The organism is Arthrobacter sp. B10-11 (genome assembly GCF_033142195.1).
Lineage (GTDB): Bacteria > Actinomycetota > Actinomycetes > Actinomycetales > Micrococcaceae > Arthrobacter > Arthrobacter oryzae_C.
The window spans coordinates 1-57,157 of sequence record NZ_JAWMTH010000002.1 but is presented as its reverse complement, the minus strand read 5'-3'; the positions used below and the strand labels follow the sequence as shown (position 1 = coordinate 57,157).

Genomic DNA, 57,157 nt, shown 5'->3' with positions numbered 1-57,157 from the left:
TGCGGCCCGCCTGGCTCCGTCCGGATCGGAGCCGCTTACCGGCCGGCCACACAGCGCCGGCGAACAGAACCAGCAGCGTCCCCGCGCCGGAGACCGCAGCCAGGTAGAAGTAGATGTCCGAGTCCTGGGTGGTTACAGCCGCTCCCAGCGCATCCGGCGCCGCGGTGAAGGCCAGCCCCCACATGCGCAGGAACGCGATGGCGAAACCGATGAACAGGCTGGTGCCCACGCCTCCCGCCAGCAGGGCAAGGTTGCGACCCCGTGCCACCACCTGGACGACGCAGGCGAGGTATCCCACAGCCAGCGCTCCGAGGAAGGTGAACAGCACGGACTCTTCCAGCGTGATCGCCGTCAGCACCAGAAGGCCCGCGGCGGCAATGGCCGCAACGATTGCGATCCTCCCGCTGTTACCCATGTGGCGCATGTGACTAATCTTCCCTGATGTGCGCTACTTCCGGACGTAGCCACGCATAATCGCCATAATGGCCGCGACGCTTTGCTCGCGGGTGCGCTCGGGGTGGTATGTCTGGCGGTCCAGGCCCACCACGAAGCACGCGCCGAAGATGGCAGTCTCCAGGCTGCCCCGGGAAATCGTTTCGTCAACCGGGTACCGGGCGGCCACGTCCTCGATCGCGGCGCCGATGACCTCCAGCAGGCGGCCGCGGAGCTCCGCGAAGGTATCCTGCCATTCACTGGGAATCCGCCAGTTCTCGCTGACCCAGAGCCTGGCAAAGGATGGATATTCGGCCATGAAGTCCATCGCCTGGCCGATCATCGCGTCCATGGCGTGCAAAGGATCGGCGGAAGAATCCTGCACGCTCACCAGACGTGCGTGCAGGATGTCCACACCATGGCGCAGCAGCTGGGCGATCAAATCGGACTTGCTGCCGAAGTTGTAGTACACCGTCCCTTTCGAGACGCCTGCTGCGGCCGCGATCTCGTCCACGGTGACCCCGGCCGCGCCGCGTTTGCCGATCAGCTCCATGGAGGCTTCGAACAGCTTCTGCTTCGTGGCATTGGTCCGGGCCGGCCGGAGCTTCTTTTCGCCGGCTTCCTGCATGCTCATACGGCGATCTCCGGTTTCAGGGACTTCAAGGTCCAGAACTTGTGCTTGTGGACGGCCAGCGTTGACAGCGCGGCCCCCAGCACAGTGTAGCCAAGCAGGCCCGCCACGGTGGGCAGGATCATGGACAGGTCCGCGCCGTAGACCAGGTGGCGCATGCCGGTCACCACGTAACCCATGGGGAGGATCTCGTGCACCACGTGCAGGGGCTGGGGCGTCGTCTGCCACGGGAACGTGCCGCCGGATGACACCAGCTGGAGCACCAGCAGGATCAGCACCACCAGCTTGCCCGGCGAGCCGAGCAGCGCAACGATGCCCTGGATGATGGCACTGAACGCCATTGCCGCCGCCAGCATGAACAGCCACATCAGCACCGGGTGGGCGGGGTTGAGGCCGAGCGCCAGGTCCACCACCAGGGTGAGCAGGCTCGCCTGGACGACGGAGACGGCCAGGAAGGGCAGCCAGCCGCCGAGCGCGATTTTCCACGACGGCGCGTTGGAAGCGAGTGCCCGCTGGGTGACGGGCCGCATGGCCTGGATCAGCATGAAGATGCCGATCCAGAGCGCCAGGGTCAGGAAGAAGGGTGCCAGACCCGCCCCGTAGGACCCGGCCTTCGCCTGTGAGACGTTGCTGACGGCCACGGGATCGGCCATGACCTGTGACAGGCTGCTCTTCTGGGCATCATCGGGATGGGGCACCTGGCCGGCGCCCTTCGCCAGTTCGGAGGCCAGGGTGGCCGCTCCGGAAGCAGCCGTTGCGGCGCCGTCCTCAAGCTGCGCCGCACCGCCGTCGAGCGTCTTGGCGCCTTCGGCAAGCTTCGCGGTGCCGTCAACGGCGCTTTGCTCGCCCGCGGCCAAGGCGGAGGACCCGGTGTGGAGCTGGTCAGCGCCCGCCGAGGCCTGGGAGATGGCGCCGGTCAGGGCGGGTGTGGCCGCCGCCAGCTTGGCGGCACCGTCGCTCACGGCGGCCGAACCGTCCGCCAGTTGCTGGATCTGCGCCGCGTCGGACTGGAGCTTCGCCCTGGCGTCGGCCACGGGGCCGGAGGCCGCCGCTGTGTCGAAGTCCGCCAGGATGCTGTCCGCCTGCGCGTGGGTGATGATCCCGGCGGCCATCAGCCTGCCGTTGGACTCCACCACCCGGTTGCGCAGGCCCTGGTCCGCCGCGTCCAATTGCCCGACGACGTCCTGCACCTTCGTGTTCAGCGTCGCGTTCCCGGCGGCCACCTGGGCGGCGCCTGCTGCCAGCTTTTGCGAATCGGCCGGCAGGGAAGCCGTCTTGTCCTCGAGTTGGCCGAGCCCGTCGCTGAGCCGCGCCGCACCGGCGTCCAGCTGGCTGGCGCCGTCGCGCAGCCTGACCTGCCCCGCGTAAAGTTCGCCGGCGCCGGTGCTCAGCTGCGCGGTGCCGCCATGCAGGGTCACCGTGCCGTCATGGAGCTTGCTGACGCCGTCAGACAGCTGCCCGGCGCCGTCGGCCGCCTTGGCCATCTGCGTATGGATCGTGCCGAAACCGGTGAGCAGCTGGTTCGCGGTTTCCTGGCCCACTTCCTTGGCCACGCTTGAGTGGACGGCAGTGGTCAGCTTGTCCACGATAGTGCTGAGCAGGTAGTTGTTGGCGTCGTTCGTAGTCACGTTCAGCATGGCCTGGCTGGCGGCGTCGAAGCTGCCCGGGGAGACGAGGTTGGCGGAGAAATCCTTCGGTATCTTCAGGGCGAAGGCGTACTTTCCGCTGCTCACCCCCTGATCCGCCGCCTCGGCCGAGTCCACGGACTGCCAGTTGAACACGTGCCCGTCAATCAGGCTGTCCGCAACGTCCCGTCCGGCCTGCAGCCGCGTTCCGTCGCCGGAGGTGGCGCCGGTATCCTCCACCACCAGGGCGGCGTCGATCTGGTCCAGGTTGCTGTACGGATCCCAGTTGGCGTAGAGGTACACCGCGCCGTAGAGCAGCGGGACCATGGTCAGGGCAAGGATGGTCAGCTTGGGCAGCAGCCCGCCGGTCATGCGCTTGAGTTCGGAGCGGGCCAGCCGCAGCACAGTCACTTGGCGTCCTCTGTTTCGGTTTCGGGGGTGGAGTTTTTGTCCACATCAAGGGACTTGGAGGCCGTTTTGCCCGCGTTATCTGGACAAAAACTCGCGGGTACGGGGGTGCGGGGAACGGCGTTGCCGATCACCGCGGCGGAGCCCGTCCAGCAGTCCGGGAGGGCAGCAACGGTGGCGACGACGGCGAGGGGCCGGCCGCCGTCGTACGCCAGCTCCTCGAGCCGCGGCAGCCAGTCCGCGGGATCCGCGCTGTGGCGGTCGGGGGAGTCCACCACGAGGAGGTCCGTGTGCGGGTTGGCGAGTGCCAGGGCTGTGAGCAGTTCGATGCGCCGGGCCGGGGCAAGCTGCTCGGTCCACAGGCCGGCGATGTCCTCGAACCGGTTGACCTTGAGCCACGGTTTGCTGAGCAGGGCGCCGCGGTAGCGCCGGGGGATCAGTGCGAGGTCCTCCGTCACGAGGTCCCGCACGCTCAGGTGCTGTTCGGGCTCATTGACCCCCGGGGCGTCCACGAGGGAACTGGCCAGCCGGAGGCTCCTGGTCTTCGGCAGGCCGTCCCAGAGGAGCTCGCCGGACGACGGTTTCATCCGGCCGCTGACGGTGAGCGCCAGGGCAGTCCGATGGTCCTGGCGGGCGCCGGAAACCAGCACCAGCTCGCCGCGCCGTGCCTGGAACGACGTGGGCGGGAGCAAATCATCCCGCCGGCCTTTCACATGAAGCTGTCGAACCGAGAGCATGGAAGCCTTTCGCAGTGGGTACTGCATCAAGGCTAACTAAACTGACTGGTCAGTTCAAATAGAGTGGAGTCGGTGTGATCAATCAGTCAGGCCCAACGGGCACTTGAGGCCCCGAATCCGCGAGGCCCCGCGGCCTCAAGTGACCGTTCGCGCTGTTCTTACAGGCCGTACTCCTCGAGCAGGCGCAGCCACACCTCGCTGACGGTGGGGTAGGAGGGGACGGCATGCCAGAGCCGGTCCAAGGGCACCTGCCCCACCAGGGCAATGGTGGCGGCGTGGAGGAGCTCTGCCACATCCGGTCCGGCGAAGGTGGCGCCGAGGAGCACCTTCCTGTCCTCGTCCACCACCAGCTGGGCCCAGCCCTCATAGTGTTCGGAATGCAGCGACGACCCTGCCACGCTGATGGGAAGTTCCACGGAGGAGGCGTTGTAACCGTCCTTTTCTGCCTGCTGGACGGACCTGCCCACGCTCGCCAGCTCGGGATCCGTGAACACCACGTTGGGCACGGCATGGTCGTTGGCTGTCTGTGCGAAGCGGCTCCACGGCTCCGGCGTCCCGTGCAGTTCACCCTTGGCACGCGCCGCGATGGCATCTCCGGTGGCGCGCGCCGAGTACTTGCCCTGGTGTGTCAGCATGACCTTCCCAGCGGCGTCGCCCACGGCGTAGAGCCAGCCGCCGTTCCCGCCGTTCCCGCCGTCGATGCCTTCCACCAGGCCGGTGGTGTCCGTTCGAAGCGGCGGCACCGGGCCATCGCCCGCCCCGAGTCCCACGGTTTCAAGGCCCAATCCGCCAAGTGCGGGACGGCGGCCGGTGGCCACGAGGAGCCGTTCGGCGCGGACGGTCCCGCCGTCGGCCAGCTCGACGGCGAATGAACCGTCCCCGTTCCGGCTGACCCGCTCCGTGCCGGTGTTGAGGCGGACGTCCACGCCGTCAGCCCGGAGGCCGGCCAAAACCAGGTTCGCGGCATCCTCCGGGTACATGCTGAGCAGCCCGCTGCGGGCCACGAGCGTCACGGCCGAGCCCAGCCGGGCGAATGCCTGCGCCAGCTCCGTGCCGGCCACACCGCCGCCGAGGACCGCCAGGCTCCCCGGTACGCTGCGTGCGGAGGTGGCCTCCCGGGTGGTCCAGTAGTCGAGCCCGGCCAGGCCGTCGACCGGCGGCGGAGTGGGAGCCGAACCGGTTGACAGCACGACGGCGTGCCGCGCCGCGAGCTGGTAGCTGACCCCGTCCAGCCCGGCTACTTCGACCGCCCGCGGGCCGGTCAGCCGGCCACGGCCGCGGATTAGTTCGATCCCGGTGTCCTCCACCCATTTGACCTGGCCGTCGTCCTGCCAGTTGGACGTGAAGTAGTCGCGGCGCTTCAGGACAGCGGAGGCATCCAAGGTGCGGGTGACCGCTTCCTCGGCGCCGGGGACCGTCTGCGCGCCGTGGAGGGCAGTCCCGGGGCGCAACAGTGCCTTGGACGGCATGCAGGCCCAGTAGGAGCATTCGCCCCCCACCAGCTCCGCTTCGACAAGAACCGCGGTCAGGCCGCCCTGGACCACGCGGTCCGCGACGTTTTCCCCCACGGCTCCGGCACCGATCACAATGACATCGAATTCGCGTTCAACTCTGGCCGTCATGGCACCAGACTACGCCCGGCGCCGCGCCGGCAAATGGCGTCCTGTTGTGCCCGGGAGCTTAACAGAAGGTGGGACATCCAATATTGTTGCTGTGACCCACTCCTCGCGCAGTGGCTCAGGACGCTTGGTTAGGGGAACCCATGAGTACATCCGGCATCGCTTCACAGGCGCGGTTCAGTGCACAAGCCCGGCTTCGCGCGCTTCAGTCGGACATTATGGACCTCATCCTGGAGCGCGAGCTTGATGCGGGTGATCCGCTTCCCACCGAAAACGAACTCGCCGCGGCCCTGGGCGTGGGACGCAATACCCTCCGTGAATCCCTCAAGGTCCTTCAGGCGCTCGGTGTTGTGGAAATCCGGCACGGATTCGGCATGTTTGTGGCGCCCAGCAACTTTGATGCACTGGCGGACGGCATGACGTTCCGCGGCAGGCTGTCGCTGCGCCACAAGGGCGATGAGGCCTTGGAGCTGGTGGATGTCCGGCAGGCGTTGGAATCGGGCCTGATCGGCGGCGCCATGGACTCGATGACTTCCAGTCAGCTGGCAGCAGTTGAGGAGTCAGTGGTCCGCATGGAGGAGCTGGCAGCCGCAGGGCAGACGTTTGTGGAAGCCGACGCGGAGTTTCACCGGCGGTTGTTCGAACCGCTCAACAACGCACTGCTGGTCAGCCTGCTCGCCGTTTTCTGGAAGGTGTACCGGCAGATCAACGTGGAGGTCGGCGCCGGCGCCGAGGACCTTACGGAGACGGCGGCTGTGCATCGCGGGATCTATGAAGCCGTGGCCGGCGGGGATAAGGCCCTCGCCGCTGAACGGCTCAACCGCCATTTCGACGGCATCCGTCATCGTATCTACGAAGTAATAGGGAAGTAGCCCGCGTGTGCGCGGTCCGCAACAAACTGAAACAAAAAAAGATCCGCACCGGCGAGCCGGTGCGGATCTTTTCTATTGTGCGCCCAAAGGGATTCGAACCCCTGACCTTCTGTTCCGTAGACAGACGCTCTATCCAGCTGAGCTATGGGCGCATTCTCGGCTCCGGGATTTTTTCGTTCACCCCCGAACCTCGAATTACTTTACGCGAGTTGGCGCGGAGTTCCAAATCGAACGGCATGTAATCTAGCCGACTAGACCGGTCTATGTGACCTTACTCACAAAAAGGGTCGTTTTGGAGTCTCCAGTTCCTTGATTTTCCGCGGTTTTTGGTTTTTCGGCCTTGGGACATCCCATGTCTGACCCAAAATTTGCAGTGGTCTAGAGCCCTAGCATTTAGGACACACCACTGAACCCGAGGAAGGGAACCGCAATGGGCGATCTCGCACGACTGCCGCTGCTTGAGAAAGCACCCACCACACATGCTGGCCTGCTGGCATGGGTCGAAGAGGTTGCAGAACTTACCCAGCCCGACCGGATCCACTGGGTTGACGGTACGGAAGAGGAAAACACCCGGCTCACGGACGAACTGGTCGACGCCGGAACTCTGACCAGGCTGAACCCGGAACTGTTCCCTAACTCGTTCGCTGCATTCTCCGACCCCGCCGACGTGGCCCGTGTCGAGGAGCAGACCTTCATCTGCTCCGAGAACGAGCGCGATGCCGGCTTCACCAACAACTGGATGGCACCGGCCGAGATGAAGCAGAAGCTTCGCGGCCTGTTTGCCGGCTCCATGCGCGGCCGCACCATGTACGTCATCCCGTTCGTCATGGGTCACCTCGACGCGGAAGACCCCAAGTTCGGTGTCGAGATCACCGACAGCGCCTACGTTGTAGCCTCCATGCGCATCATGGCCAACATCGGCACTGCAGTGCTGGACAAGATCACCGCAACGAACGCCTTCTTCGTTCCCGCCCTGCACTCCCTCGGAGCTCCGCTCGCCCCGGGCCAGGCGGACGTCGCATGGCCGTGCAACCCGGACAAGTGGATTGTCCACTTCCCGGAAGAGCGTTCCATCTGGTCCTTCGGCTCCGGCTACGGCGGAAACGCCCTCCTGGGCAAGAAGTGCTACGCCCTGCGCATCGCCTCCGTGATGGCCCGCGACGAGGGCTGGCTTGCAGAGCACATGCTCATCCTCAAGCTCACGTCGCCGGAGAAGAAGTCGTACTACCTGTCCGCGGCGTTCCCCTCCGCCTGCGGCAAGACCAACCTCGCACTGCTGGACCCGACCATCGAAGGCTGGGAAGTCGAAACCCTCGGTGACGACATCACCTGGATGCGGATCGGCAAGGAAGGCGAACTGCGCGCCACCAACCCGGAGGCCGGCCTGTTCGGCGTGGCCCCGGGCACCGGCTGGGGAACCAACCCCAACGCCATGCGCGCCATCGCCAAGGGTCACAGCATCTTCACCAACGTCGCCCTCACGGACGACGGCGGTGTGTGGTGGGAAGGCATGACCGAGGACGTTCCGGCGCACCTGACCGACTGGGAGGGCAACTCCTGGACTCCTGATTCGGACAAGCCGGCCGCCCACCCGAACTCCCGCTTCTGCACGCCGATCTCGCAGATCGACATGCTGGCCGAGGAGTACTACAGCCCCGAAGGTGTGGAGCTTTCCGCCATCCTCTTCGGCGGCCGCCGCAAGACCACGGTTCCCCTGGTGACCCAGGCCCGTAGCTGGACCAACGGCATTTTCATGGGCTCCACGCTCTCCTCGGAGACCACGGCCGCAGCTGCCGGCCAGGTCGGCAGGCTTCGCCGCGACCCGATGGCCATGCTCCCGTTCATCGGCTACGACGCCGGCGACTACCTGAAGCACTGGATCAGCGTCTCAGGCAAGGCCAACCCGGAGCGCCTGCCGCATATCTTCCTGGTCAACTGGTTCCGCCGCACCGCCGACGGCGGCTTCGCCTGGCCCGGCTTCGGCGACAACGCCCGTGTGCTCAAGTGGGCCATCGAGCGTCTCGAAGGCAAGGCCGACGCCGTGGAGACCCCGATCGGCTTCGTGCCGACAGGTGACTCGCTGGACCTCACCGGCCTGGACCTCACCCACGCCCACGTGGAAGAGGCCGTCCGTGTGGACCGCGAGGAATGGGACGCCGAGCTGGCCTCCATCGAAGAGTGGTACGCCAAGTTCGGAGACTCCCTGCCGGGGGCCCTGCGCGCCGAGCTCGAAGCCCTGAAGGAGCGCATGGCTGACCACTAGCAGCCGGCAACAAACAGCGATTACGACGGCGGCGCCGCACCTTTGGCAGAAAAGGTGCGGCGCCGCCGTCGTGCGTTAACAAGCGAAGAAGCGCGAACGGACACTTAAGCCCCGGGGCTCAAGTGTCCGTTCGCGCTTCCTGCGGGCTGGGTCAGCTGGCCAGCCAGATGTCCGGGCCGAAGACTTCGTAGTGGATCTTCGTGGCGGGGATGCCGGCGTTGATGGCCTCGTTGCGGATGTGCTTCATGAACGGAAGCGGTCCGCACAGGTACAGCGAGGCGTTGGCGGGCAGGTCCACCTCACGGAGGGACATAAAACCGGCGTTGGAACCGGCCTGGGGTTCCTCCAGCCAGAGCTGGAGGTCCGCACCCTCGAGGCGTTCGACGTCGTCCGTCATCTGCCCGCGCAGGGCCCAGCTGTCAAGGGTGCTTTCGGCGTGCAGCACCAGGACCCGGCGGTCGGATCCGGCCTCGGCGAGCGACCGCAGGATGGAGGCCGTGGGGGTGCAGCCGATGCCGGCGGAGGCCAGGACCACGGGGCCGTCGCCGTCCTTGAGCGTGATCTCGCCGTACGGGTTGGAGATCTCCAGGATGTCGCCAACCTCGACGCCGTGGTGCAGCACCGGGGATACCTCGCCGCCGTCGTCCAGTTTGGTGGTGAAGGTGCGGCTGGTGCCGGCGTCGTCCGAGAGGGAGTACTGGCGGACCTGGCGCAGGCCGTCCGGAAGCTGGACCTTGACGCTGACGTACTGCCCCGGAAGGGCGGCGGTGACGGGGGTGTCATCGGCCGGTTCCAGGGTGAAGGTCATGGCGCCGGTGCCGGCCGGTGTCTTGGCGGCGACCCGCCACGGGGTCCACATCTTGTCGTTGGCCTGGCTGGCGTAGAGGCCCTTCTCGATCTTGATGAGGGCATCAGCCATGAGCCAGTACACCTCAGTCCACGCCTCGGCGATTTCCGGGGTGATGACTTCCGCGAGGTCCTCGGCAATGGCGGCGAAGAGGTGCTCGTAGACCACCTGGTACTGGGGTTCGGTGATGCCCAGGGAGGCGTGCTTGTGGGCGATCCGGGAGAGCACGGTTTCCGGGAGGGTGCCGGGGTTGTTCACCAGGTGCGTGGCGAAAGCGGCGATGCTTCCGGCCAGGGCCTGCTGCTGGTTGCCTGAGCGCTGGTTGGAGCGGCTGAACAGGCCGTCCAGCAGTTCCGGGTGGGCGGCGAAGAGCCGTGCGTAGAACTTGGGGGTGATGTCGCCGATGCGGGAGCCGACGAGCGGCAGGGTGGCCTCGATGACAGGGCGGGATTTGTCCGAGAGCATGTGTGACTCCTGAGGTAAGGGCCCGGGGCCTTCGTCCGGACCGCGATCAATACATGTATTTGAAATACAAGTATTTGTACCTCAGTTCTACACGTCGTAGAAAACATTTCCAAATTGAGGCGGGGAGTTGAGGCGGGGCTCAGAGTCCGGGCCGGAGCCCGATCGCCTGGAATACCGGCTCCATCTGGCGCGTGCCGGGGAGGGTGGACACCACGATGTCGTCCAGTTCGCGGTAGAAGGCCTCCCGTGCCCGCGCCAAGGCGCCGCGGAGCTTGCATTCGTTGATGAGCGGGCAGTCGCCGTTCACGGAGTGGCAGTCGGCCGGATCAGCACGGGTGTTCAGCTGCCGCAGGAGCTGGCCGACGGTGGCCCGGCGTCCGGCCGCGTTGAGCCTCGAGCCGCCGTTGCGGCCCCGCTCAACGTCGATCACGCCAAGTTCACGGAGCCTGGCCATGGCCTTGCTGACGTGGTTGTAGGGCGTGCCCACGGCGTCGGCGATGCTCTGGGTGGTCAGCAGGCTGCCGTCCGGCGCCGCCGACAGAACCATCATGGCGCGAAGGCTCACATCCGCAAAGGCGTTGATCTTCATGTCAGCAACCCACTGGAGGTCTAGTCCACCCAGATGGCGGGTTCGCTGGAGTCAGCTGCAAGCTGGCCGAATTCCCATTCGCGCGACTCTGCGTTGGGTTCGTAGGGCAGGACGGCGGCGAACACGGATCCGTCGCGGTGCTCGGCCGCGACGTGGATGGCGTCCGTGTCCTCTTCCAGCAGGGTGATGTCACAGACCACGGCCGCGGCACGGAAATCGTCCCGGTTCTGCCGGAGCAGCTCGGTGAGGTCGCTGATCATCGTGTCGGCATCGAACTCGCCCTCTGAGCCGTCCTCGGCGTCAGCCGGCGTGACGGCGACAAGGCGCACCTCGCCGTCGTTCTCCACCACCAGGGCGAACGGCAGGAACCCGCCGTTGCGCCCGAGCTGTTCCTGTGCCGCGCCGACGCCGGTGCCCAGCAGGTTTTCCAGGTCGGTGGCCGTGGCTTCGGGCACCGAATCCCGCCAGGAGGTTCCGGGAAGTTCAGTCATCCGGCCGGCCTAGCCGTTGACCAGGGCCAGCACACGGTCCCGGATGCGTTCCATGGTGGCCCGGTCCGCGGCCTCTGCATTCAGGCGGAGGAACGGTTCCGTATTGGACGGACGCAGGTTGAACCACCAGCTGCCGTCGCGGGCAGTGAAGGTGCTGCCGTCCAGCAGGTCGATCTCTACGTCTTCTCCGGCAAAGTCTGCGCGGACACGCTCCACGGCTGCTGCCTTGTCCTCAATTTCGGAGTTGATTTCCCCGGAGGAAACATACGGCTCGTACTCGTGGCCGAGTTCGGACAACGGGCGGTCCTGCTCGCCGAGGGCGGCCAGGACATGCATCGCGGCAAGCATGCCGGTGTCCGCATTCCAGAAATCGCGGAAGTAGAAGTGTGCGGAGTGCTCGCCGCCGAAAACGGCGCCTTCCTCGGCCATCACTGCCTTGATGAACGAGTGGCCAACGCGCGTGCGGACCGCGCGGCCGCCGTCGTGCGCCACGAGTTCCGGGACGGCCTTGGAGGTCAGCAGGTTGTGGATGATGGTGGGCGTTTCCTCGCCTTGCGCCTTGGCGCGCGCGATTTCACGGCGGGCCACCATTCCGGTGATGGCCGACGGCGACACCGGGTTGCCCTTCTCGTCGATCACAAAGCAGCGGTCGGCGTCGCCGTCGAACGCCAGTCCGATGTCCGCGCCGTGTTCGACGACGGCGGCCTGGAGGTCCAGCAGGTTTGCCGGCTCGAGCGGGTTGGCCGGGTGGTTCGGGAAGGAACCGTCCAGTTCGAAGTACAGGGGGATGATGTCGAACGGCAGCTTGGGCAGGAGGGCGTCGCCGAGTACCGCAGGGGTGGTCAGCCCGGCCATGCCGTTGCCGGCGTCGACAACCACCTTCAGGGGGCGGGATCCCGTGAGGTCCACGAGCTTGCGGAGGTACTCGGAGTAGTCCTTCAGGACGTCGTGGACGCCGATGAGGCCGCGCTGGGCGGCGGCCGGGATGGATCCGGCGTGGAGGTAGTCCTCCGCGCGGGCCTGGATTTCCTTCAGGCCGGATTCCGAGGAGATCGGCTGGGCGCCGGCCTTGGACATTTTGATGCCGTTGTACTCGGCGGGATTGTGGCTGGCGGTGAACGTGGCACCGGCCGCGTTGAGTGCACCGCAGGCGTAGTAGAGCTCGTCGGTGGAAATGAGGTCCAGGAGCTGGACGTTGGCTCCGCGTGTGGCGGCACCGTTGGCGAATGCCTTGCTGAACTCAGGGGAGGAGGGGCGCATGTCCCCGCCCACCAGGACGGTCTGGCCCTCGAGGTTCAGGACGTCCACGAAGGCGGCACCTACGGCTTCGACGATTTCGGCGGTAATCGACTCGCCCACAATGCCACGCACGTCGTAGGCCTTGAACGATGCCGAAAGGTCAAAAGTCTTTGTCTGGTCGCTAGTCACGCGTTCCATCTTACGTTGAAGCGCAAAATGGCTGTGGAGGAGTAGTTGCGTTACGGCAACGGCGCGCCGCGCGGATTTCCACATGGCCGGATGCCCGACTTCCCGGCTGTCGGAGGGGGCTGGGATACTGAATCAATGGCCAATAACCAGAATGCTGCTGTCCTGTCCGCTTCCGCCGACCTCCCCGCGGGTGGGACGGGGACCCGGGACCAGGCGCTGGAGGTGCTGCGGGGACTCGTGGGACATCCGGAGGCCAGCTTCCATGACGGGCAGTTCGAAGCCATTGAGGCGCTGGTCGACGGCGGCCGCCGGGCCCTGGTGGTCCAGCGCACCGGCTGGGGAAAGTCGGCTGTCTACTTTGTGGCGTCGCTGCTGCTCCGGCGCCGCGGCGCCGGCCCCACCCTGATCGTTTCGCCGCTGCTCGCCCTGATGCGGGACCAGGTGGCGGCAGCGGCCCGGGCAGGCGTCCGCGCCGTCGCCATCAACTCCGCCAACCAGCTCGAATGGGACACTGTCCGCGAACAGCTCGCCGCCGACGAAGTGGACGTGTTGCTCGTGTCCCCGGAGCGGCTCACCAATCCTTCATTCCGGGAGAACCAGCTCCCCGAACTGATCCGCCGCACCGGGCTCCTGGTGATTGACGAGGCACACTGCATCTCCGACTGGGGCCATGACTTCCGCCCGGACTACCGGCGCATCGCGGACCTCATCACCCAGCTGCCGGATACCGTGCCCGTGCTGGCCACCACTGCCACCGCCAACTCCCGGGTGGTCCACGACATCGAAGAGCAGCTGGGCGACGGTGTCCTGACCATCCGCGGGGCACTGGGCCGCGAATCGCTCCGGCTGGGCGTGCTGAACCTTCCGGACTCCCGCGACCGGCTGGGCTGGCTGCTGACGCACCTGGCGGACCTGCCCGGCAGCGGCATCATCTACACCCTCACCGTCTCGGCGGCCGAGGATACTGCCCGACTGCTCGCCGAAGCCGGCCATGAGGTCCTCGCCTACACCGGCCGCACCGATCCCGCTGACCGGGAACGGGCGGAACAGCTCCTGAAGGACAACCAGGTCAAGGCGTTGGTGGCCACCTCGGCCCTGGGCATGGGCTTCGACAAGCCGGACCTGGGCTTCGTGGTGCACCTTGGCGCCCCGTCGTCACCGGTGGCCTACTACCAGCAGGTGGGCCGTGCCGGACGTGGCGCGGCCAACGCCGACGTCCTGCTCCTGCCGGGCTCCGAGGACCGCGACATCTGGCAGTACTTTGCCACGGCGTCCATGCCGTCGGAGGAAAAGGCCGCGGCTGTCCTCACGGCCCTGGCCGAGGCAGGAGCCGCCGTGTCCACTGTGGCCCTCGAGGCCCGCGTTGACCTGAGGCGCACACCCCTGGAGCTGCTGCTCAAGGTACTGTCCGTGGACGGCGCCGTGGAGCGGGTGGGCGGCGGCTGGCGCTCCACCGGCCAGCCCTGGACCTACGACGCCGAACGGTACACCCGCATAGCCGAGGCCCGTGTGGACGAGCAGGACTCCATGGTCATTTACCAGGACACGGCCGGTTGCCGGATGGAATACATCACCTCGGTCCTGGACGATGAAACAGCCCGTGCCTGCGGCCGCTGCGACAACTGCGCCGGGCGCTGGTTCCCCGCGGACATCTCCTCCTCGGCCACGGAGGCGGCCGGGCAGACGCTCAGCCGCGCAGGCGTAGCGCTGGAACCGCGACTGCAGTGGCCCAGCGGGATGGACAGGCTGGGCGTAACGGTCAAGGGCAAGATCAAGCCGGAGGAAAGTCTTGCCGAAGGGCGGGTGCTGGCCCGCCTGACGGACCTCGGCTGGGGCGGTTCCCTCCGGGAAATCTTCGCCTCCGGCGCCGCGGACCGTGAGGTTGACCCCGCCATGCTGCAGGCCTGCGTCCAGGTGCTCCGGGAGTGGGGTGCAGGAAACGGCCGCACCCCAGGCTGGAGCGGCGCCGGCCGCCCCGCGGCCATCGTGAGCATCCCGTCGCGGAGCAAACCCGCCTTGGTCGACTCGCTGGCGCGCGGCATTTCCGGGATCGGCCGCATACCCTACCTGGGCCAGCTGCAGCTGGAACACGGCGGACCCACCGGCGGACGCGGCGGCAACAGCGCCTACCGGCTGGCCGGAGTATGGGACCGGCTCGTGGTGGGACCGGAGCTTGAAACGGCACTTGCAGGCATCCAGGGGCAGAGCATCATGCTGGTGGACGACCTCACGGACAGCCGCTGGACGGTCACCGTGGCCGGGCGGGCACTGCGCCGGGCCGGGGCAGGGGCCGTGCTTCCCTTGGTGCTGGGACAGGCAGGCTAGGACAGGACAGGACAGGACAGGACAGGCCGGCCAGGACGGGCAGGACAGGCACGCCTCCGGCTCCCGCGTAAGGGGCGGACTTATTCTGGCACCGCGCCAGGCCCGCCTATAGGATCGGCGAATGAGTCCAGGCCAGGAGCCATGAGCGAATCCCAGAGCAACGCCGCGGCGGCGGTCCGCCAGGAATGGCAGCCGCGGCTGGCCCTGCTGGTGGCGGCGACCTTCTTCATGGAATTCCTGGACGGTACGGTGCTGACCACGGCCATCCCCAGTATTGCGGCAGACTTCGCGGTGGCTCCCGCGGACGTGAACATCACCATGACGGCCTACCTCATGACGGTGGCCATGGGGATTCCCGTGAGCGGATGGCTGGCCGAGCGCGTGGGCGCCCGGCGCGTCTTCTGTGCCGCCATCGCGGTGTTCACCATCGCCTCCCTGCTGTGCGCCCTGAGCCAGGACCTCACCATGCTCACCGTCAGCCGCGTCCTGCAGGGTGCCGGCGGCGCCATGATGGTGCCGGTGGGGACGCTCGTGGTGCTGCGCAGGACACCCAAGGAGGACCTGCTCCGTGCCACGGCCTACCTTGTGTGGCCAGGGCTGCTGGCGCCGGTGCTGGCACCCCTGGTGGGCGGCGCACTGACCACGTTCCTGTCGTGGCACTGGATCTTCCTGATCAACATTCCGCTGGGGCTGGCCGCCTTCATTGCCGCCCTGAGGCTGGTTCCGCAGGGAGCGGGAGACCAGTCCCGCCGCCTTGACTGGCTGGGGCTCCTGCTGACAACGGCCGGAGTCGGTGCCCTGGTGGTGGGGCTCGAACTCGCCACTGCCCACCCCTCAGAACCTTTCGGGGCGATCAGCGTGGCCGCCGGCTTCGTGTTCATCGCGGGAGCAGTCCTGTGGCTGCGGCGGGCCCCCAACCCCCTCTTCCAACTGAATGTGTTTGGCACCCGGACGTTCCGCGCCACGTCCACCGGCGGCTTCGTCTACCGCCTGACCATCAGCGCGGTGCCGTTCCTGCTGCCGCTGATGTTCCAGGACGGGTTCGGCTGGGATCCGCTGCAAGCCGGCGTCATGGTGGCGGCGGTCTTCATCGGCAACATCGGCATCAAACCGGCAACCACGCCGCTCATCCGCAGGTTCGGCTTCAAGCCCGTCCTGGTCTTCGCCTCACTCGCGTCGGCCGTCACGTTTGCACTGTGCGCCCTGCTGAACGCCGGAACTCCGGAACCGCTGATCTTTGCCCTGCTGGTCTGCAGCGGCGCCTTCCGCTCCATCGGATTTTCGGCCTACGCCTCCGTACAGTACGCCGACATCGTCCCCGGGCAGCTGCCGTCCGCCAACGCGATTTCTGCCACGCTGGTCCAGTTGGCGGCCGGCGCGGGCATCGCGGTCGGCGCCTTGTTCCTCCGGCTCTTCGCCGAACCAGGCGCTTTCGGGTCCGACCCCGTTGCCCCCTACCGGGGCGCGTTCGTGGCCATCGCGGTGCTGATGCTGCTCAGCACCGCGGACAGCCTGACCCTGCACCGCCAGGCCGGCGCCGACGTCAGCCGCGGGCGCTCCGCCGCCCCGAAGGCCGCGAACCCCTAGGATTCCGCCCGAAAGCCCGGCGCCCCGGAGAACTTCGGCTCCGCCGCGCCGGCCTCCAGCACCGCCATGGCGGCGTTGTGGCCGCCGATGGCGCTGACTGCTCCGCCGCGCCGGGCTCCGGAGCCGCAGAGCAGGATCCGGGGATCGTCCGTGGCCACACCCCAGCGCCGGGCGGGAGTGTCCAGCAGGGCATCGTCCTCGGCGAACGGCCAGTCAAGGCCGCCGTGGAAAATGTTGCCGCGGGGCATGCCTACGGCGCGCTGGATATCCAGCGTTGTCTTCGTTTCGATGCACGGTGTACCGCCCGTGCCGGTGAGCAGCAGGTCCTCGATCGGTTCCGCCAGCACAGAGTTGAGGGATCGTACGACGGCGGCCTGCAGCACTGCCCGCATCTCCTCGTTGTTTTCCGCCGTGATGAGCTTGTCCGGAACGTGAAGCCCGAAGACGGTCAGCGTGTGGGCGCCGGAAGCCTGCAGTTCCGGCGAGAGGATGGACGGATCGGTCAGCGAATGGCAGTAGATTTCGCAGGGCAGCGGGTCCGGGACCGTTCCCTTTTCGGCGGTTAGGTAGGCGTCGTCCAGCTGCGTCCACGTCTCATTGATGTGGAACGTTCCGCCGAAGGCCGCCTCCGGGCTGATGCTGCGGTCCAGCAGCCGGGGCAGGCGCTTGAGCAGGAGGTTCACCTTGACCTGGGAACCCTCGCGCCGGTGGTTGGGGTTCCCGGGCTCACCGCCGCCCGTGCCGCGCAACCTGGCCAGCACGGCAGGCGCCACGTTGGACAGCACCCACCCGGCCGAGGCGCAGCGTTCCCCGCCGTCATGTCGGTAGTCCACCGCTCCGCCGGGACGGATGCCCCTGACCTCGGCGGACGTCAGGATGGTGGCGCCGGCTTCGCGGGCGGCCCGTTCCAGCTCACCGGAAACGGCCCCCATGCCGCCGATGGGAACATCCCAGTCTCCGGTCCCGCCGCCCAGGAGGTGGTACAGGAAACAGATGTTCTGCTGCAGGTCCGCGCTGTCAGCCCGGGCAAACGTGCCGATCAGGGCGTCGGTCAGGACCACGCCGCGCACCAGGTCGCTGTCCAGCCCGCGGGTAATGGCCTCGCCAAGCGGCCGCTCGATCACCGCTTCCCACACGTCACCCGCACCGGCGGCTTCGGCGAGTTTCCTGGCTTCGGAGCGGGTGGGCAGCGGCGAGGTCATGGTGGGCCACAGTGCTCCGGTGAGCTTCCGGCATTCCGCATAGAAGCGCTCAAAAGCCGCGGCCTCGGCGGCGGGGGCACCCACCGACGCGAAGGACAAGGCGGTGGCCTCCGAGTCCGCGTTGTCGATCAGGAGCCCGGTGCCGGGACTGCCCGGGTCCGGCGTGTAGGACGAGTAGCGGCGCCGTGCCAGTCGGATGCGCAGGCCCAGGTCGTCCATGATTTCCTGCGGCAGCAGGCTCACCAGGTAGGAGTACCGCGAAAGCCGGGCGTCGACGCCGTCGAACGCCTGGGCGGAGACGGCCGCTCCGCCGGCGTGGTCCAGTTTTTCCAGCAGCAGGACGTCCCGGCCTGCCCGGGCCAGGTAGGCGGCGGCCGCCAGGCCGTTGTGCCCGCCACCGACAATGATCACGTCATGATTACTGCTGCTCGTCATGGGGCCATCCTGCCACCCGGTTCCGCGGTTGGCCGGAAACGCAACGTGCCGGGGAACGCAAAAGGCCCCGGTCCAGGGACCGGGGCCAAACGCGGAGACGGGGGGATTTGAACCCCCGGTGGAGTTGTGCCCCACACTTCATTAGCAGTGAAGCCCATTCGGCCGCTCTGGCACGTCTCCAATTGCTATTCCTAGCCCACCAAGGATACGCAGAACGGGCCATCCAGTGCAAAACGGTGGGAAAGGCCGTGCAGATTAGTGCAGATTCGCTGCCGGCGGGGCTAGCTGCCGGAGGACCCTGCCAGGGAGCGCCACAGGAAGTGCTGGCTCCGGCTCTGCAAAGCGGCCGCCTGCCGGTTGTCCGAGGCGCCGGCATGTCCGCCTTCCAGGGCCTCGTGGAACCAGACGTTGGGGATGCCCATGGCCTGCATCCGGGCGGCCATCTTGCGGGCCTGGACGGGGCCCACACGGTCATCGGAGGTTGCGGTCCAGATGAAGGTTTCCGGGTAATCCACGCCGTCGCGGAGGAGGTGGTACGGCGAAAACGTCCGGATGAACTCCCACTCTTCGGCAACGTCCGGGTCCCCGTATTCGGCGATCCAGGAGTAGCCGGCGGACAGCTTGGTGTAGCGGCGCATGTCCAGCAGCGGCACGCCGCAGGACACGGCACCGAACAGTTCCGGGTACCTGGTGAGCATGTTGCCCACCAGCAGGCCGCCGTTGGAGCCGCCCACGCAGCCGAGGCGTTCCTTGGAGGTGACTCCGCGCGAGATCAGGTCCCTGGCCACGGCTGCGAAGTCCTCGAACGCGCGGTGGCGCTTTTCCTGCAGGGCTGCGCGGTGCCACGAGGGTCCGTATTCGCCGCCGCCGCGGATGTTCGCCACCACGTAGACGCCGCCGCGGCTGTGGGCGGAACCGGCGTCGCCCTCGGGACCGCCCTCACCGGCATCCGGTGCGGTCGTTCGGCGTTCCAGCCACGCCCGGCCGATCGCTCCGCTGTAGGCCGGCGTGCGGGAGACCTCAAATCCGCCGTAGCCGGACAGCTGCGTGGGGTTCTGGCCGTCGAGCACCAGGTCGCGGGACGCCACCTGGAAGTACGGGACCCGCGTCCCGTCCTCCGAGACCGCGAAATGCTGCTGGACCTCGTAGGCGGAGTCGTCAAAATAGGACGGTGAGGTACGGACCACCTCGTGTGCGCTCACCACGTCGCCGTTGTCGCCGCGGCGCAGCGTCCCCCGGGTAAGCGTGCTGGGCGTGGTGAACCCGGTGGCCACGAGCCAGAAGTCGTTCCCCGCGCCGGGGGATTCGCCTTCCGGTACGGTCACGCTGCCGCCGGTCCCGTCGTCGTCGTGCTCCTCGTCAACCTCGAGGCTGTCGTCCTCGTCGTCGACGGCGAACGCGTTGACGTCATGCAGCGGCGGGCACGCGTCCAGGAGCGTGGAAGCCCAGGCGGAGCCGCTGCCGGGCCGTTCCGGGTCCAGGACGCGGATCTCGGAGGAGACGTCCCGCAGGAGGTTCAGGAGCAGGAAGTTCCGGGTCCAGCTCCAGGACTGCAGCGACGTGTGCGCATCCGGGGTGAACAGGACCACGAGGTCGCGGCTGCCGGCAAGGTAGTCCTCGAAGTTCGCGGCGAGCAGGGAGCCGGCGGGGTAGGTGCGGCCGTTGACGGCCCAGTCGCCCTGCGGCCGGAACAGCAGCCACTCACGGTGCACGCTCAGGTTCACGTCGGTGGGGGCGTCGATGGCAACCCAGGATCCGTCACGCAGCACGGACGTGCTCTTGTTGAAGAAGCTGATCCAGTCCATGGCGAAGGTCCGCTCAAACCCCGGGGTGGAATCATGGGCCACCAGCGCCATCATGTGGTCTTCCGGGATTTCGAACACCCGCTCGGCCGTCAACAGCGACCCGCCGCGGGCGAGCCTGACGGCGGTGCTGGCGTAGGACGACGAGGTCTTGGGCATGCCTTCCGCGGTGCTGGAGACCAGCAGCGTGTCCCTGTCCAGCCAGGAGGCGTTGCCCTTGGCCGTGGGCAGGTCGAACCCTCCGGCTGCCGGGTCCACGAACGTGCGGGTTTCGACGTCGAACTCCCGGTAGCGGTTGGCGTCGCCGCCGTCGGGGGAGAGGGCCAGCAGCGCCAGCCGGTGCGGTTCGCCGGGAGCGGGGCGGAGGAAGTTGGCGCCGTGGAAAACCCACTCTTCGCCTTCGGCGGCGGCCAGCGCGTCGACGTCCAGCAGCACGTCCCATTCCGGTTGCCCGCTCCGGTAGCCCTCCCAGGACGTCCGGCGCCACAGCCCCTTCGGGTTCTGCCCGTCCCGCCAGAAGTTGTAGTACCAGTCGCCGTGCTTGCCCACCATGGCGATCTTGTCCGTGGAGTCCAGCACTTCCAGGATGCGGCCTTCGAGCCTCGCGTAGTCGGCGTCTTCGAGCAGCTCCTCGGTGCGGGCGTTCTGTTCGCGGACCCAGGCCAGCGGTTCCTCGCCGTAAATCTCCTCAAGCCAGATATTCTCGTCAGTCGGTTCGGGCGCTTTCCCGGAGGCGGAAGAGGCGCCGGACACGGGCGGGTGATCAGCTGCTGTGGTGGTCATGGGCCCTACGAAACAGCATCGGCGCGCAGCTAGCAAGTCACATGCGGATACTCTGGAAGGCGTGGGCACATCGCAAAGCATCCGGACGGCAATCATAGGGGCCGGACCCCGCGGTACCAGTGTCCTGGAGCGGCTCCTGGCCAACTGGCGGCTCAGGAACCCCTCCGCAACCGGGTCTTCCGGACCGCAGAGCGCCGCCAGCCTCCACGCCCCCGGCCTCCCCGGCGCCAGCCTCCACATCGACGTGGTGGACCCGTACCCGGCCGGTCCGGGCCACGTGTGGCAGCCCGGACAGTCCCGGCTGTACCTGATGAACACGCAATCGTTTTATCCCACGGTCATTCCCGAGGACCCTGAACTGGCGTCACCGGTGGCCGGCAGCACGTTCGACAAATGGCGGGCAGCGCAGCGGGAAAGCCCCCACGACTCGCTGACCGAGGATGAACGCCGAGAACTCGCCGGCCTCGGAGCCCGGGATTTTCCGAGCCGCGCCCTGTACGGCCGCTACCTCCGCGCCACCCTTGACGAGTTGCTCGCGCACCTTCCGGAGGGCGTCACTGTCCAGTTCCACCGCACCACCGCCACCGCCGTGCGGCCGGCAGGAGACGGAACGTTCGACGTCGAACTCGGGGACGGCGGGCCCCTCACCGTCAGTTCCGCGGTGCTGGCGCTGGGACACCTTGACGCCAGGCTCAACGCCGAGCAGCGCGAGCTCCACGCTGGCGCAAGCCGGCTGGGGCTCCTGTACGTGCCCCCGGCGGTTCCTGCCGACGTCGACTGGTCCGTGGTGCCGGCAGGCCAGCCGGTGCTGGTGCGCGGCATGGGGCTGAACTTCTTCGACGTGATGGGCCAGCTCACCGAAGGCCGCGGCGGGAAGTTCGTGGCAGCGGAAGGCAACGGCACGGCCCGGCTTGCGTACATCCCGTCCGGCGACGAGCCGCTGATCATTGCCGCGTCCCGGCGGGGGACACCGTACCGGGCCAAAGCCGACCTTGCCGGGTACTACCCGGCCGGGGTGACGCTCCGGTACTGCACCGAAGCTGCCGTGGGGCGGTTCGCGGCCGCGGGAATCACACCCGCCTTTGACCATGACCTCTGGCCCCTCCTCCAGCGGGACGCGCTCTGGGCCTACTACTCCACCCTGGTCCGGACCAGCCCGGACGCCGTCACCGAGCCCGAAGCTTTCATGGCGCTGCTCCAGGAAGCCATGCGGCCGCACGCCCACAGCGTTTCCCACTGGGAAGCCGAAGCGGACGCCCTGGTTGCGCGGCACGTGGCGCGCAGCCAGCGCCTGAACCTTCCCGGCCTGGCGGCACCCCTGGCGGGGCGTAGTTTCGCTTCGCAGTCGGAGGTGGATGCCGCCGTCGTCGACTACCTGCTCGATGACGCCCGGCGCTCGGCGCTGGGGGAGGACGACCCCGTGAAGATGGCCATCGGGGCGTTGCACCACGGCCGGGCGGTACTGAAATCGGCGGTGGCCGACGGCGGCATCACCGACGAGTCCTGGGTCGCCGGCCTGCGGGGCTGGTTTGAGTCGTTCGTCGAAGGGCTGGCCAGCGGCCCGCCGGCCATCCGGGCGGAACAGCTCGCGGCGCTCGCCCGGGCCGGAGTGGTGAGTTTCGTGGGGCCGGACCCGAAGTTTTCGCTGGACCGGTCCGCTGGCACCTTCACGGCCGCATCCCCGTGGGTGCGGGACGGGGCGGTCCGCGCCCGCGCGATGATCGAGGCGCTTGCTCCCGCCAACAGGATCTCCGTCAACGTTTCCCCGGTTCTGGAGCAGCTCCTGGCCGACGGCCTGGTCCGGCCCCGGCTGATGATGACCGTGGAAGGGGCGCCGGTGGAGACCACAGGGCTGGATGTCAGCCCGCACCCCTACCGCCCGGTGGGCGCCAACGGATCCGTCACCGAGGGGCTGTATGTGCTGGGCCTGCAGCTGTCCGCCGCGCAGTGGGGCACGGCAATCGCCGCGGAAGCGCGGCCGCAGGACGGGCCCGTGTACCGCAGCGGCCAGCGCACCCTCCGGGACGCCGACGAGATAGCCCGCCACATCCTCGACCGCTGACCCCGCAAGCGTCGCACCCCACCGCCCGCACCCTGACCCCGCACCCCGCCCCACCCCGCCCCACCCCACCCGGACGCTCTCTCACCTCCTGCACTTTTTTGGCGACGCTCTCTCACCTCCTGCACCTTCTTGGGCGACGCTCTCTCACTTTCTTCGACGCAGTGAGAGAGCGCCGCAGGGGAACCGGCGGGAGGTGAGAGAGCGTGGCAGGGGAACCGGCAGGAAGTGAGAGAGCGTCGCAGGGGCACAAGAAACATGCCCCGCCTCCGAAGCCGGGAACCGCAAGGTTCCCAGCCCGGCGACGGGGCATGTTCATTCTGTGTCAGGCTTCGAAACTAGCCCTTCAGGCAGTTCTGGTACTGGAGCCAGGCCAGGCTGTACTTGATCCAGCCGGCAAAGTCATACCACTTGGTGGGCGGTACGGGGGCGGTGCAGACCGGCGGCACGGGGCCGCTGTCAGCAACATGCACCGCGGCCTTGACCACGGTCCCCGATTCAGCTGCGGTAAGCACCAGGGTGCCGGCGCCTGCCGCCGCCCCGGCCGGGACCTTCACGTCCACGGTCGCGGCTCCGGCGGATACCGGGATGGTGCCGAGCTGCGTCACGGTGCCCGCAGCGTCCGTGAAGGAAGCAGCCAGCGAGGTGTTGACCGGGCTGCCCAGGGACGTGAGATCCAGCTTGGAGACCGCCAGGGTAACGGAGTCGCCTACCTTGACCTCGGCGGCCGTGGTGTTCACGACCGCCACAGTGCGGCGGGCGAAGTCCGGCGATACCGGGTTGTGCTCCTGCAGGTACTTGATCCAGGCATCACGGTCCACGAGCCCCGAGTCCTCGGTACCGGCACCCTCCTTGAAAATCCGGAAGTTGTCGCCGCCGGTTGCCAGGAAGCTGAAGGTGCCGATCCGGTAGGACTTGGCCGGGTCGATGAGCGAGCCGTTGACCCGGATGGAGGTGATGCGGTCACCTGCGGCGCGGGCGGCGTCGTAGGTGTAGTTGACGTTCTTGGACAACCCCAGCTGCTGGTAGGCGCGGCTCGGTACCGTGCCGTCCGGGTTGGTCTGCCACTGCTGTTCCAGGAGCGTCTTGAACTGTGCCCCGGTCAGGGAGGTGGTCCAGAGGTTGTTCACGAACGGAAGCACGGCATTCGCCTCCGCGTAGGTGATGGTTCCGTCCGGCGCGAAGTACAGCTCGTTGCGCAGGCCGCCGGGGTTTACGACGCCGATTTCGGCGGCCCCGAGGTCCGGCGCCTTGAGCGAATCCACGAGTGAGTCGGCCACGAGGTTGCCCAGGGTCGATTCGTTCGCGCGGTCGTCACGGGACGCCGGGCTGGTGGCCGTGGCGGGCGTGAAGGCCGTGGTGATATCAGCGGTGACCTTGCCCACCGGCTGGTTTCCGATCACGGCGGCGTCGGCGATCGCCTTGTCAACGATCGCCTTGACTGCGGCCACGCGCGGGTACTTGGCCACCAGGTCCGCGGCCGTCTCCGTGGTGGTGGGCACGGTGCGCTTGACGTTGCCGGCTTTGTGGCCGGTGACCTGCATGCTCGCGGTGTCCACTGTCAGCTGGATCTGGCCGATGAACTCGCCGTAGCTGCCGGTCTGGACGATGGGGCGGGTTTTGCCGGTCGGCTGGCCGCCGGCGTCGAGGACCGGGGCATCCCACGCGTACTGCTTGTGCGTGTGGCCGGTGAAGATGGCGTCCACCTCGGGAGAGGTTTCGTTGACAAGCTTGGCGAAGGGGCCGCCGGCGGCGACTTCTTGCTCCAAAGTGGAGCCGTCGGGTGTGCCGGACCCGGCGCCGTCGTGGTTTTCCACGATGATGACGTCGGCGAGCTTGTCGGCGGTGATCTTCGCGGCAACACGGTTGATCGCGTCAACGGGATCGCCGAATTCAAGCTCGGTGATGCCGGCGGGCGTGACCAGCGAGGGAACTTCCTGGGTGACGGTGCCGATCACGGCCACCTTGACGCCGTTCATCTCCAGCACCGTGAATTCCGGCAGGGCCGGTTCCGTGGTGCCCTTCTTGTAGACGTTGGCGCCGAGGTACGGGAATTTTGCGTTCGTACCGCCTGCCACAACGCGGTCGCGCAGGTCCGCCCAGCCGCCGTCGAACTCGTGGTTGCCCACAGCGGAGGTGCGCAGCTCGAGGGCATTCAGCACATCGATGGTGGGCTGGTCCTTGGCGACAGCCGAAGCGAACAGCGAGGCTCCGATGTTGTCTCCGGCGGACAGGAACGCGGTGGCCCCCGGTGCGGCGGCGTCCCGGAGCTTTTCGAGGGTGGCGGCGAACAGGACCGTGTTGGAGTCGATGCGTCCGTGGAAATCGTTGATGCCCAGGAAGTTCAGGTCCACGCTGGCAGGCGTCACAGGCAGGTCCACGCCCACCACCACGGGATCGTGGTCACTGGCGCGGAACTGGTCCGGCGCATAGTAGTTGGTCACATTGTTGTTATACCGGCTGTACTCCAGCGCAACGGACTCCACGGAGTTGATGTTCCAGATGTCGGCGCCGGTGACCACCGAGTTTGCGCCCGGCGAGGCGAGGACGTGGTCCAGGGAACCCACCAGGCCGCCGAACAGGTAGGAGTGCTTGGCGGAGCCGTCGGCGTTCCGGGCCTTCTCGTCCTGGTTGACGTAACCGGCGGCCGTGAGGACGTTGAGGGGATCTTCCTTGGCGTAGGCGTTGAAGTCACCCATCAGGAAGACCTTGTCCGTGCCCTTCGAGGCCTGCAGGTCGTTGGAGAATGCGAGCAGCGATTTGGCCTGCTCGGTGCGGGCCAGGTTCGAGGCGCCCTGGCCCTTGTCGGTGTCCTCGGGAGTCGCGGCTGAGCCTTTGGACTTGAAGTGGTTGGCGATGGCGATGAACTTCTTGTCATCGGCCGCGCCGGCCGGCTTGAATACCTGGGCCAGCGGCTTGCGGGCAGTGGCGAAGGCCACGGTGTCGTTGTGGATGATGGATTCGCCCACCGGTTCCGCAACAGCCTTCTTGTAGATGAACGCGGTGCGGATCATGTCCTCGTCGGCCAGCGGGGGAGCGTTGGCAGGCGTTCGGACGTAGTCCCAGATTCCGGGCGTGGGAACGTTCAGGGCTTCAACCAGCTTGGCCAGGGCATCGTCGCGGTCCTTGCCGAACTGTGCGGAGTTCTCAACTTCCATGAGGGACACGACGTCGGCGCCGGACTTGCCGATTGCAGCCACGATTTTGTCCTGCTGGCGCTTGAGGTTCTCGGCGTTCGCGGCGCCGCGGGCGTCACAGCCGCCCTTGACGGTGATGGGGTTGCCGTCGCGGTCGGTGTAGAACGTGCAGCCGGTGAGCGTATCGCCGGTGGTGGGGAAGTAGTTCAGCACGTTGAAGGAGGCAATTTTCAGGTTGCCTCCGACGGCGGCGGGGGCCTCGGCGCGGGTGGCACCGAAGGTGGCCGGCTGGATGATGCCGGCGTTTTCCGGCACCAGGTGGGTCAGCGGCTGGAACTTCCAGGAGTTGTTCGCGTAGCTGAGCACCACATCGGTCTGGAACGTCACCGGGGAACCGACGCGGACGGGGTCCGCGGTGGTCAGGTACGGCAGCACCTGCGCCTTGGTGGCGGCGTCCTTGAGGAAGTTGGTGCTGGCGCCGTCGTCGAGCTTGATGCCGCGGGCGGCGTTGGCCGCCACGGTCGCCGTGTATTCGGCCGAGCCGTAAGGGGCGACGGCGGTGGGCTGTTCGAGCGGCGTGGTGCCTCCCGCCAGGCCGATTTCGCCGTACTGGTTCAGGGAGTAGTTGTCGGTGACCGTCACCGGGCCCTGGGGCGCCAGCAGCATGCCTTCGAGGGATTCGCGGAAGGCTTCCTCTGCAGGGAGGGTGAAGCCGGTGGACTTCACCTCCGGGGCGGCCTCGGCGAGTTTCTTCAGGCCGGCTGTATCCGCCACGTTCACCTGGGTCATCCCGTAGAACTCACTGATGGAGCCGGTGACTTCGACATAGTCACCGACCGCGACGGAACCTACGGTGGCGGGGGAATACACAAAGATCGCGTTCGACGCCGTGTGGTTGGCCGGCGTCAGGTCGCCGCCGGTTCCCGGGGTCTGGAGGTAGAAGCCGTTGAAGCCGCCGGTGGGGAAGGCAGCGGTCACCTTGCCGCGGGTGGTCACGGTGGTGCCGATGAACGGGCTGGCCGCCCCGGATCCCTGGATCTCGGCGATGGTCCTGGCAGCAGGGGCCGGAGGCGGATCCACGGGGTCGGGGTCAACGGGACCCGGGTCTACCGTGCCGCCGGCAGTGGTCGGGGTGATTGTGGCACTGAGGGCGAAGTCGGCCGAGTTGTTGTTGCTGTCCGCAGCGTTCGAGCGGTTCAGGCTCTTGACGTCCGTGTTGCCTGAGGGGGCCGCGGCGGCCTGGGTTTCAAAGGTGTTGGACGCGCCGTACCCCAGCAGGTCCGCAACGTTGGCCGGCTCGATCACCGAGCCGGTGGCAAGCGGACTGAGGGCAGCGGCCTGCTTTGCGAGGATCAGGGTTCCGGCGCTTCCGGAGAGGTTCAAGCCGGTGGCCACCAGGTCGGGCGCGGGCAGCTCCGGTGCCGTGGAGGTGGCGCTGTTGGTGGAGCCCTGGATCAGGTAGTGTCCCTTCGCCGGGATGCTGCCGTTGAGGGCCGCCACTGTCGTCGGCGATGCTGTGCCGGTGGCGGAGCGGTACTGGAGGGACCAGCCGTCCAGCGTTACCGGCGCGTCGGAAGTGTTGTACAGCTCGACGAACTTATGTTTGTAAGCCGCTCCGGAGCTGCCGCCACTGAGATAGGCCTCGTTGATAACGACGGGCGACGTGCCTGCAGCGGCCGGCGAGACCTCCACTGCGAACGCCGGCACGGCTGCCAGCGGAGCTGCGATGAGCCCCGCTGATAACGCCGTGCCCAGCGCAATTTTCCATGGTGTGCGATTCATCCGCTCTAACTCTCATGAGGGTGCCCCGGGTAAGGGCTCGGTGGAATGTGTCCGGCGTTGTGGCGCGGACAAAAGGGCCCGGACTTTACTCCTGGTCAAGTAGTTTCCGGCACAGCAAAACAGAGTCGAATGAACGTGCGGTTGATTCAGCGTGCATTCTGCGAGACGTCCCCCAGCGAAACGTTCTCCGCCGGCAACGGGACGGCATCGGCCCTGTCACGGCGACAATGTTCTACGGCAGTGCTTTCATTTTCTGCTTATGCCGGCCCACCCCATGCGCCGGACATGCAAAAAGAATACCGGCCAGTAGCTCCGATGGAAGCGGCTGGCCGGTATTTCTTATATCAATTTACTTAAACGAAACCCGCGGGCGGTTTACGCGCCCGTGGTATCTCCCGAAGCGGTTGGATCTGCGGAGCCCTGACCGGTGTCGGCCACGATCTTGAACATGGCCCCGGTGGGGTCGGCCAGGGTTGCCAGCCGGCCGAACGGGGTGTCGTCCGGCCCGTCGATCACCTGCGCGCCGAGGCCCACGGCCTTTTCAATCGAGGCATCGGCGTCCTCCACCGCAAAGTAGATCTGCCAGTTGGACGGAACCTCGGCGGGCAGGTAGGCGGAGGCGTCCATGATGCCTGCTTTCGCGGCGTCCCCTGCGCCCAGTGTGGTGTAGCGGAACTCGGGGGTGTCGCTCATGACGTCGGTGTCCCAGCCGAACACGTCCTCGTAGAATTTGACGGCGGTGGGGTAGTCCTTGGTGTGAAGCTCGTGCCACGCGGGCGTGCCGGGCTCGGCCACGAGCTCGTAGCCGGTCATTTCGCGCGGCTGCCAGACGCCGATGGCCGCGCCGGTGGCATCACCGAAGATTGCCATGACCCCCTGCTCCGGGACGTCCATGGGCGGCATGAAGACCTGGCCGCCATGCTCGGTCACGGCGGCGGCAGTGGCGGCGGCGTCGTCCGAACGCAGATAGGTTGACCAGGCGTCCGGCATTCCGGCCTGGCTTTCGTCCTTCAGCATCATGCCGGCCACCGACTTGCCGTTCTTCGTGGCAGTGATGTACCCGCCGTACTTTTCCTGGTCGCCGGCCTGGAAGTCCCAGCCGAACAGTTCGCCGTAGAACTGCCGGGCCTTGTCGGTGTCCGATGTCATGAGGTCGATCCAGCAGGGTGCGCCGGGAGTGATGTCAGGGCTGGGCATAGTGGCTCCTGTCGGGTTTCGCGGCACAGAACCGCGGAGGGGTTTGGTCGGTGAAGACAAAGCAGACACTATTCCGGAGCACCGACACTTTCAATGGTCGTGGTTCCATGGCCGCGGTCCGAAGCAGGCTTCGACGGGACTTAAACGGAGGATGCCCCCGGGTCCTGATGGTTCAGGGACCCGGGGGCATCAATCGCGGAAGGTAAGAGATTCGAACTCTTGGTACGGGGTTACCGCACACTGGTTTTCAAGACCAGCTCCTTCGGCCGCTCGGACAACCTTCCTTACCGAGTAGTGTTTCATAGGCAGTTGGCTGCGACAAAAACCGTCCGGAGTGTTTGCGGGCGGGCGTGGCCGCTGCACACTATTTTTTGTGGCAGGAAGCAGCTAGGAATCGGGAGTTCTCCATGAAGGCCGTCTACGTTAGCGAGGCCGGCGGGCCTGAGGTGCTCGAAGTGCGCGAGGTTCCGGCTCCGGTTCCGGGCCCCGGCGAGGTGCTGATCGACGTCGTTGCCGCAGGCCTCAACCGTGCCGATGTCCAGCAGCGCCGGGGGTTCTACCCGCCGCCGCCAGGAGCGTCGGAGATCCTCGGACTCGAAGTGTCCGGCCGGATCGCCGGCTTCGGCCCCGGCGTGTCCAAGCCGTTTTCCATCGGGGACAAGGTGGTGGCGCTGCTCGCGGGCGGCGGTTATGCCCAGAAGGTGGCGGTTCCTGCGGAACAGGTGCTGCGAATTCCCGACGGCGTGGATCTGGTCACCGCCGCTTCCCTCCCTGAGGTGGCGGCCACGGTTTACTCCAACCTGATCATGACGGCCCAGCTTCAGCCGGGGGAGACTGTCCTGATCCACGGTGCCACGGGCGGAATCGGCACCATGGCCATCCAGCTCGCCAAGGCCTTCGGCGCCAGGGTGGCCGCCACGGCCGGAACTGCGGAAAAAGTGGGTACCGCCAAGGCCTTCCTGGGCGCGGATATCGCCATTAACTACACCGAGGAGGACTTTCCCGAAGCCCTCCGTGCGCAGAACAACGGGCACGGCGCCGACGTCATCCTGGACGTGGTGGGTGCCAAGTACCTTCGGCAGAATGTCGACGCGCTGGCGGACTACGGGCGGCTCATTGTGATCGGCCTCCAGGGCGGCACCAAAGGTGAGCTGGACCTCGGTAAGCTCCTCAGCAAGCGGGCCGCCATCATCGGTACGGCGCTGCGTCCCCGCCCGGTCGCGGAGAAGGGCGTCATTATCAATGCCGTCCGTGAAGCCGTGTGGCCGCTGCTGGCCGACGGGCGCATCCGGCCACTGGTTGCCAAGACCTTCCCGCTGGACCAGGTCCGTGCGGCCCACGAGTACTTCGACTCCGGCGACCACGTGGGGAAAGTCCTGCTGGTCATGTAGCGGTACCGGGCGGGGGACTGAATACCCAGTATTGCCCCGGCCGCGAAATCACGCTACTGTAATTCCATACGCGGTATGCACGCGTCTTGGGGGCGCGTGTATGCCGTCGTCTTATGCGACATCAGGGGGCAGCATGTCCATTCGTCATAGTCTCCTCGCCCTGCTCCAGGACAAACCCCGTTACGGGTACGAGTTGAGGGTCGAGTTCGAGGACCGCACCGGCTCGGCCTGGCCGCTGAACATCGGCCAGGTTTACACCACACTGGACCGGCTGGAGCGGGACGGATTCGTCAGGAACGACGGCGGCGACGGCGAAGGCCACGTCGTGTACAGCATCACGGACGCCGGACGGGCCGAAGTCACGGGCTGGTTCGGGGCTCCGGTGGGCCGCAGCAATCCTCCCCGGAACGAACTCGCCATCAAGCTCGCACTCGCCGTGACCATTCCCGGCGTCGATGTCGGAGCCATTATCCAGGCACAGCGAGTCGCTTCGGTGAAGGCGCTGCAGGACTACACCAAGTCGCGCCGCGATGCTTCCGCCAGCCAGCGCCGGGCGGATGTCGCCTGGCTGCTTGTGCTCGACTCGCTGATCTTCCAGACCGAAGCGGAGGTCCGGTGGCTGGACCTCTGCGAAGCCCGCATGGCTCAGCTCACGTCGCCGTCCACGCCAGGCTGACCCTCCGGATTCCCCCGGCTGACCCTACGGATTTAAGCCGTTCAACGCTCCCGCCCGACCGTTCAGCGAGGCGTGCGGAACCACCCGTCTAAAAGCAGTATCCCTGCGTCCGGGGCATTGGTATGGTGCGAAGGGGAGATCACTTTTCAGCTGGGGTTCTCGAGGAGGAGACATGGGCAAGATGCCGGATGGCAAGGCACGGACTGCATTATCGGAGGACGCGCTAAAGCCAGATCCAAACCTTCCGCCAACATCGGTGGACGAGGCGGTGCTGGAGGCCGAGGAACGCAAATGGACGCCTGCGAAGATCGCCATCTGGGCAGCAATCTCGCTGCTGGGCGGCGTGTCCTGGTTCATGCTGGCCATCATCCGGGGCGAAACGGTCAACGCGATCTGGTTCGTCTTCGCCTCAGTCTGCACGTACCTGATCGGCTACCGCTTCTACTCCAAGGTGATCGAACGCTACATCACCAGACCGAACGACCGCCGTGCCACTCCTGCCGAATACAAGGCGGACGGCAAGGACTACGTCCGGACTGACCGCAACGTACTTTTCGGCCACCACTTTGCCGCCATCGCCGGCGCCGGCCCGCTGGTTGGCCCGGTCATTGCGGCCCAGATGGGCTACCTGCCCGGCACCATCTGGATCATCATCGGCGTCGTACTGGCCGGAGCGGTGCAGGACTACCTGGTCCTGTTCTTCTCCATGCGCCGCGGCGGCCGCTCGCTGGGCCAGATGGCGCGTGAGGAACTCGGTGTGATCGGCGGCACCGCCGCCCTGATCGCCACCCTGCTGATCATGGTGATCATCGTGGCCATCCTCGCCCTCGTCGTCGTGAATGCCCTGGGCGAGAGCCCCTGGGGTGTCTTCTCGGTGGGCATGACCATCCCCATCGCACTCTTCATGGGTGTCTACCTGCGCTTCCTGCGGCCCGGCAAGGTCATGGAAGTTTCGCTGATCGGCTTCGTGCTGCTCATGGCCGCCATCATCGGCGGCGGCATCGTGGCGGAAACCGAGTGGGGCGCCGCGTTCTTCACCCTGGACAAGGTGACCATCGCCTGGGGCCTCATCGTTTACGGATTCATCGCCGCTATCCTTCCCGTCTGGCTCCTGCTGGCGCCCCGGGACTACCTCTCCACGTTCATGAAGATCGGCGTGATCGTCATGCTCGCGCTGGCCATCATTGTGGTCCGCCCCGAAATCACAGTGCCCGCCTTCAGCGAATTCGCGAGCCGGGAGAACGGACCGGTGTTCCCCGGGGCCCTCTTCCCGTTCCTGTTCGTCACCATAGCCTGCGGCGCATTGTCCGGCTTCCACGCCCTGATCTCCTCCGGCACCACCCCGAAGCTGATCGAAAAGGAACGCCAGACCCGCCTGATCGGCTACGGCGGCATGCTGATGGAGTCCTTCGTGGCCATCATGGCCCTCGTCGCAGCCATCTCCATCGACCGCGGGCTGTACTTCGCCATGAACTCCCCGACCGCCCTGACCGGCGGAACGGTGGAAACGGCCGCCACCTGGGTCAACAGCCTGGGCCTGGCCGGGGTGAACATCTCTCCTGACCTCCTGGCGGAGACGGCCAGGAACGTCGGCGAGGAAAGCATCGTGTCCCGCACCGGCGGCGCACCCACGCTGGCCGTGGGCCTGGCCCACATCATGCAGCAGTTCATTGGCGGCACGGCAATGATGGCGTTCTGGTACCACTTCGCCATCATGTTCGAAGCACTGTTCATCCTGACCGCCGTTGACGCCGGAACCCGCGTGGCCCGCTTCATGCTGCAGGACTCGATCGGCAACTTCATCCCCAAGTTCAAGGAGCACTCCTGGCGGCCGGGAGCCTGGCTCTGCACGGCCATCATGGTGGGTGCCTGGGGTGCGGTGCTCCTGATGGGTGTCACGGACCCGCTGGGCGGCATCAACACGCTGTTCCCGCTGTTCGGTATCGCCAACCAGCTGCTCGCGGCCATTGCACTGTCTGTCTGCCTGGCCATCGCGGCCCGCAGGGCGTCGTTCAAGTACCTGTGGATTGTGGCCCTTCCGCTGACCTTCGCGGCCGTCGTGACCATCACCGCCAGCTTCCACAAGATCTTCTCGCCGGTTCCGGCCGTGGGTTACTTCGCCAACAACGCGGCGTTCTCCAAGGCCCTGGCTGACGGGAAGACGGAATTCGGCACGGCCAAGACGGTTGCTGCCATGGAGGCCGTGGTCCGCAACACCATGATCCAGGGCTGGCTGTCGGTGATCTTCGTGGTGCTGAGCATCATTGTCATCATCACGGCCTTGGTGGCCACGATGAAGGCGTTCCGCAACGCGCGGGACGGCGTCGCCCACACCGACCACGAGGACCCGGCTGTGCCGTCCCGGGCCTACGCGCCGTCGGGGTTCATCCCCACTCCCGCTGAACGCGAACTCATGGCCGAGTGGGACAAACTTCCCGCCGACCTGCGGCTCGAAAAGTCAGCGCACCACTGATGCGGGGCCGGTCATGAACGCGATACTCGAAGGCTTCCGCGGCTTTGCCCGGTACTTCGGCGGAGTCATGGGTGCGGACGCATATGCGAAGTACCTGGAGCACCATGCGGCTTCAGGGCACGGGCACGCTCCCATGACCGAACGCGAGTTCTGGCGGGACCACACGGACAGGCAGGACAGCAATCCCCAGGGCCGCTGCTGCTGACGTGCAGGTGCTGCTCAACGGCTGCCGCCGCTGAGGGGAACACCTGCGCTCTTGAGGGCGCCGCCGGATCCGTAAGGTCCGACGGCGCCCTCGGCCGTTCCGGGACACGTTCCGTCACGGTCGGGGTCACCGGGTTCACTGACTGGCGCCTGCGCTCGCGGCTCGTGAGAGTATGAAGCCATGAGCGATCCGAACGACACTCAGCCTGCTGTTGAGGACCCTGTAGAGGGCACCACCCTGGACGATGCGGCATCTTCCGGCCCGGCGTTTGGCCCCCAGGCCGGCCCCCGGCCGAAGGGGAGCAGCCTCCAGGACCTGGTGGATGAGCCCGCCAAGGTGATGCGGATCGGCACCATGATCAAGCAACTGCTGGATGAAGTGAAATCGGCACCCCTGGACGAAGCTGCGCGCGGGCGCCTGGCAGCAATCCACGAACGCTCCATCAGGGAACTCGAGGACGGGCTGGCGCCCGAACTCGTCCAGGAGCTGGAACGGATCAGCCTGCCCTTCCCGGAACGGGCGACTCCCTCGGAGGCGGAACTGCGCATCGCCCAGGCCCAGCTGGTCGGCTGGCTGGAAGGGCTCTTCCACGGCATCCAGACCGCCATCGCCGCCCAGCACGCTGCCCGCGAACACGCCGCCGCGCAGAGGCAGCTGCGCCAGCTGCCGCCCGGGACGGTGATTGCGCCGGGTGTGGTGATCGGTGAGGACGGCGAGCCGCAGCGAGCCCGGGCACCGCATCCCGGCGCAGAGAAGCCGGGCACACCGGAAGATCCGGACCACGGTCCCGGCCAGTACCTCTAGGGTCCGCGTGGCATTCTTCGCAGCCGCCCGTCAGGGGCGCAAAGACGACGCCGAGCTCGGCAAAGGCCTGTGGCGGCGCGCCCATGACCGGTTCCTTCGCGGGCTTGACCGGTTCCACCAGGTGCTGGAGGGCGTGGAGGATGACGCGCTGTATGCCGAGCTGGTGGAAATCGCCAACGATCTAGCCGGCCTCGCCGTGAGGGTGCGGATGGTGTGCGTCGAAGCCCAGCTGCGCTCACCCAGCGACGGGCTGGACATACCGGGAGCGCTGGCGGGCGTTCACCGGTCGCTGTCCAAGGCAGGCAACTCGCTCGCCACCACGGCCGAAGCAGCGGCGATGCTGCGCCTCGCCGTCGGCCCCGTACCGGTCGGGGCAGCCTCGGTCCGGCGCCGGGCGGAGTCGGTCTTTGAACAGATCGCCGACGCCGAACGCCGCCTTGCCGAACAGCCGCAGGAGTCCTAGCTATTCCCGGTTAAGCGCCTAGCTTAGCGGGGCGAATGTCGCTGGCCGGACGGTGCTGTGGTTGGCAGTATTGAGCAATGACTTTTTCTCCTGAACTGACCTTCAATGATGGCAACACCATTCCCCAGCTCGGCTACGGAGTGTGGCAGGTTGAGGACGACGTAGCGGAAAAGGTAGTGGTCCAGGCCTTCGAGGCCGGATTCCGCCACATCGACACCGCCAAGATCTACGGCAATGAGGCGGGCGTGGGCCGCGCCATCGAGCGCTCCGGGCTGAAGCCCGAGGACATCTTCATCACCACCAAGCTGTGGAACGCAGACCAGGGGTACGAGTCCACCCTTGCCGCCTTCGAGGCGTCCATGGAGCGGCTGGGCCTGAAAACCCTCGACCTGTACCTCATCCACTGGCAGCAGCCGAAGCAGGATAAGTACGTGGACACCTGGAAGGCGCTGGTCGAGCTGCAGAAGCGGGGCCGGGTCAAGTCCATCGGTGTCTCCAACTTCACCACCGAGGGACTGCAGCGGATCATTGACGAGACCGGTGTTGTGCCGGCCATCAACCAGGTCGAACTGCACCCGTTCTTCAACCAGGCCGAACTGCGCGACTTCAACGCCTCCAAGGGCATTCTCACCCAGGCGTGGTCCCCGCTGGGCCAGGGCGGCGAGCTCCTGGAGCACCCGGCCATCGCAGACATTGCAGCCAAGCACGGCGCCACACCCGCCCAGGTGGTCATTGCCTGGCACCTTGCCATCGGCAACGTGGTGATTCCGAAGTCCGTCACGGAGTCCCGGATCCGCGAAAACTTCGCGGCTTTGGACGTCACGTTGGACGAGGCCGACATCCAGGCCATCAACGGGCTGGACCGGACCGCCGACGGAACGGGCCGCATCGGACCGGACCCGGCCGTGTCCGACTTCGCATAACAGCCGACTTCACCTGAACGGTCACCAGGCCCCGCACTCGGTGCGGGGCCTGGTGCGTTTCCTTAAGCCGCCAGCCGGCCCTGTTCGGCGGGCACGGCGTCGATAATGGCCCACCCGTCCTCGCCGGACACCTGCCGGCTGGCGAACCGCTCCGCCTCCGGCAGGGAGTCGAACGCTTCCGTGCGGATCAGGCCGCAGTCGGTATCTAGATAGGTGACGTGGAATTCCCGGGGCTCCGTGGCGTCGCCGCCGAGGTTCACGCGAGTGGATCCGTGAGTGATTGCGTGGCCGGTGCTGAGGTTCTTGTCCATGAATCCAGTGTGCAACCGGCCTCTGACAGTAAAGGCCAGTCAGTCCGGCGTGTTGCGAAGCCGGAGCACTCTCTCCCTGGCAAGGTCCTCCGCCCGCCGCCCCTTCTCCGCAGCCCGGGCCGCCAGCTGCCGCTGTGCGGCTGCGGACTCGCGCCGCCTCCTTGCCAGCTCGAACTCCTCGTCCACCGTCTTCAGCCGTGCACGGAGGTTCCGGGCTTCTTCGCCCAGCCGGGTCATTGCCTCCTCGGCTTCTTCGAACTCCGCTGTTCGTTGCCGGGCCTCCTCGGTGGCTGACTGGGCGGCGTCTTCCGCTTCGGCCAGGCGGGCCGCTGCCCGCTCGACGGCCGACGGCGTGGGAGCCGGCCGTTTGGTCCCCACCGCCTCCAGACGCGGCTTTTCCTCAGAATCCGCCGGCGCTTTGCCGGCTGTCCGCTTGCCGCCCGCCCTTGCCGGCGCCGCGGTGCCGGCTTTCGCCCGCCGGGCATCCGTCGACACCGATTCTTCCTTCGAAGGTTTTGCCGGCGCGCGGGTATCCGACGGCGGAACCGCCGGCAGGTTCAGGACGCCGGGAACTGCCACCGCTTCGTTCAGGTCAACCCGCTCCACGCCGTCGGCCGACAGCACCCGGACCAGGCGGCCGCTGCGAATGGCCGCCGCCGCTCCTTCGTCCACCGTGGCTGCCCGCAGCGTCTGCTCCACTTCGGTGGACACCGCGCCGCTGAGCCGGCGGCCCTGCTGCTCCGCCACTTCGCGGGCCGCGCCCATCACCCGGTTGAGCAGCTGCCGCCGCTCCTGCGAGAGCGAGCGGAGGGCGCCGGCGTCGAGCTCTTCCTGCGCGCCGCGCATGGCGGTGCCAAGCTCTGCGAGTTCGGCCAGCAAGCCCGGTCGATGCACGGCCAGCATGTTGACGGCCCAGGCCGCCGCTGAGGGCTTGGGCAACGCGCGGACCGCGTCGGCGAGTTCACGTCCGCTGTCCGCAGCAGCGGTCTTTGCCGCCACAGTCCGTGCCGCGACGAATCCCTCGAGCGGCAGCTGATAGAGCGCCGAGGCAATTTCCGCCAATTGTTGCTCTCCCATGCGAGCATCATAGGCCGTCGGCCCCTTGCGCCAGTCCGGCCGGTGAGCAAGGGTAGGAGGCATGTGGGTGGCAGAGGCATGACGGATACCCCTCGCCCTGCGGCTTTCCTTGATGCCCGCTCCTGGCACCTCCGCGATGCCGCGGAAGCAGTAGCCGCTTACGCCGTGGACCCCCTGACCGGCCTGGACCCGGACGAGGCCGCCCGCCGGCTCCGGACCTACGGGCCCAACGAACTTGCGTCCGCGCCGCCTGCGCGGTGGTGGCGAAGGATCCTGTCCCAGTTCCAGGACCCGCTGATCTATCTGTTGCTGGCCGCCATCGCCATTTCAGTCGTTGCATGGGCAGTGGAAGGTGCCGAGGGAGTTCCGGTTGATGCTGTGGTGATCAGCGCCGTGGTCCTGTTCAATGCCGTGCTGGGCTTCGTCCAGGAAAACAAAGCCGAGACCGCCGTGGCGGCCCTGCAGGTCATGACCGCAGCCAACTCCACCGTCCTGCGCGGCGGCGAGCTGAAGACGGTGCCGTCTGCGGGTCTGGTCCGCGGCGACATCCTTGTCCTGGGCGAGGGCGACGCCGTGGGCGCGGATGCCCGCCTGCTCACCGCCACCTCGCTTCGGGTTAGCGAGGCCTCACTCACTGGCGAAAGCGAACCGGTCTTCAAGGACCCGGGCACGCTGGCGGGGAAGGTTCCGCTCGGTGACCGGTTGAACATGGTGTTCAAAGGAACCGCCGTCGCCCAGGGCGTGGGCCGGGCGGTGGTGACCGGAACGGCCATGGACACGGAAGTCGGAGCCATCGCCGGGATGCTTGAGCGGACGGTCGCCGAGCCCACGCCGCTGCAAAAGGAAATTGCGGGCGTGAGCCGGCTGCTGGGCACCACGGTGATCGTCATCGCCGTCGTCGTTATGGTCACTGTGGTGGCGGTTAACGGTGTTACGTCGGTCAGCGATCTGGTGACCGTGCTGCTGCTTGGTGTGTCGCTGGCAGTCGCGGCTGTCCCGGAGGGGCTGCCGGCCATCCTCTCCGTGGTGCTGGCTTTGGGCGTGCAGCGCATGGCCCGGCGCAACGCCGTCGTCAAGCAGCTGCACTCGGTGGAAACACTCGGCTCAGCCACAGTGATCGCCTCGGATAAAACGGGGACGCTGACCCGGAACCAGATGACGGTGGGCCGGATCGTCACGGCCTCAGGGGAAGTGGAACTCACGGGCGTCGGCTACCGGCCCGAAGGCCGGGCCCGCCAGGCAGGCCGGGAGGACATCGACGCGGCGGTGCTCTTTGAAGCCGGCCTGGTGCTTGCCGGCGGAACCTTCGCGAACAACGCCCAGCTGACAGAGCACGACGGCGAGTGGGAGATCCAGGGGGACCCCACCGAGGCTGCCTTCCTCGTTGCCGCCCGCAAGCTCGAGGGGGTCACGGAGCGGGTAGGGGAGTATGAACGCCACGGCGAGGTGCCGTTCACCTCGGAGCGGAAGCTGATGTCCGCGGTGGCCCACCACAAGGAACTGGGCACCGTGTCCCTGGTCACCAAGGGTGCGCCCGACGTGCTGCTCGGACGATGCACCGGGCTGCAGGTGGGCGAAAGCGTTGTCCCGCTGGACGGCGTTCGCCTTGAACAGGCCCTCGCCGCGGTGGATGCCTTGTCCGCGCAGGCCTTCCGGACACTCGGCGTCGCCTACCGCCGGTACGGGGACGAGGACAGGCACGAACTCGAGGTGCTGGACGAGGCGGATGAGAGCACCCTGGTGTACCTCGGCGTGGTGGGCATCATCGACCCTCCAAGGGCCGAAGCCGCCGCTGCGGTGGCCGCTGCCCAGCACGCCGGAATCCGGGTGCTGATGATTACGGGCGACCACCCGCTCAGTGCGGCGCGGATCGCCGGCGACCTGGGCATTGCCAAGGCGGGGGAGCAGGCGGTTTCCGGCGCGGAACTCGATGCGCTGGACGAAGCGGGGCTGCGCGCCGTCGCCGCGTCCAGGTCGGTCTATGCCCGGGTGGCCCCGCAGAACAAGCTGCAGATCATCGATGCCCTCCAGGCGCAGGGCAACGTGGTGGCGATGACGGGCGACGGCGTCAATGACGCGCCGGCCCTGAAGTCGGCGGACATCGGCATCGCGATGGGCATCGCCGGGACCGAAGTGACCAAAGAAGCGTCCAAGATGATCCTGTCCGATGACAACTTCGCCACCATCGTCTCGGCCGTCCGCCAGGGCCGCATCATCTTTGAAAACATCGAAAAGTTCCTGCGCTACCTCCTGTCCTCCAACATGGGCGAGGTGTTCACCGTGTTCCTCGGCGTGGTTTTTGCCGGGGCCCTGGGCCTGGCCGGTGCCCCGGGCGAGACCGTGGCACTGCCCTTGCTCGCCACCCAGATCCTGTGGATCAACCTGGTGACGGATTCCGGTCCGGCGCTCGCCATGGGGGTGGACCCCGAAATCGACGACGTCATGGCGCGCAAGCCCCGCAGGACCACCGACCGGATCATCGGACGCCGGATGTGGTTCGGGATCCTTTCGGTAGGCCTTGTGATGGGGCTCGCGTCGCTTCTCGCCATCGACATTTTCCTGCCGGGCGGTCTGGTGGAGGGTGACGAGTCCCTGCAGGTGGCGCGTACCGCGGGGTTCACCACCCTGGTGTTCGCGCAGCTGTTCAACGCCTTCAACTCCCGTTCCGAAACCTCCAGCGCGTTTCACCGCCTCTTCGTCAACAAATGGCTGTGGGGTGCCGTGGCGCTCGCTGTCGTCCTCCAGATCGCGGTGGTGGAAGTCCCGCTGCTGCAGCGCGCCTTCGGGACGGCGTCGATGGATGCCTACCAGTGGGGAGCATGTGTCCTCCTGGCATCGGCCGTCCTGGCTTTTGGCGAACTTCGCAAAGTGTCATTCAGGCTCCGGGGCGCGGGCCGGCTCGGGCGCAGCTCCGGGCGCGGCTCCGGGCGCGCGGCGGCGGTGTGACCGGACCACGGTCGCAATCAGCAGCACCAGTGCCACGCCTTGCAGGACCGCCACGGCGGCAATGAGCGCTGGAGGGGAGCCGTAGAGCGCCCCATACAGGGCTCCGCCGGCGAGTGCACCGGCTCCTTCGAACGCGGCGAAGATACCGTAAGCGGTCCCTTGCCTCGCCGGAACCACCAGATCGGCCACCAGCGCCTTCACCGTGGAGTCCTGGATGCCGGTGGCTGCTCCCCACACGAGCACCCCGGCCAGCACCGGTCCCATGCCGGCTGAGAACGCCAGCACCGGGACCAAAGTGACAAGGAACGGCAGGACCAGCAGCACGGCACCTCCGGCGCGATCGTAGGCATATCCGCTGGCGAGTGCTCCCAGGGCCGCTGCCGCCATGGCAGCTGCGTAGACGAGCGGGACCGCCGGGACGGGAACTTCAACCGCTGCCGTCAGATGGAATGCGATGACTCCGAAGGCCACCAGGCCGGCACTCCAGAAGAAAGCGGAGACGGCGAAAAGGACGAACACAGCAGAAAGGCGTTCCCTTGGCGTGGCGGCAGGACCGCTGGAGCCCGCTGCTCCCTGAGCCTCCAGCACGTCCTGGGCCGCCCGAGGCCCGTGTGGTTCGGGGATGCGGCGCCGCATCCAGAAGAGGAGGGCCATGGCAAAGGCGCCGGGAACAGCGAGGACCGCGAAGGCCGGCCACAGAGCTCCGGTGGCCACGATGACGGCGGAGGCGATCAGCGGCCCCGAAAACGCCCCGGCAAGGTCCAGGGCTTTGTGCACGGCGAAGCCGCGCCCTCGCCCGACAGCCACGGCAACGTCGGCCAGCAGGACGGTCTTCGCCGGGCTACGGACGGCCTTGCCCACGCGGTCGCCGATGATGAGTACAGAGGCCAGCACCAGCCCGGCCGTACCGAGGGCAGGCGTCACGGCCAGCAAGGGAATGCACAGTGCTGTCAGGGCATAGCCGGCCAGCGTGAACGTCCAGTATTTTCCCGTGCGGTCCGCCCAGGGCCCAAAGACCAGGCGGAGCCCCTGGGCTGCGGCTTCGGCGCCGCCGGTGACCAGCCCGACCAGCAGTGCGGAGGCGCCCAACTGGGCCAGGAGCGGGCCGGCGAGCGGGCGGGCGCCGTCGGATACCGCATCGACGGCAAGGCTGACCAGACCGAACCTGAGCACCATGCTCCAGGGGGAGCCCGGAAGTGCCACGCGGTGGCGGGCCGTGCGGTCGGGCGGGAGCTGTTCCACAGCCCCAGCGTTTCGGACTGCCCGCCGGAATTCAATAGCGACGGCGTCTGCCGGGCGGGCGCCCTCCGGCAGGCAGCGGATAGGATCGCAGGGTGACGAACTCACAGGGGGCGGAACGCTACGTCGTTCGCCGGTGGTGGAGAAGCCGGGCGCTGCCGTGGGCGGGACTGGTCGGTGTTTCCATCATCCTGACGGGCATCTCGTTGGAGCGGACAATGTTGTTCGCCTATGAGCCGGTACCGGAGTTCGTGGAGCGACTGCGTATGGGCAGGTTGTTGATGCTCGGCGGATCGGCTGCGTCGATTGCAGCGGCCGTCTGGTCCCAGATCCGGCAGTATCCGCTGTGGGTGACGCTGTGCGTTGCCGCGCCGGTGGCGTTGGTGGGCCTGGCCACGATGATCACCACGCCGCCATCCTTGATGCCACAGATATTTGGTCTGTTCGCCCTGCCTGCAGCCGTGGCAGGGCTCATCGGAGGGGTCACCTTCAAACGCAGGTGACTGTGGCGACGGTGCCGGGGATGCCGTGTGCGCGGGATGCCTTCGAGGGGCGGATGGTGGCAGCCCGGTACTTTTGACTCTGGGGCCACGGCACCGCGCACTGACACACTGATTCGATGAGTGGTGAGCTGCCGGTGATTCCCCCGGTCGAACGCAACGTGGCCCCCAATCTGGCGCTCCATACTCTGCTCGTGGCCGTGCTCGTCCTGTTTCTGGCCGCATGCTCATCACCCGGGACCCAAAACGGGCCCACGTCCTCCGGTTCGGGAAGTCCGGCCTGCGAGCTCATTACCCCGGAGATCGCGGCGAAGGCTGTACCCGGCATCGTGCCTGTGGGGCAGAACAGTCGGGCCAGGCCGTTCGGAACCAAGGCCTACCTGTGCACCTATTCGAGCAAGTCCCAGGCAGGCATGACGGCCCTGTCTGTGTCACTTACGTCTCCGGCGTCGGCCGCCGACATATCCAAGGCGAAGTCGACGTCCGACTGCTCACCAGTCACAGGAATCGGCGACTTCGCATGCCTGCAGTGGACGGGATATTTTCGCGGTGAGGCCGGCGGCGCGTCCGCGAATGTCGTCCTGACGGCTGTCCGGGGGAACGAGACGCTCGAAATGCCCTATGTGGCGGGCCCGCCCATGGCCGGGGCAAGCGCCCCGGACGGAGACGCTATGGCCCGTGCGCTCGCGCAGGCGGCAGTGGACGCCGGCTGGGGCAACGGGTCCACTCTCAGCGTCCCGGCGGCCCCGCCTGTGGGTCCGCCCGCCAGCACTGACAACCCGGTCTGCGCCCTGTTCAGTCCCGACGAGGTCAGGCAGGCATTCGGGGCGAGCCGCCAGCCTCAGATGCTTCCGCGTGAGGTCAGTTGCCGCTACACATTCGGAGACCTGGGCACACCGGGCCCCGACTCCCTTGTCTTCTCGGTCGAAGTCCTCAAGGGTGCAGCCCCGGCGCTGGGCGGTCCCGGTATTCGCGGCGAGCCGCTCGACGGCATCGGGGACAAGGCGTCCTTCACTATGACAACCGAGCCGGCGGGCCCGAAGTCACTCCGTCCGGCGGGCGACGTACCGATCACAATCCTGTCCGTGTCAGCGGTAAAGGGCCGGAACCTGGCGACATTCACCGCGCAGGTCTTGATCGCGCCGGAGGGGCCGACGGCCGAGCAGACGAAGGATCAACTCATCACGCTGTTGCGCGGCGTCGAGTTCTGACGCTGCTCGGAGGTGCGGGCTATGCCCAGGAAGCCGATCATCCTGCTCGGTATCGACGGGGTCCTCAACCCGGTGGCGCGGGCCGGCAGCGGAGGGGACCATCCGGAGCCGATCCTTCCGGATTCCAAGGTTGCCCTGGTCCGGAGGCTCGCTGAGCTGGGACGCATCGCGTGGGTGTCGACGTGGCCAGCGGACCTGACAGCGGCGCTGGAGTCGCAGCTGCAGCTTGAGGGGGACCCGCTGCGCGTGACGCTGTTGGTGCCGCCCGGTGACGAGGACGAGCCGACGCCGAAGCTCCGGTCGGTGATCCGGTGGCTGGCCAGGATGGAAAGGTCGGGCTGCGCGGACTGGGACTCAGTCGTGTGGATTGACGACGTGCTTGGGCAGGACGCGCGCAAGTGGGCACATGGATATGGGCAGCCGGTCCTCCTGGGGAGGCCGGTGCCGGACCAAGGCCTGAGCGCCATTCACGTCGTGGCAGTCGAGGTGTTCGTTGACCCCCTTGTGTGCGGCCGTGCGGTCAACAGTAGTGCCCGGGGACGGGGCCAATGACGGACCGCGCGAAGTTGTCCGCACCGCACTCATCGCGTATGCCCTTGGCGTGGGCGATCTCATGGAAGAGGAGGTACTCGGTCAGTTGACCCGGAAGGATGGTGATAGCCGCGGCGACCTGCCCCGTGGCGGGGTCGAGATGGTACGAAGTGCATCCGTGCGCCCCTTCACAGCCAGGCGGCATCGACCCGATCCCCACATGGGTTCCGGCTGGAGGGTAGATCCCGTGCCTCGCCATCGTCGACTGAATCCAGTCCTGATCGGACGCCGGGGTCTCAAGGGCTTGCTGTTTTGCCGGTGAACGTTTCGGCGGTGCAGGTTCCGTGGAGACTTCGACGTTGTGGTTCGCCAGGTGGGCGTCCGGGTTAGCTTTGATCTGTGTCGGAGCGACAGTTGACTGCACACCGGGAAGGGGGCCCGGCACGGCGCAGCCGGTCAGAAGCAAGACGATAAGAGTGACGCTGAATCTGGGCATGGCGACATAGAAGTGTGGTGCAAGGGGCATTGGTTGGATTAGTCCTTGGTGATGAGGGTCAGGGCAACGAAGTCGCGAACACTGTCATTGCCGCGTTTAAGGTTACGGCAGCGTTGGATGACAACCGCATTCCGGGCTGGCTCCGGGTCATTGAGGGTGTCGCAACCTAAATCTGGAGGGAAACCACCCCGCTGATCCGGGCCATTAAGAACCGGCTCTCGTAGTCGAATGTGGTGGGGCCGTACCTTGGTGCGGCCTCCGCAGTCGCACGCCGCTACCTGGACAAGGATGTGGAAGGCCTCCTGGGATGGATGAAGGAGAACGTCAACGGCGTGAAGCCGGAGCCGGAGCCTTAGGCCGGCCCGAGTGTTCCCGCTGAGCCCTTTGAGCTCAGCGGTGAGGATATCGACCGACTGACTCGTAGCGGCCCTGGCTAAATTGGACGACCCCCGTCTAGATGCCCGACTCTTCGGTGGCAGATGGATTGGCCAGCCGGACGATCTCGAATTCGGCAACGTCCAGAAGGCGGCGGCTTCCGGTGAGGTAGTCCGTGATCCAGAACAGCTCGCGGCTGGGGGCGATCTCCGTAACCTGGCCGCGGTGCACCAGGGTGCCCTTGTAGGAGGCTTCAATCTGATCGCCGCAGGCAAGGGCAGCCGTCGAGAGGACAGAGGTTCTTTCAGGACTGGAAGTGCCGGGTGTGTCTGTCGTGGTGCTCATGCTTGAAGGATGGTGCACGAAAGTTGCCTGCTGATGTCCGCAGGATGATGGGCAGGTGGCGCCCGCTAACCCCGCCCGGCGGAAAAATCCAGTCTTGTATCCGGGGATGGCCGGCCCGAAAATCTCCCAATGGGAGTCATCGAAGAATTGCGGGCACTTGACCATGTCGTCGACCGGCTCGCCGAAAAGTATCCGGCGGTGCCGCGGCAACACATCGAAGACCTCGTCGAGCAGGAACACCGTTCGTTGGACACCGGCAGGGTCCGTGACTATGTTCCGATCCTGGTCGAACACGCCGTCAAGGACCGGCTAAGACATTAGCTGCCCGCGTCCCCAGGCTTCTCCGCCCAAGTACAAGGAAGCCCCTGCCCAGTGAAGGGGCAGGGGCTTCCAGCGGCCCGGCTAGTGGTCACCTTGTTGCAAGGGCAGCAACGGGTCGCCGGCGGTGACAGGTGCTGCGTCCCGGCACTTCTGGGCGCTGATGTTGCGGTCGTGGGTGACGACTTCGCGGCGTCTGGGCCTGTGCCGGGCTACGGCGTGCGGCCGGGGAGTACGAGGAGAGCGTCGCCAACCGGTCGTTCGCCAGTAGCGTCCGACGGGGAGTTCACGACCTGTCCATCCTGAACCATTGCGGTGGATCCGCCTCCGTCCAGGTTGATGGCGTTGACCATCCCAAGGGACCGGGCCACATCGGCGGATTCCTTGATACTCAGTCCCAGGCTGGTGGTCTGCCGGCCGTCGGCGGTGACCAGTAGAGTGCGGCCCTGGGCGTCCACTCCGGCGATTGTGCGGGGGTTGCGCTTGTGGACCCAGCCGTAGAAGAAGCTGTTGCTGTCGTTGGTGCGGACCATGCCGTCGCGCTTGGCCGTAACGTTCAGCTGGCCGTTCTGGACCAAGGCTGGGCCGCCATTTACGACGTCAGTGGTGGCGCCGGCCTTCAGGGCCCTGCCGCTTTCGTCGAGCACATCAGTGTCGACCTTCAGCTTGGCGCCCGGGACAGCCAGGGCCGCGAGCTTGTCCGCGTCCGCTCCAATGGCCTGGAGCGTCTGCCCGCCGCCCGGTACCGCAGTGCCACGGGTGTGGTTGACCGCTGTGACGGTGCCATGGGCATCCAGGACGACCTCGAGTCCCGGCCCGGACGGGGTCGTGGGGCCGAACTCGGGGGTGAATGCGAGGATTTCGTCCGCGTCCGTGCAGGTGAAATCGTGCAGCGGCAGGTTCGTTGGCGTATCGTCGGGGCCGCCGCAGTTGCGGATCAGCCCGGGCACCCGGTTGAGCCCGTCCAGGGGGAGTTCTGCGTTGCCCGGCGCGGTGACCGTGCCGTGCCAGTGCAGACGCTGGATGGAGGTGCGGTTTTTATCGATGACCAGGGAGGGCCGGTCCCCGACGGGTTCGCTGAGGACCTTTCCATCCTGTATTGCGGCTCCGGAGGGATCGCCCGGGGCGCCTGCGGCGGGGTCCATGACGAAGTAGCCGCCGTTTGTTGCCGCGAGGGCGCCGGCGGCGGCGGCGAGTGAGCTGGTGGTTTCGCGGTCTTCGAGGTTCGGGCCGAATGAGGAGGTGAGGTTTCCGCGAAATTCCTTCGGGTCAATGGTCAGCACCTGCAGGTTCCAGGGGCCGCGGTCATCCTCGCTGGAGCCCGCGTCGCCATCCCAGCCGGTGTATATCACCGATGCCTTGTAGCCCGCGGCTTTGACCTGGTCGACAGTAGGGGAGCCCTCGGCCTTGGACACGAACTGGTCCGCGCGCACCCGGTAGCCGAGGTCCCCGCCAGCGTCGGCCAGCTGGGGTGACTGGACGTGCTCAACCCTTGCGGGAACCCCGGCGGCACTGAGCTTGTCGGCAACCATCTGGGCCTGCGCCTGGGTGGACAACGCGGACGCGGGAGCGTCGGGCGACGTCGACGGGATCGCCACTTCGACGGTCCAGAAGAAGTCCTGATTAGGGGTACCCCGGGTGATCGTGGTTCGGGTAAGGCCCGGGGCCAGAGTGGTCACGTTGCGCGTCTCGGGCAGGTCCTGCGCGCCCAGATCCAGGTGGGAAGGCTGTACTGATCGGGCGGTCTGCTGATCCAGTTCCAGAGCCGTGGGTGCCGCGGTGGAGGCGCCTACTGGCGACAGGAAGGCAAGGGGGAGGGACACGGTAAGCGCGGTGATAACCGCACGGCGGTGACGATGATTGGGATTGATCATGGTTACCGACACTAGGGTGTTGCGGGGTCGGACTTGGCACTCCAGCGCCCACGTTAACTATGCTTTCGGCAAGTGTTCTCCACGCGTTTGGGAGGCAGTGTCCAGATGTTCCCGAGAAGGATCGGCCAGGCTGAACACCAGAAGGGTTAGGTCGACGACCATGACGCAGACCGCGGCGAATCCAAGAGTTGCGAGGTTCTTGGCCGGTCACTGCCTAAACCGCACGCCCAGTGTCACGAGCCAGCCCAGGGCCGAGAATGTCATGGACCGCACACTACCGGCGTTCGGTGTCCGATCTGGCGCGAGCCTGTGGAGTTGCGCTGGGCCCTCCGCATGCATGGCGGCCAGAACTCTTGGTCAATTTCAGAAGTCGGTCCACTCCAGCAAAGGGCTAACGCCCCTACTCCGCCCACATGTGTCGGTGCAATCATCTGAACTAAACAGCAAAGGAGGATCCCAATGGCGAGCAGGAAAAGCGGACACGTGGACGCTGGTGCACCAACGGCCGGCGCTGCAGTGACCAGTGAGGCTGCAGACCGTGCCTACCGGCGGGCGTGGTGGTCTCTGGCGCTTTACCCGCTGTCGTTCGGTGCTTCCTTCGGCATCGGTGAAGGCATCACCACAGTGCTCACGAACGACACCATCGCCCCGGAATTCTGGCAAATGCTGGTGGCTGTCATTCCGGCTCTCCTTGTGTTCGCGATCCCCGGCATCCTCTCGGCGGTCCAGGGGCGCAAGGCGATGAGGCTCGGGCGCAAGGACGGAAGAGTGCCGGCCATGATCGGGGCGGGCATTGCTGTCGGGTTCGTCTTGCTTAACGTTGCCTCGTACTTCTTCGGCCAGCCCGCCGGCTGAATTCGGCGCGGAACGAATGGGACCTTTTCCGGCAACGAAGGAGACAAGCAAATTTGACGACGGACAACAGGCGAACCCGTGGGGACACTGGCTCGGAACGCGCCGGGACCATCACCGTCGTGCTCGGGGCGCTTGCCTTGGCTGCCACCGTGTTCACTTACGTGCTGAGCCTCAGCGAAGACTTCAACCCTCTTGGCTGGGTGCGGGCCGTGGGTCTTATCTGGCTCCCGATCGGGTTCTTCGGTGCGGCGTTCGCTTACATGGTTGCCCGCAAAGGGTCCGGGCGGCGCCGCGGCATGATCGGCCTCACCCTTGCCGGCGTCGGACTCGTAGCTTTTGTGGTGCTGCTGTTCATCGCCGGGTGATGACTTGGCCATGGAGGCGCTGGGTCCCGATGACTGCCTGGCTGTCCGTTTCAGAAGAGGTAACGGTAGAGGCTGGGAGTACGACCCGCAGGCCCACGCGCAGCTTTTCGAAGCGCGGAAGTATGGGACTTGTGCGAGCCCTGGTTACGCCGCATCAATGAATTAGTCGAACTGACGTGAGGTGGGCTCGGGGGTTCCGCGTTCCGCGCGCAGACGTTTTGCCTTGGCTGCCACTCCCGTCATCCTCACCGCGTACAAGATGCCACCCACTCCGGCGGCGGTCAGGAACAGGGCGCTCCACATGGGGTCTTGGCCCCTGCTGGTGGGGCCGGCCACCAGCAGGATGGAGAAGACTGCAACGGCAGCGAAGAAGACAGCCATCGCCAGGAAACCGCTGGCGGACCGCACCTGCGGGTGGGAACTGGCGGTAACCACTCCCAGCTCGTCCTTGGCGTAGCTGTGAAGCCTGCCCTCCACGGTGCGGAACAGGACCCTGTTGTCACCGCGTGCCAGTGCCTGTTCGTGGTAAGCGCGGACTTGGTCGTCATAGTTGGGGCCGCTGCCTGTGTTGTTGCCTGGAATGCCGTTCTGCACGTGAGTCCTGTGGGTTCGATCGGATGTGGTCCGGCACCTGGGTGTCGGTGAGACCCTGTCCTGGTGGGTTGAGAGGGTGCATCGATGATCTGTCTAAAAGGCTAAGGCAAAAACGCCGGCCGTGTTGAGGATAGCCGGTCGGCAGTGAAGGCGGCCAAGGCCAGGGGTATTTGATACGCGGCTGGAATCGCCTCATGTTTGTAGCTGAAAATCAGACGGAGGGAGACCAGAGTGTGCCTTGAACCTACGCGAGCACTTTGGCTTAACCAGCGAAAAGACCCCCCAAAAACCTTGGTTTCTAGGGGGTCTATCCCGAGCTTCCTATCAGAATCGAACTGATGACCTTTTCATTACGAGTGAAACGCTCTACCGACTGAGCTAAGGAAGCACCGCATGGACACTCCCGGAAGAACCGGGCGGATCATGCAAGAGACAACTGTAATAGAGTCCCCTGCCCGGGTCAAAATGAGCGGTTCCGGACCCCGCCGGACGGCCGTGGCGGACGTTGTCTGGATGTTCACCGTGCGGTCGGTGCCGGTTCAGCAAGTCGTCCCGGAGCGCCTGCACTGTGGAACGACCAAACGCGGCCGCGTCGGCGGCTGTGTGCCAGCGAAGGGGCTTTTTCCATGACTCCGGACACCGCGGACACGTCCGCACAAGCAGCCGCATCTGCTCGCGAAGCCGTACCCGCACTGCATCGCACGCCGGGGTCAGCCCAAGCGGGGGACCCCCACGACGTCGAGCTCGCCGTATTGGCGATGGTGGGAACCACGGTGTTCGACGGCGGTCTCCTGGAGCGCGCAATGACCCGCACCCTGACTAACCAGGGCGTCGAGGAAGGCTCGGAACAGTTCGAGCGAATGCTTCGTTACGCCAGGGACACCGCAGGCATGTCGAAGCTCGCTGTTTTCAGCCACCTGTTTGAAGACCGGACCCGTGCCGCCGCAGCCAACACCTCCTTCGAACGCAGCTGTGACGAGCTGATAGCGGACGGCATCATCCAGGCTGTTCCCGGCGCAGAGGACGCCATTGGCTGGCTCCGCGAGGCCGGGATCATGGTGTGCCTGGCCACCGGCTTCGGCCGCCACACCCAGAACATGGTGCTGGAGAGCCTTGGCTGGATGGGTCTGGCGGACCTGAGCCTCTGCCCCGCGGACGCAGGGCGTGGCCGGCCGTACCCGGACATGATACTGACGGCGGTCCTTGCCTTGGACGTGGACGACGTCCGGAAGGTGGCCGTGCTGGGAGACAGCTGCGCGGACATCCAGTCAGGGCTCCGGGCCGGCGCCACCACGGTGGCAGGCGTCCTGACCGGGGCGCACGGTGAGCAGGCGCTGCGCGCGGCGGGGGCAACCGCCGTCGTGCAGTCCATCCGCGATCTGCCGGTGCTGCTGGAGCCCCGGTCCGCCTAGCCCGTTACCACTACGCGTGTTACGCCAAGGAGGGCCCCGGCCGTCCTAGCACTTCGTGTTGTCCGCGGGCGCCTCGCCGGTCAGGAGGTAGCCGTCCACGGCATCGGTGACGCAGGTGTTCGAGCGGCCATAGGCAGTGTGGCCCTCACCTTCCCACGTCACGAGGGATGCGTTGCCCAGCTGCTTGCGCAGGGCGCCTGCCCACTCCACGGGGGTCGCGGGATCGCCCGTGGTGCCCACCACCACAATCGGGGCCGAGCCGGAGTATTCCACGGGGGCCGGCGTGCGGGTGCTCTTGTAGGGCCAGTCCTGGCAGTTGGTGCCGCCGTAGGCGAAGAAGTAGCCCAGCGTGGGGGAATCCTGCCGCAGCTTCTGCTCTTCGGCCCGCATGGCGGCAGGGTCCGAGACCATGGGGTAGTCCAGGCAGTTGATGGCGTTGAAGGCAAAGGCACTGTTGGACGTGTACTTGCCGCTCGGATCCCTGTCGGCACCGAAGTCGGCCAGCCGCAGCATCGGTGACGGGTCGCCCTTGAGTGCCGAGTCCAGCGCCTGGGTCAGCAGCGGCCAGTTGTCGTCATTGTAGAGAGGCAGGATGAGGCCGCTGACGAACGCCGACCCTGTGACCAGCCGGCCATCCTGTGCGCGCTGCGGATTGGCATCAACGGCCGCCACGACGTCGCGGATCTGCTGAACGCCGCTGTCCACGGTTCCGCTCAGGGGACAGCCGTTGTCCCCGAGGCACTTCTCCACGTAGGCGCGGATGGCTTTCTCAAACGCTCGGGCCTGGCCGCTGGTGAGCTCCTCGTTGCTGAGGGAAGGGTCCAGTGCGCCATCGAGCACCATGCGGCCGACGTTGTCCGGGAACAGTGAGGCGTAGGTGGATCCCAGGAAGGTGCCATAGGAATAGCCCAGGTAATTCAGCTTGGCGTCGTTGACCACGGCACGCAGGATGTCCAGGTCCTTGGCAGCGCTGACCGTGTCCACGTGCGCCAGCACCGGGCCCGTCTTTTCGGCACACTTGGCCGCCGTGGCCTTGTTGCCGGCCAGTGCGGCCGCCAGGCCTGCGTCCGAGCTGAGGTCGTAGTTCTTTGCCCGGGACTCATCGCGTTCCTGGTCCGTGAGGCACGTGACCGGGGCGGAGCGCTTCACTCCGCGGGGATCGAAGCCCACCAGGTCGTACTTGGCGCGGACCTCACTGGAGATGTTCGTCGCCCCTGCGTCCTTGACGAAGTCATAGCCGGACCCGCCCGGACCGCCGGGGTTGACCAGCAGGCTGCCGGTCTTTTCGCCTTCGGCGGGCATTTTGAGGGCCGCGATCTCAATGCTGTCGCCGTCGGGCTCGCTGTAGTCCAGGGGAACCTTGATCTTGGCGCACTCCAGATTGTCCTCGCAGGAGGTCCAGGCAACCTCCTGCGAGTAGAAGTTCCGGAGCTCCTCGGGAGCCGCCTCGGCAATCGACGGATCGGCCTTGCCGGTGCTGCCTCCGTTCGATCCGCCGTTGGACGAGCCGAACAGGGTGCAGCCCGTCAGTGCCAGCAGTACGGCCAGGGAGCCGGCAGCTGCCTTTGCCGCGGTCGATCCGGACCGTGACCGTAAGGGCAGGCGTCGGGCAGGCTTCATGCAGGGCTCCTTGGGTGAAGTGGCGTGGGCTCGGGGGAACATACGACGGCGGGACGAGGCTGGACGGGGCGGCACTAGATCAGGCTCGCGGCCATTGATTCGATGGCCAGCAACGGCGCAACGTTCGTGGTGGTGATGCGCTGGCGCGCCTTGTTGATCGCATCCATCCTCGCTAGCGTCGCCTCCGGGCCGGAGCGGCCGGCAAACTCCGCCAGCTCGCTCCTGAGTTCAACGTTCACCAGTTCCACCGCGTTCCCCATCTGGATGATCAGCACGTCGCGGTAGAACGAGAGCAGGTCCGTGAGTGTCCGGTCAAGGGAATCGGTGATGGAGCGTTTGGCGCGCCGCTTCTGGTCGTCCTCGAGCTGCTTGATCTGGCTCCTCATGGCAGGCGACAGGGTGCCGCTTTCCGGCGCACCGAGCGTGGCCAGGAGCGCTGCCTTTTCCTCGGCGTCGCGCACTTCATTGGAGCTGTTGGCTTCCTCGGTGGCGATCTTCACCAGCTTTTCGGCCATCAGGACTGCCGCGGTGATTCCCCGCAATCCCAGCGGGAACCGGACGGTTTCCATCCGGCGTTCGCGGGCGGCCTCGTCCCGGGCCAGCCGGCGGGCAATACCCACGTGGCTCTGCGCCGCGCGGGCCGCACGTTCGGCCAGTGCGGGGTCCACGCCGTCGCGCCTCACCAGCAGCGCCGCGACGTCGGCAGCCGGCGGGAGCCGCAGCGCCACCGGGCGGCAGCGGGACCGGATGGTCACCAGGACGTCCGCCGGTGACGGCGCGCAGAGCATCCACACGGTGCGGGGAGTGGGCTCCTCAATTGCTTTGAGGAGGACGTTGGTGGTGCGTTCGGCCATGCGGTCGGCGTCTTCCACCACGATGATCCGCCAGCGTCCGGACGAGGGGCGGTTTCCCGCGGTCGCCACAAGGTCCCGGGCTTCATCGATGGTAATGGTGACCTTCTCGGTGCGGACGAACACCACGTCCGAATGCGTTTCCCCCAGGATGGTGCGGCAGGCCGCGCATTCGCCGCAGCCGCGCCTGGTGACGTCCTCCTGGTCGCAGTTGAGGGCGGCGGCAAAGGCCTTTGCCGCGTTGGAGCGGCCTGACCCTGGCGGGCCGGTAAACAGCCACGCATGGGTCAAGCCCTCGCCCTGCGCGGCCTGGCGGAGCTGGGCGACGACGGCGGGCTGGCCCTGCAGGTCATCCCAGACGGTCACGGCGCCACGCCTTCGTGGGCAACGTTCCGGGACAGGATCAGCGCGTCCACCCGCGCCTGGATGAGCCCGGCCAGCTCTGCGACGGGCTGACGGGCCGGCAGCACCAGGTAGTGGTCCGGGCGGTCGGCGGCGAGGTCCAGGAACGCAGTGCGGATGGTGGCGTGGAATTCGTCCGCCTCGGATTCCATCCGGTCCTCAGCGGCGTCACCGGCTGTGCGGCGGAGGCGGCCGACGGCGGGGTCGACGTCGAGCAGTACGGTGAGGTCCGGCTGCAGGCCGGACGTGGCCCACTCGTTGAGCTGGCGCACGGCTGCGGTGCCGAGCCCCCGCCCGGCGCCCTGGTAGGCCACGGACGAGTCGATGTAGCGGTCCGTCAGCACAATGTCGCCGCGCTCCAAAGCCGGCAGGATGACCTGGTCGGCATGGGCCGCACGGGAGGCGGCAAAGATCAAAGCTTCGGTGCGGGCGTCGATGTGGCCGTGGCCGTGGTCCAGCACCAGGGACCGCAGCTTTTCGCCGATCGGGGTACCGCCCGGTTCCCGGGTGCGCAGCACCGTGAAGCCGCGCGATTCAAGGGCCCCGGCCAGTGCTGCGGCCTGCGTGGACTTGCCTGCGCCGTCGCCGCCTTCGAAGGCGATGAACAGTCCGGGGTTCTGGGTAGTCACAAGACCAGCCTACCGACAATCACCGACACCGCAGGTGCCCGGCCGTAACGCCTTTCCGGGGCTGCGGGCCTCCCACGTACTCTTTGACCATGAGTCTTTCCGAACAGCAGGCCGCCGCGCTGTCGGCCGAAACGGTGGTCGTGGCCGCCGGCCGCCCGCCCCGTAAACGCGATGCGCCGGTCAACCAGCCCATCGTCCTGTCCTCCACCTACTTCGGCACGGGGCCGCTCGCCGACGGCGACCGCGGCTACGGGCGCTACTCCAATCCCACGTGGGACCCGTTCGAGGAAGCGCTGGGCCAGCTGGAGGGTGCGTCCCTTCCGGGCCTGCTCTACGCTTCCGGCCTGGCCGCCGTCAGTTCGGCGCTGTCCCTCATCCCCGCCGGGGGAGTGCTGGTCATGCCCTCGCACAGCTATGCCGGGTCCTTGGTGATGGCCACGGAACTGGCGGAGAAGGGGCTGTTCGAGCTCCGCACCGTGGATATTGCGGACACGGACGCCGTCAAGGCACTCCTTGCTCCGGCCGAGGGCAAGACTGCCAGCATGCTCTGGCTGGAAAGCCCCACCAACCCGATGCTCGGGATCGCGGACATCCGGGCCCTGACGGCTGCCGCGCACGACGCCGGCGCGATCGTAGTCACCGACAACACCTTTTCCACGCCCCTGGTCCAGCAGCCGCTGGGCCTGGGGTCCGACGTCGTCCTGCACTCGGTCACCAAATACCTTGCCGGACATTCCGACGTCGTCCTGGGCGCCCTGGTGACCTCGGATGCCTCGATCCGCGCCGCACTGCTGCACCACCGCATCATCCACGGCGGCATCGCCGGACCGTTCGAAGCCTGGCTGGCGTTGCGCGGGCTGCGGACGCTGGCGCTGCGCATCGAACGCTCGCAGGCATCGGCGGCCGAGCTCGCCGCACGGCTGAGCGATCACCCTCGGATCGAGGGCATCCGGTTCCCCGGACTGGAAACGGACCCCGGGCACGAACGCGCCAAGTCGCAGATGAAGGGCTTCGGGTCGGTGCTGTGCGTGCAGATCGCTCCCGTCGGCGCCCTGAGCGGTGCCGACGCGGCGGACAAACTGGTCCGCGCGCTGCAGCTGTGGCTTCCCGCTACCTCTTTGGGTGGCGTCGAGTCCCTGATTGAACGACGACGGCGCCACACGGCTGAGCCGGTCAGCGTACCGGACAACCTGGTCCGCCTGAGTGTCGGGATCGAAAACATCGACGACCTCTGGGCCGATTTGGAGCAGGCACTGGACGCCCTTGGCGGATAGGCTGGGGGCGTGGACGGAAAACAGTTGATTATGTTCGTCGAGAACTGGGTGTACTTCATCCTTGCGCTCGTCGCCCTTGGCATCGAGGTGTGGGCCTTCTTCGATTGCCTGCGCCACAAGGCGAATGCCTTCGAGGCCGTGTCCAAGCGGACCAAGACCTTCTGGCTGGCACTGACGGGCGGTGCCCTGGCGATCGGCGCACTGTCCGTCTTCGGAGGCGGGGGCGGCGGGCTTCTCGGCCCGCTCGGACTGTTCGGCCTGGCCGCAGTGACCGCAGCGTCCGTGTACCTCGCCGACGTACGGCCCGCAGTGAAGGACGCCGGCCGCGGCGGCAGCCGCAACATGGGGCCTTACGGGCCCTGGTAGCGGGGCTGCCCCGCCAGCCGGGCGGGCACTAACCGAGCGGGGCCACAGCGTCCCAGCCCACCGTCAGCTCGCCCAACCGCCAGCGGGACGGTCCGTCCTGCACGGGCCAGCCGCCGTCGAGCATTGACCGGCACATAGCTGTCCACCGTTGCCGGTTCCCGAATGATGCCAGTGGCGCAGCGTCCAGCCAGGCCTTGTCCAGTGCCTGCAGGAAGCCGTGGATCCTCTCGCCGGGCACGTTCCGGTGGATAAGGGCCTTCGGCAGCCGTTCGGCAATCTCCGAGGGCAGCACAAAACCGCCGAAGCGCATGGAGATGCTCAGGCTCAGCGGGCCGGAGGCGTCGAGCGCCACCCACGTTACGCGCCGTCCGATCTCGTCGCACGTGCCGTCGATGAACAGCCCGTCCGGTCCGAGCCTGCTGCGGACCAGCCCCCAGATGGCCTCAACGTCCGCTTCCTCGTACTGCCGCAGGACGTTGAAGGCGCGGACGATCACCGGCTGACCGGGCACGGGAATCTCGAACCCGCCCACATGGAAGCTCAGCCCGGCCCGTTGCAGTTCCTGGGCCGCCCGCACCCGCTCCGGCTCGATTTCTATGCCGGCCACCCGGACATCCGCGCGCACTGCGGACAAGCGCTCGAACAGTTCGACGGCGGTGGCCGGGGAGGCGCCGTAGCCCAAGTCGACGACCAGCGGGTCGGAGGCCCGGCGCAGCCGCCAAGCCTGCGTCCCGGTGAGCCACCGGTCGAGGCGACGCATTCTGTTGGGGTTGGTGGTGCCGCGGGTGACATTGCCTACCGGCCTGCCGCCCCGGCCGGCGTCGCGGGTTCCTCCGCCGGCGCCCTTTCCGGTCCGGGCGGGGGCGACCCGTTCAGCTTTCTGCACCACCGGACAAGCTTAACGGTCCTGCCCTTGTCTCCGCGCACCGGCGATCCGACCGCGGTTCCGGCCACCCGGTGTAACGCTCGGCACCGCCGCCGCCTGCTCGGCTAGGATGAAAACCATGACTTACAAGCTGATTCTGCTGCGCCACGGCCACAGCGAATGGAACGCCAAGAACCTGTTCACCGGCTGGGTGGATGTTGACCTGAACGACCAGGGCCGCGAGGAAGCGGCACGCGGCGGTGAGCTCCTGGTTGAGAACAATGTTCTCCCGGACGTCCTCTACACCTCCCTCCTGAAGCGGGCCATCAACACTGCGAACATCGCCCTGGACAAGGCCGACCGCGGCTGGATCCCGGTCAAGCGCGACTGGCGCCTCAACGAGCGCCACTACGGCGCCCTGCAGGGCAAGGACAAGGCACAGACGCTGGCCGAATACGGCGAAGAGCAGTTCATGGAGTGGCGCCGTTCGTACGACACCCCGCCGCCGCCCCTGGATGACAGCAGCGAGTTCTCCCAGGCGCATGACCCCCGTTACGCGGACCTGGGCGACGCCCTGCCGCGCACGGAGTGCCTGAAGGACGTCCTCATCCGCCTGATGCCCTACTGGGAATCAGACATCAAGGAAGACCTCAAGGCCGGCAAGACCGTCCTGGTCACGGCCCACGGCAACTCCCTGCGCGCGCTCGTCAAGCACCTTGACGGCATCAGCGACGAAGCCATCGCCGGCCTGAACATCCCCACGGGCATTCCGCTGGTCTACGACCTCGACGACGACTTCAAGCCGCTGAACCCGGGCGGCACCTACCTCGACCCCGAGGCGGCAGCCGAGTCCATCAAGGCAGTCGCCAACCAGGGCAAGAAATAAGGCAACGCCTTAACGAACGACGGCGGGCCGGTCACCTGGCGGTTTCTAGGGGTCGTTGCAACACCTGCTGGTTAGGTGGTTAGTAGTAAATCACGTAAACGCTCGGCTGGAGTTTTCCAGCCGAGCGTTTTGCGTGGGCGGCCGTTGAGTTCCTGCGCCACGTG

At 66.9% G+C, this 57,157-nt stretch carries 46 protein-coding genes and 4 tRNA genes; 24 read left to right on the top strand and 26 right to left on the bottom strand.

All coding sequences use genetic code 11. The features are described from left to right. Positions 1-448: 448 nt before the first annotated feature. The 4 genes from RW112_RS05915 to RW112_RS05900 form a co-directional block, all read right to left on the bottom strand. The gene (locus RW112_RS05915) at positions 449-1,066 is read right to left on the bottom strand and encodes a TetR/AcrR family transcriptional regulator (protein WP_317780883.1); all 618 of its coding nucleotides are present in this window, start codon (positions 1,064-1,066) and stop codon (positions 449-451) included. Then, positions 1,063-3,099, bottom strand: a complete 2,037-nt coding sequence (locus RW112_RS05910; RefSeq protein WP_317780882.1) for a YhgE/Pip domain-containing protein — start codon at positions 3,097-3,099, stop codon at positions 1,063-1,065. The genes RW112_RS05915 and RW112_RS05910 overlap by 4 nt, the downstream gene beginning before the upstream one ends. Further along, positions 3,096-3,833: an ABC transporter ATP-binding protein gene (locus RW112_RS05905; protein WP_317780881.1), complete on the bottom strand. Its 738-nt coding sequence runs from the start codon at positions 3,831-3,833 to the stop codon at positions 3,096-3,098. The genes RW112_RS05910 and RW112_RS05905 overlap by 4 nt, the downstream gene beginning before the upstream one ends. A gap of 158 nt (positions 3,834-3,991) precedes the next feature. Next, entirely contained in the window at positions 3,992-5,455 is a 1,464-nt protein-coding gene (locus tag RW112_RS05900; protein ID WP_317780880.1) for an NAD(P)/FAD-dependent oxidoreductase, read from the bottom strand. A 140-nt stretch (positions 5,456-5,595) separates the two neighbouring features. On the opposite strand from RW112_RS05900, the gene RW112_RS05895 reads away from it, so the two are divergent. Further along, complete coding sequence (locus tag RW112_RS05895; RefSeq protein ID WP_317780879.1) at positions 5,596-6,324, top strand: FadR/GntR family transcriptional regulator; 729 nt, start codon at positions 5,596-5,598, stop codon at positions 6,322-6,324. A 78-nt stretch (positions 6,325-6,402) separates the two neighbouring features. Here RW112_RS05895 and RW112_RS05890 read toward each other — a convergent pair. Continuing rightward, positions 6,403-6,476 (bottom strand) — tRNA-Arg (locus RW112_RS05890). Between the two features lie 278 nt (positions 6,477-6,754). Between RW112_RS05890 and RW112_RS05885 the strand changes: the two genes are divergently transcribed. Further along, the gene (locus RW112_RS05885; protein WP_317780878.1) at positions 6,755-8,587 is read left to right on the top strand and encodes a phosphoenolpyruvate carboxykinase (GTP); all 1,833 of its coding nucleotides are present in this window, start codon (positions 6,755-6,757) and stop codon (positions 8,585-8,587) included. Positions 8,588-8,738: 151 nt separating this feature from the next. Here RW112_RS05885 and RW112_RS05880 read toward each other — a convergent pair whose 3' ends face one another. From RW112_RS05880 to RW112_RS05865, 4 genes are all read right to left on the bottom strand, one after another. After that, the gene (locus tag RW112_RS05880) at positions 8,739-9,899 is read right to left on the bottom strand and encodes a globin domain-containing protein (protein WP_305939745.1); all 1,161 of its coding nucleotides are present in this window, start codon (positions 9,897-9,899) and stop codon (positions 8,739-8,741) included. Positions 9,900-10,038: 139 nt separating this feature from the next. Then, positions 10,039-10,488 (bottom strand): Rrf2 family transcriptional regulator, encoded by a 450-nt coding sequence (locus tag RW112_RS05875; RefSeq protein WP_317780877.1) that lies wholly within the window; start codon positions 10,486-10,488, stop codon positions 10,039-10,041. 20 nt (positions 10,489-10,508) lie between these two features. Continuing rightward, positions 10,509-10,979, bottom strand: coding sequence for a hypothetical protein (locus RW112_RS05870; RefSeq protein ID WP_317780876.1), 471 nt, complete (start codon positions 10,977-10,979; stop codon positions 10,509-10,511). A 9-nt stretch (positions 10,980-10,988) separates the two neighbouring features. After that, a complete protein-coding gene (locus RW112_RS05865) occupies positions 10,989-12,407 on the bottom strand; it encodes a phosphomannomutase/phosphoglucomutase (protein WP_317780875.1) in 1,419 nt (472 codons plus the stop codon). Positions 12,408-12,542: 135 nt separating this feature from the next. Between RW112_RS05865 and RW112_RS05860 the strand changes: the two genes are divergently transcribed. Continuing rightward, positions 12,543-14,732: a RecQ family ATP-dependent DNA helicase gene (locus RW112_RS05860; protein WP_317780874.1), complete on the top strand. Its 2,190-nt coding sequence runs from the start codon at positions 12,543-12,545 to the stop codon at positions 14,730-14,732. Positions 14,733-14,873: 141 nt separating this feature from the next. Further along, positions 14,874-16,319 carry an MFS transporter gene (locus tag RW112_RS05855; protein ID WP_317780873.1) on the top strand — a complete coding sequence of 482 codons (1,446 nt, stop codon included), beginning with the start codon at positions 14,874-14,876 and terminating at the stop codon, positions 16,317-16,319. Here RW112_RS05855 and RW112_RS05850 read toward each other — a convergent pair. The 3 genes from RW112_RS05850 to RW112_RS05840 all read right to left on the bottom strand — a co-directional run bounded on the left by RW112_RS05850 (position 16,316) and on the right by RW112_RS05840 (position 20,541). Continuing rightward, positions 16,316-17,956, bottom strand: a complete 1,641-nt coding sequence (locus RW112_RS05850) for an NAD(P)/FAD-dependent oxidoreductase (protein WP_317780872.1) — start codon at positions 17,954-17,956, stop codon at positions 16,316-16,318. The two genes, RW112_RS05855 and RW112_RS05850, sit on opposite strands and share 4 nt — an antisense overlap. A 92-nt stretch (positions 17,957-18,048) precedes the next feature. Then, positions 18,049-18,136, bottom strand: a tRNA-Ser gene (locus tag RW112_RS05845). A gap of 101 nt (positions 18,137-18,237) precedes the next feature. Continuing rightward, positions 18,238-20,541: a prolyl oligopeptidase family serine peptidase gene (locus tag RW112_RS05840; RefSeq protein WP_317780871.1), complete on the bottom strand. Its 2,304-nt coding sequence runs from the start codon at positions 20,539-20,541 to the stop codon at positions 18,238-18,240. A gap of 61 nt (positions 20,542-20,602) precedes the next feature. On the opposite strand from RW112_RS05840, the gene RW112_RS05835 reads away from it, so the two are divergent. Further along, complete coding sequence (locus RW112_RS05835; RefSeq protein WP_317780870.1) at positions 20,603-22,603, top strand: FAD/NAD(P)-binding protein; 2,001 nt, start codon at positions 20,603-20,605, stop codon at positions 22,601-22,603. 335 nt (positions 22,604-22,938) lie between these two features. On the opposite strand, the gene RW112_RS05830 is transcribed toward RW112_RS05835, so the two are convergent. From RW112_RS05830 to RW112_RS05820, 3 genes are all read right to left on the bottom strand, one after another. Beyond that, on the bottom strand, positions 22,939-27,519 hold the full coding sequence (locus tag RW112_RS05830; protein WP_317780868.1) for an ExeM/NucH family extracellular endonuclease: 4,581 nt from the start codon (positions 27,517-27,519) through the stop codon (positions 22,939-22,941). A 375-nt stretch (positions 27,520-27,894) separates the two neighbouring features. Next, a complete protein-coding gene (locus RW112_RS05825) occupies positions 27,895-28,716 on the bottom strand; it encodes a VOC family protein (protein ID WP_317780867.1) in 822 nt (273 codons plus the stop codon). 196 nt (positions 28,717-28,912) lie between these two features. Then, positions 28,913-29,000, bottom strand: a tRNA-Ser gene (locus RW112_RS05820). Positions 29,001-29,123: 123 nt separating this feature from the next. Between RW112_RS05820 and RW112_RS05815 the strand changes: the two genes are divergently transcribed. The 7 genes from RW112_RS05815 to RW112_RS05785 all read left to right on the top strand — a co-directional run bounded on the left by RW112_RS05815 (position 29,124) and on the right by RW112_RS05785 (position 35,651). Further along, positions 29,124-30,107 carry an NAD(P)H-quinone oxidoreductase gene (locus tag RW112_RS05815; RefSeq protein WP_317780866.1) on the top strand — a complete coding sequence of 328 codons (984 nt, stop codon included), beginning with the start codon at positions 29,124-29,126 and terminating at the stop codon, positions 30,105-30,107. Positions 30,108-30,240: 133 nt separating this feature from the next. After that, positions 30,241-30,783 (top strand): PadR family transcriptional regulator, encoded by a 543-nt coding sequence (locus RW112_RS05810; protein WP_317780865.1) that lies wholly within the window; start codon positions 30,241-30,243, stop codon positions 30,781-30,783. A gap of 172 nt (positions 30,784-30,955) precedes the next feature. Further along, positions 30,956-33,256: a carbon starvation CstA family protein gene (locus RW112_RS05805; protein ID WP_317780864.1), complete on the top strand. Its 2,301-nt coding sequence runs from the start codon at positions 30,956-30,958 to the stop codon at positions 33,254-33,256. 13 nt (positions 33,257-33,269) lie between these two features. Continuing rightward, a complete protein-coding gene (locus tag RW112_RS05800) occupies positions 33,270-33,461 on the top strand; it encodes a YbdD/YjiX family protein (protein ID WP_305939759.1) in 192 nt (63 codons plus the stop codon). A 180-nt stretch (positions 33,462-33,641) separates the two neighbouring features. Beyond that, complete coding sequence (locus tag RW112_RS05795) at positions 33,642-34,265, top strand: bacterial proteasome activator family protein (RefSeq protein WP_317780863.1); 624 nt, start codon at positions 33,642-33,644, stop codon at positions 34,263-34,265. A 7-nt stretch (positions 34,266-34,272) separates the two neighbouring features. Further along, a complete protein-coding gene (locus RW112_RS05790) occupies positions 34,273-34,728 on the top strand; it encodes a hypothetical protein (RefSeq protein WP_317780862.1) in 456 nt (151 codons plus the stop codon). A 77-nt stretch (positions 34,729-34,805) separates the two neighbouring features. After that, positions 34,806-35,651, top strand: a complete 846-nt coding sequence (locus tag RW112_RS05785; RefSeq protein WP_317780861.1) for an aldo/keto reductase — start codon at positions 34,806-34,808, stop codon at positions 35,649-35,651. Positions 35,652-35,713: 62 nt separating this feature from the next. Here RW112_RS05785 and RW112_RS05780 read toward each other — a convergent pair whose 3' ends face one another. Together RW112_RS05780 and RW112_RS05775 are read right to left on the bottom strand one after the other, a co-directional pair. Then, a complete protein-coding gene (locus RW112_RS05780; protein WP_317780860.1) occupies positions 35,714-35,962 on the bottom strand; it encodes a hypothetical protein in 249 nt (82 codons plus the stop codon). A 39-nt stretch (positions 35,963-36,001) separates the two neighbouring features. Next, positions 36,002-37,039 (bottom strand): hypothetical protein, encoded by a 1,038-nt coding sequence (locus RW112_RS05775; RefSeq protein ID WP_317780859.1) that lies wholly within the window; start codon positions 37,037-37,039, stop codon positions 36,002-36,004. A 78-nt stretch (positions 37,040-37,117) separates the two neighbouring features. On the opposite strand from RW112_RS05775, the gene RW112_RS05770 reads away from it, so the two are divergent. Further along, the gene (locus RW112_RS05770) at positions 37,118-39,985 is read left to right on the top strand and encodes a cation-translocating P-type ATPase (RefSeq protein WP_317780858.1); all 2,868 of its coding nucleotides are present in this window, start codon (positions 37,118-37,120) and stop codon (positions 39,983-39,985) included. Here the strand turns inward: RW112_RS05770 and RW112_RS05765 are convergent. After that, positions 39,911-41,227, bottom strand: a complete 1,317-nt coding sequence (locus tag RW112_RS05765) for an MFS transporter (protein ID WP_317780857.1) — start codon at positions 41,225-41,227, stop codon at positions 39,911-39,913. The genes RW112_RS05770 and RW112_RS05765 overlap by 75 nt on opposite strands. A gap of 92 nt (positions 41,228-41,319) precedes the next feature. On the opposite strand from RW112_RS05765, the gene RW112_RS05760 reads away from it, so the two are divergent. From RW112_RS05760 to RW112_RS05745, 4 genes are all read left to right on the top strand, one after another. Beyond that, entirely contained in the window at positions 41,320-41,727 is a 408-nt protein-coding gene (locus tag RW112_RS05760; protein ID WP_317780856.1) for a hypothetical protein, read from the top strand. Between the two features lie 116 nt (positions 41,728-41,843). After that, positions 41,844-42,935, top strand: coding sequence for a hypothetical protein (locus RW112_RS05755; RefSeq protein ID WP_317780855.1), 1,092 nt, complete (start codon positions 41,844-41,846; stop codon positions 42,933-42,935). Between the two features lie 21 nt (positions 42,936-42,956). Beyond that, entirely contained in the window at positions 42,957-43,487 is a 531-nt protein-coding gene (locus tag RW112_RS05750) for an HAD domain-containing protein (RefSeq protein ID WP_317780854.1), read from the top strand. A 708-nt stretch (positions 43,488-44,195) separates the two neighbouring features. Further along, complete coding sequence (locus RW112_RS05745; protein WP_317780853.1) at positions 44,196-44,318, top strand: hypothetical protein; 123 nt, start codon at positions 44,196-44,198, stop codon at positions 44,316-44,318. A 97-nt stretch (positions 44,319-44,415) separates the two neighbouring features. Here RW112_RS05745 and RW112_RS05740 read toward each other — a convergent pair whose 3' ends face one another. Beyond that, positions 44,416-44,682, bottom strand: coding sequence for a hypothetical protein (locus RW112_RS05740; RefSeq protein WP_317780852.1), 267 nt, complete (start codon positions 44,680-44,682; stop codon positions 44,416-44,418). 129 nt (positions 44,683-44,811) lie between these two features. On the opposite strand from RW112_RS05740, the gene RW112_RS05735 reads away from it, so the two are divergent. Continuing rightward, positions 44,812-45,003 carry a three-helix bundle dimerization domain-containing protein gene (locus tag RW112_RS05735; protein WP_317780851.1) on the top strand — a complete coding sequence of 64 codons (192 nt, stop codon included), beginning with the start codon at positions 44,812-44,814 and terminating at the stop codon, positions 45,001-45,003. A 209-nt stretch (positions 45,004-45,212) separates the two neighbouring features. On the opposite strand, the gene RW112_RS05730 is transcribed toward RW112_RS05735, so the two are convergent. Further along, entirely contained in the window at positions 45,213-46,874 is a 1,662-nt protein-coding gene (locus tag RW112_RS05730; RefSeq protein WP_317780850.1) for a phosphodiester glycosidase family protein, read from the bottom strand. 459 nt (positions 46,875-47,333) lie between these two features. Here RW112_RS05730 and RW112_RS05725 point away from each other — a divergent pair, with 459 nt between their 5' ends. Together RW112_RS05725 and RW112_RS05720 are read left to right on the top strand one after the other, a co-directional pair. Beyond that, positions 47,334-47,729, top strand: a complete 396-nt coding sequence (locus tag RW112_RS05725) for a hypothetical protein (RefSeq protein ID WP_317780849.1) — start codon at positions 47,334-47,336, stop codon at positions 47,727-47,729. Positions 47,730-47,782: 53 nt separating this feature from the next. Then, positions 47,783-48,094: a hypothetical protein gene (locus tag RW112_RS05720; protein WP_317780848.1), complete on the top strand. Its 312-nt coding sequence runs from the start codon at positions 47,783-47,785 to the stop codon at positions 48,092-48,094. 162 nt (positions 48,095-48,256) lie between these two features. Here RW112_RS05720 and RW112_RS05715 read toward each other — a convergent pair whose 3' ends face one another. Together RW112_RS05715 and RW112_RS05710 are read right to left on the bottom strand one after the other, a co-directional pair. Continuing rightward, positions 48,257-48,688, bottom strand: coding sequence for a hypothetical protein (locus RW112_RS05715; RefSeq protein WP_317780847.1), 432 nt, complete (start codon positions 48,686-48,688; stop codon positions 48,257-48,259). A gap of 315 nt (positions 48,689-49,003) precedes the next feature. Then, a tRNA-Thr gene (locus RW112_RS05710) sits at positions 49,004-49,076 on the bottom strand. A 238-nt stretch (positions 49,077-49,314) separates the two neighbouring features. On the opposite strand from RW112_RS05710, the gene RW112_RS05705 reads away from it, so the two are divergent. Continuing rightward, a complete protein-coding gene (locus RW112_RS05705; protein WP_317780846.1) occupies positions 49,315-50,100 on the top strand; it encodes an HAD family hydrolase in 786 nt (261 codons plus the stop codon). A 45-nt stretch (positions 50,101-50,145) separates the two neighbouring features. Here RW112_RS05705 and RW112_RS05700 read toward each other — a convergent pair whose 3' ends face one another. The 3 genes from RW112_RS05700 to tmk form a co-directional block, all read right to left on the bottom strand. Beyond that, complete coding sequence (locus RW112_RS05700) at positions 50,146-51,720, bottom strand: alpha/beta hydrolase (protein ID WP_317780845.1); 1,575 nt, start codon at positions 51,718-51,720, stop codon at positions 50,146-50,148. Between the two features lie 74 nt (positions 51,721-51,794). Beyond that, positions 51,795-52,937 (bottom strand): DNA polymerase III subunit delta', encoded by a 1,143-nt coding sequence (locus RW112_RS05695; protein ID WP_317780844.1) that lies wholly within the window; start codon positions 52,935-52,937, stop codon positions 51,795-51,797. Next, positions 52,934-53,602, bottom strand: coding sequence for a dTMP kinase (gene tmk, locus RW112_RS05690; protein ID WP_317780843.1), 669 nt, complete (start codon positions 53,600-53,602; stop codon positions 52,934-52,936). The genes RW112_RS05695 and tmk overlap by 4 nt, the downstream gene beginning before the upstream one ends. Positions 53,603-53,691: 89 nt before the next feature. On the opposite strand from tmk, the gene RW112_RS05685 reads away from it, so the two are divergent. Both RW112_RS05685 and RW112_RS05680 read left to right on the top strand, forming a co-directional pair. Next, positions 53,692-54,876, top strand: coding sequence for an aminotransferase class I/II-fold pyridoxal phosphate-dependent enzyme (locus RW112_RS05685; RefSeq protein ID WP_317780842.1), 1,185 nt, complete (start codon positions 53,692-53,694; stop codon positions 54,874-54,876). Between the two features lie 9 nt (positions 54,877-54,885). Then, positions 54,886-55,242: a DUF2516 family protein gene (locus RW112_RS05680; protein WP_305939783.1), complete on the top strand. Its 357-nt coding sequence runs from the start codon at positions 54,886-54,888 to the stop codon at positions 55,240-55,242. Between the two features lie 28 nt (positions 55,243-55,270). Here the strand turns inward: RW112_RS05680 and RW112_RS05675 are convergent, their stop codons facing one another. Beyond that, complete coding sequence (locus RW112_RS05675) at positions 55,271-56,131, bottom strand: class I SAM-dependent methyltransferase (RefSeq protein WP_411709864.1); 861 nt, start codon at positions 56,129-56,131, stop codon at positions 55,271-55,273. 115 nt (positions 56,132-56,246) lie between these two features. On the opposite strand from RW112_RS05675, the gene RW112_RS05670 reads away from it, so the two are divergent. Beyond that, positions 56,247-56,993 carry a phosphoglyceromutase gene (locus RW112_RS05670; RefSeq protein ID WP_317780841.1) on the top strand — a complete coding sequence of 249 codons (747 nt, stop codon included), beginning with the start codon at positions 56,247-56,249 and terminating at the stop codon, positions 56,991-56,993. The last annotated feature ends 164 nt before the right edge of the window (positions 56,994-57,157 follow it).

What these genes read in the sequence shown, in the direction of transcription:
- RW112_RS05880 (WP_305939745.1), bottom strand. Translation starts at nt 9,899, where the DNA reads ATGCTCTCGGACAAATCCCGCCCTGTCATCGAGGCCACCCTGCCGCTC.
- RW112_RS05750 (WP_317780854.1), top strand. Translation starts at nt 42,957, where the DNA reads ATGCCCAGGAAGCCGATCATCCTGCTCGGTATCGACGGGGTCCTCAAC.
- RW112_RS05885 (WP_317780878.1), top strand. Translation starts at nt 6,755, where the DNA reads ATGGGCGATCTCGCACGACTGCCGCTGCTTGAGAAAGCACCCACCACA.
- RW112_RS05875 (WP_317780877.1), bottom strand. Translation starts at nt 10,488, where the DNA reads ATGAAGATCAACGCCTTTGCGGATGTGAGCCTTCGCGCCATGATGGTT.
- RW112_RS05755 (WP_317780855.1), top strand. Translation starts at nt 41,844, where the DNA reads ATGAGTGGTGAGCTGCCGGTGATTCCCCCGGTCGAACGCAACGTGGCC.
- RW112_RS05730 (WP_317780850.1), bottom strand. Translation starts at nt 46,874, where the DNA reads ATGATCAATCCCAATCATCGTCACCGCCGTGCGGTTATCACCGCGCTT.
- RW112_RS05870 (WP_317780876.1), bottom strand. Translation starts at nt 10,979, where the DNA reads ATGACTGAACTTCCCGGAACCTCCTGGCGGGATTCGGTGCCCGAAGCC.
- RW112_RS05895 (WP_317780879.1), top strand. Translation starts at nt 5,596, where the DNA reads ATGAGTACATCCGGCATCGCTTCACAGGCGCGGTTCAGTGCACAAGCC.
- RW112_RS05915 (WP_317780883.1), bottom strand. Translation starts at nt 1,066, where the DNA reads ATGAGCATGCAGGAAGCCGGCGAAAAGAAGCTCCGGCCGGCCCGGACC.
- RW112_RS05705 (WP_317780846.1), top strand. Translation starts at nt 49,315, where the DNA reads ATGACTCCGGACACCGCGGACACGTCCGCACAAGCAGCCGCATCTGCT.
- RW112_RS05840 (WP_317780871.1), bottom strand. Translation starts at nt 20,541, where the DNA reads ATGACCACCACAGCAGCTGATCACCCGCCCGTGTCCGGCGCCTCTTCC.
- RW112_RS05700 (WP_317780845.1), bottom strand. Translation starts at nt 51,720, where the DNA reads ATGAAGCCTGCCCGACGCCTGCCCTTACGGTCACGGTCCGGATCGACC.
- RW112_RS05775 (WP_317780859.1), bottom strand. Translation starts at nt 37,039, where the DNA reads ATGGGAGAGCAACAATTGGCGGAAATTGCCTCGGCGCTCTATCAGCTG.
- RW112_RS05805 (WP_317780864.1), top strand. Translation starts at nt 30,956, where the DNA reads ATGGGCAAGATGCCGGATGGCAAGGCACGGACTGCATTATCGGAGGAC.
- RW112_RS05850 (WP_317780872.1), bottom strand. Translation starts at nt 17,956, where the DNA reads ATGACGAGCAGCAGTAATCATGACGTGATCATTGTCGGTGGCGGGCAC.
- RW112_RS05810 (WP_317780865.1), top strand. Translation starts at nt 30,241, where the DNA reads ATGTCCATTCGTCATAGTCTCCTCGCCCTGCTCCAGGACAAACCCCGT.
- RW112_RS05830 (WP_317780868.1), bottom strand. Translation starts at nt 27,519, where the DNA reads ATGAATCGCACACCATGGAAAATTGCGCTGGGCACGGCGTTATCAGCG.
- RW112_RS05685 (WP_317780842.1), top strand. Translation starts at nt 53,692, where the DNA reads ATGAGTCTTTCCGAACAGCAGGCCGCCGCGCTGTCGGCCGAAACGGTG.
- RW112_RS05670 (WP_317780841.1), top strand. Translation starts at nt 56,247, where the DNA reads ATGACTTACAAGCTGATTCTGCTGCGCCACGGCCACAGCGAATGGAAC.
- RW112_RS05900 (WP_317780880.1), bottom strand. Translation starts at nt 5,455, where the DNA reads ATGACGGCCAGAGTTGAACGCGAATTCGATGTCATTGTGATCGGTGCC.
- RW112_RS05815 (WP_317780866.1), top strand. Translation starts at nt 29,124, where the DNA reads ATGAAGGCCGTCTACGTTAGCGAGGCCGGCGGGCCTGAGGTGCTCGAA.
- RW112_RS05795 (WP_317780863.1), top strand. Translation starts at nt 33,642, where the DNA reads ATGAGCGATCCGAACGACACTCAGCCTGCTGTTGAGGACCCTGTAGAG.
- RW112_RS05740 (WP_317780852.1), bottom strand. Translation starts at nt 44,682, where the DNA reads ATGAGCACCACGACAGACACACCCGGCACTTCCAGTCCTGAAAGAACC.
- RW112_RS05785 (WP_317780861.1), top strand. Translation starts at nt 34,806, where the DNA reads ATGACTTTTTCTCCTGAACTGACCTTCAATGATGGCAACACCATTCCC.
- RW112_RS05825 (WP_317780867.1), bottom strand. Translation starts at nt 28,716, where the DNA reads ATGCCCAGCCCTGACATCACTCCCGGCGCACCCTGCTGGATCGACCTC.
- RW112_RS05735 (WP_317780851.1), top strand. Translation starts at nt 44,812, where the DNA reads ATGGGAGTCATCGAAGAATTGCGGGCACTTGACCATGTCGTCGACCGG.
- RW112_RS05780 (WP_317780860.1), bottom strand. Translation starts at nt 35,962, where the DNA reads ATGGACAAGAACCTCAGCACCGGCCACGCAATCACTCACGGATCCACT.
- RW112_RS05905 (WP_317780881.1), bottom strand. Translation starts at nt 3,833, where the DNA reads ATGCTCTCGGTTCGACAGCTTCATGTGAAAGGCCGGCGGGATGATTTG.
- RW112_RS05725 (WP_317780849.1), top strand. Translation starts at nt 47,334, where the DNA reads ATGGCGAGCAGGAAAAGCGGACACGTGGACGCTGGTGCACCAACGGCC.
- RW112_RS05860 (WP_317780874.1), top strand. Translation starts at nt 12,543, where the DNA reads ATGGCCAATAACCAGAATGCTGCTGTCCTGTCCGCTTCCGCCGACCTC.
- RW112_RS05855 (WP_317780873.1), top strand. Translation starts at nt 14,874, where the DNA reads ATGAGCGAATCCCAGAGCAACGCCGCGGCGGCGGTCCGCCAGGAATGG.
- RW112_RS05800 (WP_305939759.1), top strand. Translation starts at nt 33,270, where the DNA reads ATGAACGCGATACTCGAAGGCTTCCGCGGCTTTGCCCGGTACTTCGGC.
- RW112_RS05770 (WP_317780858.1), top strand. Translation starts at nt 37,118, where the DNA reads ATGACGGATACCCCTCGCCCTGCGGCTTTCCTTGATGCCCGCTCCTGG.